At 59.9% G+C, this 55,300-nt stretch carries 53 protein-coding genes and 3 pseudogenes; 33 read left to right on the forward strand and 23 right to left on the reverse strand.

What is annotated here, in order from left to right; translation table 11 throughout:
* Positions 1-415 precede the first annotated feature (415 nt).
* Positions 416-1,291: a LysR family transcriptional regulator gene (locus JIO00_RS10940; RefSeq protein ID WP_145310800.1), complete on the reverse strand. Its 876-nt coding sequence runs from the start codon at positions 1,289-1,291 to the stop codon at positions 416-418.
* Positions 1,292-1,390: 99 nt separating this feature from the next.
* Here JIO00_RS10940 and JIO00_RS10945 point away from each other — a divergent pair, with 99 nt between their 5' ends.
* From JIO00_RS10945 to JIO00_RS10965, 5 genes are all read left to right on the forward strand, one after another.
* Positions 1,391-2,560: a mandelate racemase/muconate lactonizing enzyme family protein gene (locus JIO00_RS10945; RefSeq protein ID WP_154911576.1), complete on the forward strand. Its 1,170-nt coding sequence runs from the start codon at positions 1,391-1,393 to the stop codon at positions 2,558-2,560.
* A 103-nt stretch (positions 2,561-2,663) separates the two neighbouring features.
* Positions 2,664-3,971, forward strand: a complete 1,308-nt coding sequence (gene dctA / locus JIO00_RS10950; RefSeq protein ID WP_200668187.1) for a C4-dicarboxylate transporter DctA — start codon at positions 2,664-2,666, stop codon at positions 3,969-3,971.
* A gap of 122 nt (positions 3,972-4,093) precedes the next feature.
* On the forward strand, positions 4,094-4,966 hold the full coding sequence (locus tag JIO00_RS10955) for an isocitrate lyase/PEP mutase family protein (protein ID WP_145310816.1): 873 nt from the start codon (positions 4,094-4,096) through the stop codon (positions 4,964-4,966).
* A 588-nt stretch (positions 4,967-5,554) separates the two neighbouring features.
* A complete protein-coding gene (locus JIO00_RS10960) occupies positions 5,555-6,730 on the forward strand; it encodes a DUF2252 domain-containing protein (protein ID WP_325166945.1) in 1,176 nt (391 codons plus the stop codon).
* Between the two features lie 83 nt (positions 6,731-6,813).
* On the forward strand, positions 6,814-7,926 hold the full coding sequence (locus JIO00_RS10965) for a hypothetical protein (RefSeq protein WP_169857346.1): 1,113 nt from the start codon (positions 6,814-6,816) through the stop codon (positions 7,924-7,926).
* Positions 7,927-7,946: 20 nt separating this feature from the next.
* Here the strand turns inward: JIO00_RS10965 and JIO00_RS10970 are convergent.
* From JIO00_RS10970 to JIO00_RS11000, 7 genes and pseudogenes are all read right to left on the reverse strand, one after another.
* Positions 7,947-8,069: pseudogene (locus JIO00_RS10970) on the reverse strand (GNAT family N-acetyltransferase); the annotation flags it as partial.
* A gap of 167 nt (positions 8,070-8,236) precedes the next feature.
* On the reverse strand, positions 8,237-9,802 hold the full coding sequence (locus tag JIO00_RS10975) for an amino acid permease (RefSeq protein WP_200668189.1): 1,566 nt from the start codon (positions 9,800-9,802) through the stop codon (positions 8,237-8,239).
* Between the two features lie 132 nt (positions 9,803-9,934).
* The gene (locus JIO00_RS10980; RefSeq protein ID WP_200668191.1) at positions 9,935-11,095 is read right to left on the reverse strand and encodes an iron-containing alcohol dehydrogenase; all 1,161 of its coding nucleotides are present in this window, start codon (positions 11,093-11,095) and stop codon (positions 9,935-9,937) included.
* 3 nt (positions 11,096-11,098) lie between these two features.
* A complete protein-coding gene (locus JIO00_RS10985) occupies positions 11,099-12,490 on the reverse strand; it encodes an aldehyde dehydrogenase family protein (RefSeq protein WP_200668193.1) in 1,392 nt (463 codons plus the stop codon).
* Positions 12,491-12,500: 10 nt separating this feature from the next.
* Positions 12,501-13,874: a glutamine synthetase family protein gene (locus JIO00_RS10990; protein WP_010459015.1), complete on the reverse strand. Its 1,374-nt coding sequence runs from the start codon at positions 13,872-13,874 to the stop codon at positions 12,501-12,503.
* 193 nt (positions 13,875-14,067) lie between these two features.
* Entirely contained in the window at positions 14,068-14,574 is a 507-nt protein-coding gene (gene mug, locus JIO00_RS10995) for a G/U mismatch-specific DNA glycosylase (protein ID WP_010459017.1), read from the reverse strand.
* A complete protein-coding gene (locus tag JIO00_RS11000) occupies positions 14,567-15,193 on the reverse strand; it encodes a TetR/AcrR family transcriptional regulator (RefSeq protein WP_010459018.1) in 627 nt (208 codons plus the stop codon). The genes mug and JIO00_RS11000 overlap by 8 nt, the downstream gene beginning before the upstream one ends.
* 252 nt (positions 15,194-15,445) lie before the next feature.
* Here JIO00_RS11000 and JIO00_RS11005 point away from each other — a divergent pair, with 252 nt between their 5' ends.
* The 5 genes from JIO00_RS11005 to JIO00_RS11025 all read left to right on the forward strand — a co-directional run bounded on the left by JIO00_RS11005 (position 15,446) and on the right by JIO00_RS11025 (position 21,538).
* A complete protein-coding gene (locus tag JIO00_RS11005) occupies positions 15,446-16,582 on the forward strand; it encodes an HlyD family secretion protein (protein ID WP_200668195.1) in 1,137 nt (378 codons plus the stop codon).
* Positions 16,582-18,054: a DHA2 family efflux MFS transporter permease subunit gene (locus JIO00_RS11010; protein WP_169857339.1), complete on the forward strand. Its 1,473-nt coding sequence runs from the start codon at positions 16,582-16,584 to the stop codon at positions 18,052-18,054. The genes JIO00_RS11005 and JIO00_RS11010 overlap by 1 nt, the downstream gene beginning before the upstream one ends.
* A gap of 19 nt (positions 18,055-18,073) precedes the next feature.
* Positions 18,074-19,564 carry an efflux transporter outer membrane subunit gene (locus JIO00_RS11015; protein WP_010459021.1) on the forward strand — a complete coding sequence of 497 codons (1,491 nt, stop codon included), beginning with the start codon at positions 18,074-18,076 and terminating at the stop codon, positions 19,562-19,564.
* Positions 19,565-19,586: 22 nt separating this feature from the next.
* The gene (locus tag JIO00_RS11020; RefSeq protein ID WP_200668197.1) at positions 19,587-20,537 is read left to right on the forward strand and encodes an aldo/keto reductase; all 951 of its coding nucleotides are present in this window, start codon (positions 19,587-19,589) and stop codon (positions 20,535-20,537) included.
* A 62-nt stretch (positions 20,538-20,599) separates the two neighbouring features.
* The gene (locus JIO00_RS11025) at positions 20,600-21,538 is read left to right on the forward strand and encodes a LysR family transcriptional regulator (RefSeq protein WP_200668199.1); all 939 of its coding nucleotides are present in this window, start codon (positions 20,600-20,602) and stop codon (positions 21,536-21,538) included.
* Positions 21,539-21,590: 52 nt separating this feature from the next.
* Here JIO00_RS11025 and JIO00_RS11030 read toward each other — a convergent pair whose 3' ends face one another.
* Entirely contained in the window at positions 21,591-21,863 is a 273-nt protein-coding gene (locus tag JIO00_RS11030) for a DUF2790 domain-containing protein (protein ID WP_010459025.1), read from the reverse strand.
* A 367-nt stretch (positions 21,864-22,230) separates the two neighbouring features.
* Here JIO00_RS11030 and JIO00_RS11035 point away from each other — a divergent pair, with 367 nt between their 5' ends.
* Both JIO00_RS11035 and JIO00_RS11040 read left to right on the forward strand, forming a co-directional pair.
* On the forward strand, positions 22,231-22,884 hold the full coding sequence (locus JIO00_RS11035; RefSeq protein ID WP_010459028.1) for a peroxiredoxin: 654 nt from the start codon (positions 22,231-22,233) through the stop codon (positions 22,882-22,884).
* 20 nt (positions 22,885-22,904) lie between these two features.
* Positions 22,905-23,363 (forward strand): GNAT family N-acetyltransferase, encoded by a 459-nt coding sequence (locus tag JIO00_RS11040; RefSeq protein ID WP_010459030.1) that lies wholly within the window; start codon positions 22,905-22,907, stop codon positions 23,361-23,363.
* 74 nt (positions 23,364-23,437) lie between these two features.
* On the opposite strand, the gene JIO00_RS11045 is transcribed toward JIO00_RS11040, so the two are convergent.
* Together JIO00_RS11045 and JIO00_RS11050 are read right to left on the reverse strand one after the other, a co-directional pair.
* Positions 23,438-24,898, reverse strand: a complete 1,461-nt coding sequence (locus JIO00_RS11045; RefSeq protein ID WP_010459032.1) for a M15 family metallopeptidase — start codon at positions 24,896-24,898, stop codon at positions 23,438-23,440.
* A gap of 172 nt (positions 24,899-25,070) precedes the next feature.
* Positions 25,071-26,273, reverse strand: a complete 1,203-nt coding sequence (locus tag JIO00_RS11050) for an NAD(P)/FAD-dependent oxidoreductase (protein ID WP_200668201.1) — start codon at positions 26,271-26,273, stop codon at positions 25,071-25,073.
* Between the two features lie 325 nt (positions 26,274-26,598).
* Between JIO00_RS11050 and JIO00_RS30135 the strand changes: the two are divergent.
* The 4 genes and pseudogenes from JIO00_RS30135 to JIO00_RS11065 all read left to right on the forward strand — a co-directional run.
* Positions 26,599-26,820, forward strand: a pseudogene (locus JIO00_RS30135) (serine/threonine-protein kinase PknK); the annotation flags it as partial.
* A 130-nt stretch (positions 26,821-26,950) separates the two neighbouring features.
* Positions 26,951-27,538 (forward strand): lecithin retinol acyltransferase family protein, encoded by a 588-nt coding sequence (locus JIO00_RS11055; protein WP_145310779.1) that lies wholly within the window; start codon positions 26,951-26,953, stop codon positions 27,536-27,538.
* A gap of 103 nt (positions 27,539-27,641) precedes the next feature.
* Positions 27,642-28,292, forward strand: a complete 651-nt coding sequence (locus tag JIO00_RS11060; protein ID WP_200668203.1) for a response regulator transcription factor — start codon at positions 27,642-27,644, stop codon at positions 28,290-28,292.
* Positions 28,293-28,451: 159 nt separating this feature from the next.
* On the forward strand, positions 28,452-28,787 hold the full coding sequence (locus JIO00_RS11065) for a hypothetical protein (RefSeq protein ID WP_442793943.1): 336 nt from the start codon (positions 28,452-28,454) through the stop codon (positions 28,785-28,787).
* A 150-nt stretch (positions 28,788-28,937) separates the two neighbouring features.
* On the opposite strand, the gene JIO00_RS11070 is transcribed toward JIO00_RS11065, so the two are convergent.
* Genes JIO00_RS11070 through glcD form a run of 4 tightly spaced genes read right to left on the reverse strand, consistent with a single transcriptional unit; the run spans position 28,938 to position 33,144 of the window.
* Positions 28,938-29,339: a heme-binding protein gene (locus tag JIO00_RS11070; RefSeq protein ID WP_102593345.1), complete on the reverse strand. Its 402-nt coding sequence runs from the start codon at positions 29,337-29,339 to the stop codon at positions 28,938-28,940.
* A complete protein-coding gene (gene glcF, locus JIO00_RS11075; RefSeq protein ID WP_102593346.1) occupies positions 29,336-30,577 on the reverse strand; it encodes a glycolate oxidase subunit GlcF in 1,242 nt (413 codons plus the stop codon). The genes JIO00_RS11070 and glcF overlap by 4 nt, the downstream gene beginning before the upstream one ends.
* A 3-nt stretch (positions 30,578-30,580) precedes the next feature.
* Positions 30,581-31,645, reverse strand: a complete 1,065-nt coding sequence (gene glcE, locus JIO00_RS11080) for a glycolate oxidase subunit GlcE (RefSeq protein ID WP_083377126.1) — start codon at positions 31,643-31,645, stop codon at positions 30,581-30,583.
* On the reverse strand, positions 31,645-33,144 hold the full coding sequence (gene glcD / locus JIO00_RS11085) for a glycolate oxidase subunit GlcD (protein ID WP_200668205.1): 1,500 nt from the start codon (positions 33,142-33,144) through the stop codon (positions 31,645-31,647). The genes glcE and glcD overlap by 1 nt, the downstream gene beginning before the upstream one ends.
* A 235-nt stretch (positions 33,145-33,379) precedes the next feature.
* Here glcD and glcC point away from each other — a divergent pair, with 235 nt between their 5' ends.
* Positions 33,380-34,147, forward strand: coding sequence for a transcriptional regulator GlcC (glcC, locus tag JIO00_RS11090; RefSeq protein ID WP_077748786.1), 768 nt, complete (start codon positions 33,380-33,382; stop codon positions 34,145-34,147).
* 107 nt (positions 34,148-34,254) lie between these two features.
* Positions 34,255-34,890, forward strand: coding sequence for a hypothetical protein (locus JIO00_RS11095; RefSeq protein ID WP_010459059.1), 636 nt, complete (start codon positions 34,255-34,257; stop codon positions 34,888-34,890).
* A gap of 39 nt (positions 34,891-34,929) precedes the next feature.
* On the opposite strand, the gene JIO00_RS11100 is transcribed toward JIO00_RS11095, so the two are convergent.
* Positions 34,930-35,475: a hypothetical protein gene (locus JIO00_RS11100; RefSeq protein ID WP_200668207.1), complete on the reverse strand. Its 546-nt coding sequence runs from the start codon at positions 35,473-35,475 to the stop codon at positions 34,930-34,932.
* 304 nt (positions 35,476-35,779) lie between these two features.
* Between JIO00_RS11100 and JIO00_RS30005 the strand changes: the two genes are divergently transcribed.
* The 5 genes from JIO00_RS30005 to JIO00_RS11125 all read left to right on the forward strand — a co-directional run bounded on the left by JIO00_RS30005 (position 35,780) and on the right by JIO00_RS11125 (position 41,197).
* Positions 35,780-37,783 carry an aminotransferase class I/II-fold pyridoxal phosphate-dependent enzyme gene (locus JIO00_RS30005; protein ID WP_200668208.1) on the forward strand — a complete coding sequence of 668 codons (2,004 nt, stop codon included), beginning with the start codon at positions 35,780-35,782 and terminating at the stop codon, positions 37,781-37,783.
* 28 nt (positions 37,784-37,811) lie between these two features.
* The gene (locus JIO00_RS11110; protein WP_010459068.1) at positions 37,812-38,600 is read left to right on the forward strand and encodes a transporter substrate-binding domain-containing protein; all 789 of its coding nucleotides are present in this window, start codon (positions 37,812-37,814) and stop codon (positions 38,598-38,600) included.
* Between the two features lie 172 nt (positions 38,601-38,772).
* A complete protein-coding gene (locus tag JIO00_RS11115) occupies positions 38,773-39,486 on the forward strand; it encodes an ABC transporter permease (protein ID WP_077748790.1) in 714 nt (237 codons plus the stop codon).
* 5 nt (positions 39,487-39,491) lie between these two features.
* Positions 39,492-40,190: an ABC transporter permease gene (locus JIO00_RS11120; protein ID WP_010459072.1), complete on the forward strand. Its 699-nt coding sequence runs from the start codon at positions 39,492-39,494 to the stop codon at positions 40,188-40,190.
* Entirely contained in the window at positions 40,190-41,197 is a 1,008-nt protein-coding gene (locus tag JIO00_RS11125) for a DMT family transporter (protein ID WP_154504172.1), read from the forward strand. The genes JIO00_RS11120 and JIO00_RS11125 overlap by 1 nt, the downstream gene beginning before the upstream one ends.
* On the opposite strand, the pseudogene JIO00_RS29785 reads toward JIO00_RS11125, so the two are convergent.
* Positions 41,153-41,638 (reverse strand): annotated as a pseudogene (locus JIO00_RS29785) (TetR family transcriptional regulator C-terminal domain-containing protein); the annotation flags it as partial. The gene JIO00_RS11125 and the pseudogene JIO00_RS29785 sit on opposite strands and share 45 nt — an antisense overlap.
* 173 nt (positions 41,639-41,811) lie before the next feature.
* Between JIO00_RS29785 and JIO00_RS11130 the strand changes: the two are divergent.
* Entirely contained in the window at positions 41,812-42,828 is a 1,017-nt protein-coding gene (locus JIO00_RS11130) for a succinylglutamate desuccinylase/aspartoacylase domain-containing protein (protein WP_169857332.1), read from the forward strand.
* 63 nt (positions 42,829-42,891) lie between these two features.
* On the opposite strand, the gene JIO00_RS11135 is transcribed toward JIO00_RS11130, so the two are convergent.
* A complete protein-coding gene (locus JIO00_RS11135) occupies positions 42,892-43,041 on the reverse strand; it encodes a hypothetical protein (RefSeq protein ID WP_162179681.1) in 150 nt (49 codons plus the stop codon).
* 165 nt (positions 43,042-43,206) lie between these two features.
* Between JIO00_RS11135 and JIO00_RS11140 the strand changes: the two genes are divergently transcribed.
* The 8 genes from JIO00_RS11140 (at position 43,207) to JIO00_RS11175 (ending at position 49,266) form a co-directional block, all read left to right on the forward strand.
* Positions 43,207-43,587 (forward strand): RidA family protein, encoded by a 381-nt coding sequence (locus tag JIO00_RS11140; protein WP_010459079.1) that lies wholly within the window; start codon positions 43,207-43,209, stop codon positions 43,585-43,587.
* 237 nt (positions 43,588-43,824) lie between these two features.
* Entirely contained in the window at positions 43,825-44,451 is a 627-nt protein-coding gene (locus JIO00_RS11145; RefSeq protein WP_083377122.1) for a hypothetical protein, read from the forward strand.
* Complete coding sequence (locus JIO00_RS11150; protein ID WP_083377121.1) at positions 44,451-44,882, forward strand: phage holin family protein; 432 nt, start codon at positions 44,451-44,453, stop codon at positions 44,880-44,882. Before JIO00_RS11145 ends, JIO00_RS11150 begins: the two co-directional genes overlap by 1 nt.
* Positions 44,879-45,703 (forward strand): DUF3618 domain-containing protein, encoded by an 825-nt coding sequence (locus JIO00_RS11155; RefSeq protein WP_102593351.1) that lies wholly within the window; start codon positions 44,879-44,881, stop codon positions 45,701-45,703. Before JIO00_RS11150 ends, JIO00_RS11155 begins: the two co-directional genes overlap by 4 nt.
* 328 nt (positions 45,704-46,031) lie before the next feature.
* The gene (locus JIO00_RS11160) at positions 46,032-46,916 is read left to right on the forward strand and encodes a manganese catalase family protein (RefSeq protein ID WP_200668209.1); all 885 of its coding nucleotides are present in this window, start codon (positions 46,032-46,034) and stop codon (positions 46,914-46,916) included.
* 65 nt (positions 46,917-46,981) lie between these two features.
* Positions 46,982-47,152 carry a hypothetical protein gene (locus JIO00_RS11165; RefSeq protein WP_154504182.1) on the forward strand — a complete coding sequence of 57 codons (171 nt, stop codon included), beginning with the start codon at positions 46,982-46,984 and terminating at the stop codon, positions 47,150-47,152.
* Positions 47,152-48,081 (forward strand): ZIP family metal transporter, encoded by a 930-nt coding sequence (locus JIO00_RS11170; RefSeq protein ID WP_102593353.1) that lies wholly within the window; start codon positions 47,152-47,154, stop codon positions 48,079-48,081. Before JIO00_RS11165 ends, JIO00_RS11170 begins: the two co-directional genes overlap by 1 nt.
* A gap of 33 nt (positions 48,082-48,114) precedes the next feature.
* The gene (locus JIO00_RS11175) at positions 48,115-49,266 is read left to right on the forward strand and encodes a carboxylate-amine ligase (protein ID WP_200668210.1); all 1,152 of its coding nucleotides are present in this window, start codon (positions 48,115-48,117) and stop codon (positions 49,264-49,266) included.
* A gap of 285 nt (positions 49,267-49,551) precedes the next feature.
* Here the strand turns inward: JIO00_RS11175 and JIO00_RS11180 are convergent, their stop codons facing one another.
* Positions 49,552-51,258, reverse strand: coding sequence for an amidase (locus tag JIO00_RS11180; RefSeq protein ID WP_200668211.1), 1,707 nt, complete (start codon positions 51,256-51,258; stop codon positions 49,552-49,554).
* A gap of 261 nt (positions 51,259-51,519) precedes the next feature.
* On the opposite strand from JIO00_RS11180, the gene JIO00_RS11185 reads away from it, so the two are divergent.
* A complete protein-coding gene (locus JIO00_RS11185) occupies positions 51,520-51,912 on the forward strand; it encodes a GFA family protein (protein ID WP_010459086.1) in 393 nt (130 codons plus the stop codon).
* A gap of 18 nt (positions 51,913-51,930) precedes the next feature.
* On the opposite strand, the gene phnE is transcribed toward JIO00_RS11185, so the two are convergent.
* The 4 genes from phnE to JIO00_RS11205 are packed head-to-tail and all read right to left on the reverse strand — an operon-like array spanning position 51,931 to position 55,161.
* Positions 51,931-52,698 carry a phosphonate ABC transporter, permease protein PhnE gene (gene phnE, locus JIO00_RS11190; RefSeq protein ID WP_200668212.1) on the reverse strand — a complete coding sequence of 256 codons (768 nt, stop codon included), beginning with the start codon at positions 52,696-52,698 and terminating at the stop codon, positions 51,931-51,933.
* Positions 52,695-53,522 (reverse strand): PhnE/PtxC family ABC transporter permease, encoded by an 828-nt coding sequence (locus JIO00_RS11195; protein WP_200668213.1) that lies wholly within the window; start codon positions 53,520-53,522, stop codon positions 52,695-52,697. Before JIO00_RS11195 ends, phnE begins: the two co-directional genes overlap by 4 nt.
* Positions 53,516-54,313, reverse strand: a complete 798-nt coding sequence (locus tag JIO00_RS11200) for a phosphonate ABC transporter ATP-binding protein (protein WP_200668214.1) — start codon at positions 54,311-54,313, stop codon at positions 53,516-53,518. The genes JIO00_RS11195 and JIO00_RS11200 overlap by 7 nt, the downstream gene beginning before the upstream one ends.
* A complete protein-coding gene (locus tag JIO00_RS11205; RefSeq protein WP_010459090.1) occupies positions 54,310-55,161 on the reverse strand; it encodes a putative selenate ABC transporter substrate-binding protein in 852 nt (283 codons plus the stop codon). Before JIO00_RS11205 ends, JIO00_RS11200 begins: the two co-directional genes overlap by 4 nt.
* Positions 55,162-55,300 lie beyond the last annotated feature (139 nt).

Here is a 55,300-nt window from a genome sequence, read left to right on the forward strand (position 1 = left end):
TAATCACGGCGGTCGCTTCCTGAATTTTTTTCGATGCTTTCACCGCCTGTAGGAAGTGCATATCGGCTTTTCAACAACTCTTGAAAGCGTATGTTTACGTACCCGCAAGGTTACGTCCTGAAAGCTGCAAAACCTTGCGCCCTTGCCTTCGACTGCACCAGAGTTCGCCGGTTTGTACGCTTTTGGGCTGCTCGGTAACTGATTCCCGTCACTGCCCGTCACTGCCCTTCAGTGATCGGGTTTAGCAGCCCGTCGTGACGAAGCGTATCTGCATCCAGAGAGGCAGGTCATTTCATGCCTGCACTTTATGGTAGCTGTGCGCAGGGAGCCCTCGGGCACGCCGGATTTCGTCTCCGCGTTTTCGACGGCCCCAGCACGCCATGGGGTGATTTAAAACTGGAGACGGCCAATGGAGCTAGTCGCCCACTCTGGCCCAGAACTCTTCAGCAGATGGACTGAGTGGCGCTGTTGGGCGGGTCAGGTGAATCTCCAGCGGGATATCCCAGCTTTCATCGAGTGCCCTGACTAAGCGTCCATCCATTATTTCCTGCTCGGTGAGGCTCTTGGGCAACCACGCCACGCCTTTGCTTTCCATGGCCATGGACATCAGCACTGCCGCGAGATGGCTGCTGAAAAGGGGTTTGAGGTGAAGGTAATCTTCCTTGCCATGCAGCCGGTGAGCAACGATGCGCCCCAGTCCGGACTCATGTGTGTAAGCGAGGTAAGGCAATGCCGCTGGGGAGGTGCCGAAGTGGGCGGAAGCACTGGCCAGTGGAACGAGAACGTCCTCACCTACTTTCTTGCCGATGAACTGGTCAGGGGCCAGCAAGGGTGGAACGTCGGGGTGGCGGTGGCAGAGCAGAAACTGAACCTGGCCATGTATCAGCATCTGCTCACAGACAGCCATGCTGTCTGAGTGCAGTTGCACAGCCTCGATTGGGGCACCGTTTTCCGCGCTACGAAGCCACCTTGGAAAAAAAGTAAACGAGAGGGAGTGAGTTGCGGCGAAGTGCAGGGATTTAGCGGCCATTCCCGCCACTTCTTGAGCTTCGTTGCGCATTCGGTACAAGCGCCTGGCAGCCTCCTGAGCACTCGGCAATATTTGCCTCCCCGCTTCGGTCAGGGTCGCCCCTTGAGGGGTGCGAACGAACAGTTGTACGCCCATCCAATTCTCTAGGGAGCGGACTCTACGACTGAATGCCGGCTGAGTAACGTGCCGCGCTTCAGCCGCGCGAACGAAGCTGCCGTATTCCGCAAGGGCTGAAAAATCTTCGAGCCAGACGAGTTCCAAAGGCCATGCCTCCTGTGCATAGGGTGCGGCATTAATAGCATTGGGCGGGGGGCATCGCAAAGCATAACGTGGGGCCATCAACAACAAGAGGAACCCGTCATGCGTATCGTAGACATCCGTGAAAAAACCGTCTCCATCGCTTCTCCAATCGCCAATGCCTATATCGATTTTTCGAAAATGACCTGCTCGGTTGTCGCTGTCGTCACGGATGTGATTCGCGATGGTAAACCTGTCATCGGCTACGGTTTCAACTCCAATGGTCGCTACGGTCAAGGCGCACTGATGCGCGATCGTTTCCTGGCGCGGATCACTGAAGCTGATCCAGATACTCTCGTCGATCATGAGAACAACAACCTGGATCCGTTCGCCATCTGGAAAGCCCTGATGACCAACGAAAAGCCAGGAGGCCACGGCGAACGTTCAGTTGCAGTCGGCACGATTGACATGGCTGTGTGGGATGCCGTTGCCAAGATCGAAGGCAAGCCGCTGTACCGCCTTCTGGCTGACCGCTATCGCGGTGGTGTCGCCGACGACAAGGTCTGGGTCTACGCAGCAGGTGGTTACTACTACCCTGGCAAAGACCAGACCAAGCTCAAAGCAGAAATGCAGAGCTATCTGGATCGCGGCTATGACGTCGTGAAAATGAAAATCGGTGCTGTACCTCTGGATGAAGACATTCGTCGTATTGAGGCTGTGCTGGAGGTTGTCGGCGATGGCCGCCGCCTGGCAGTCGACGCTAACGGTCGCTTTGACCTTCAAACCGGTATCGCTTACGCCGAGGCGATCAAAAAGTACAACCTGTTCTGGTACGAAGAAATCGGCGATCCGCTGGACTACGCGCTGCAAGCTGAACTTGCCAATCACTACGAGCTGCCAATGGCTACAGGTGAGAACCTCTTCTCGCACCAGGATGCTCGTAACCTGCTGCGCCACGGTGGCATGCGCCCTGATCGCGACTACCTCCAGTTTGACTGTGCACTGTCCTACGGGCTTGTGGAGTACATGCGCACCTTGAAAGTGATGGAAGACATGGGCTGGTCTTCGCGTCGTGTGGTTCCGCACGGTGGCCATCAAATGTCTCTGAACATCGCCGCAGGCCTGCACCTTGGCGGCAACGAATCCTATCCAGACGTGTTCCAGCCTTTTGGCGGGTTCGCTGACGGGATTCGCGTAGAAAACGGCTACGTGGGTCTGCCGGATATTCCGGGTGTCGGCTTCGAAGCCAAGTCCGCCTTGTACGCCGTCATGCGCGAGCTGGGCGAGGGCTGATAGCGCCCGAACCGTGGCTTCTTCGCTGGAGGCCACGGTTATCTGGCGTCTTCCCCTGACGCCACGCCACACGCCCAACACAACAATAAAATGAGGTGCTTCCGTGGAAATCTCCAAGTCCCGCTGGTACAGCCAGCTGTATGTGCAGGTGCTGATCGGTATCGTCATCGGTGCCGCAATCGGTCACTTTGAACCGCAATTCGGAGCCAGGCTGCAACCTTTTGCAGACGGCTTTATCAGGCTCATCAAAATGCTGTTGGCCCCTATTATTTTTGGCACCGTGGTTGTCGGTATCGCCAAGATGGGCAGCATCAAAGAGGTGGGGAGAATTGGCGTTAAATCGCCGCTCTACTTCGAGATTCTTTCAACCATCGCACTGGTCATCGGCCTTATTGTGGTCAACGTTGTAAAGCCAGGCGTCGGGATGAACATCAATGTCGACACGCTGGATGGCAGTTCAATCGCCAAGTACAGCCAGGCTGCCAGTGAGCAGGGTGGCACCGTCGATTTTTTCATGAACATCATCCCGCATACGTTTGTCGGCGCGTTCTCCAATGGCGTCATGCTCCAGGTCATCCTGCTGTCGGTGCTGATGGGGGTTGCCCTGGTTCAAATGGGTGAAACCAGCAAGCCGCTGATCAATACCATTGATCTGTTCCTGCAAGGCCTGTTCAAGATCGTGGCAATGGTCATGCGTCTGGCTCCAATTGGTGCTGGTGCCGGTATGGCTTTCACTATCGGCAAGTACGGAATCGGTACGTTGTTGTCACTTGGCCAGTTGTTGATAGCACTCTACGCCACCACCCTGATCTTCATCGTGGTCGTGCTGGGCACGGTTGCTCGATGGTCGGGAATGCCCTTGTTTCAGTTTCTCCGTTACTTCAAGGACGAGATTCTGATCACGCTCGGAACCTGCTCGACTGAGGCTGTGCTGCCACGAATGATGGTCAAGCTTGAAAAGCTGGGCTGCAGAAAGTCGGTCGTGGGTATGGTGCTGCCGACTGGCTACACCTTCAATGCGGATGGCACCTGCATTTACCTCACCATGGCGGCGATTTTCATCGCGCAGGCAACCAATACACCGCTGACGTTTATGGATCAGATGATTCTGTTGGGCGTCTTCCTGCTGACCTCGAAAGGCTCGGCTGGCGTGGCGGGGGCCGGGTTCATCACCCTGGCGGCAACGCTCACAACCATCCACTCCATTCCGTTGGTAGGCCTTGTCCTGCTCCTGGGCATCGACCGGTTCCTGAACGAAGCGCGAGCCGTGACCAACCTGATCGGCAACGGTATCGGCACCATCGCCATTGCCAAGTGGGACAACTCGTTTGATGTCGAGGCCTGCGAGCGTGAAATGGCCGCAATGAAAAACGAAAAGGCAGAGCGTAAAGCCTTGTTAGCGCAAAAGTAATCAGCCTCGCTTACCGGCCATTGCGCTTCGAACTGGGTGTAATGACCGGTAGCTAATGCATGTTTCGTACTCGCAAGACGATTCAAGCGATGTACTCAGTGGAAGGTGATGGAGCCGAAAAAATGATTGAGCGATCTCATCATGAACTACGTAAGGCGTTCGGTGATTTGCTTCATGGAACAGTCTGTAAATTTGCCGCATCCGTGTTCGATCCGATCTCCGTTCGAATGGCCTCTGACCTTGGCTTTGAGGTCGCGATTCAGGGGGGATCCATCGCCTCGCTTCAAGTGCTTGGTGCCCCAGACATCTCGTTGCTCACGCTCGATGAATATTCAGAGCAAGTTTCCAGGGTTGGTCGCGCCAGCCAAATCCCGATCATTGGGGATGCTGACCATGGATTCGGAAACGCGCTCAATGTGATGCGAACAGTCACAGAGTTACAAAAGGCGGGTGTTGCTGCGCTGACACTCGAAGATACGCACCTACCCGCCAGGTACGACGAGCAGTCGAGCGTGCTCATCAATATGGAGGAGGCGGCGAGCAAGATCTACGCTGCACGATTTGCCCGGTCAGACGATGCATTGAGCATCATCGCCAGGACGAATGTGGCCCTCACTACTTTGGACGATTCGATTGCTCGGACTACGGCCTATGAGAAGGCTGGGGCAGACGCTGTTTGCCTTGTTGGCGTCAAGGACTTCCAGCACTTGGAAGCACTCACAGCGCATCTTTGCGTCCCGATCATGCTCATCAACTACGGTAATCCCGCACTGAGCGATGTTGAGAAACTGAGTGCGGCTAATGTACGGATTGTGGTCAATGGACATGCCTCCTATTTGTCCGCGATCAAAGCGACTTACGAGGCGTTACGCGAACAAAGCGGCACAGCGGGGCGCGAGCTTTCGGTCTCTGAGTTGCTTTCAAAATACACACACTCGGACAAATACCGCGAATGGGCAACGACTTATTTGAAGTCAGATAACGTCTCCGTTTGAGCTTGAGACGGTCACCTTGTAAACCCGATTCAAAAAACTCGACGAGGAATACCTCGGCTTCCACTTCCCGTCGAACGCCGATATCAAAGCCACCCCGCAGCCGAAAAAAAAGGGGACGGATTTATTTTTCCATCGAACGCCCGGTAGATCCGGGCGTTGGCACATCTGCTTGAAGGCATCCCATCACTGAACGCTTTTCCCGTCGCTGCATTGATTTTTGTCAGAAATGCCAATGCCATCTGGTGTTAGCGTTTTGATGAACAATGGCTACGGCCTTGCCCTGATATGGCTCATTACAATCGTGGTTGACTCAATGGTGCCCCAGAGAACAAAGGAGCGGACATGTCTCGCAACAAGCAGAGTCCTGTCAAAGGTACGTTGAAGGACGCAAAAGGCATGGAGAACGATGAACCGATATTTCGCTCGCGCAAGGAACGACTGGAAGCAGGTGAGCGTTTATCCGAGAGCGTGCCGCACGCACTTCACGCCGTTTGGAAGCCAAAGCGTAAACACCGCGACCCTATTGAAATCCTGGAAGCGTCTAACCGATATCGCCTGCCCAATCTGATTCCGGTTCGCTACGGGCGCATGTTACGCAGCCCGTTTACCTTTTTGCGTGGCTCTGCCGGGGTGATGGCGCATGACTTGGCTAATACGCCGAACACAGGCATTCAAGTCCAAGCCTGCGGGGATTGTCATCTTTTGAACTTCGGACTTTTTGCCACTCCTGAACGCAACCTGATTTTTGACATTAACGATTTCGACGAAACGCTTCCAGCCCCTTGGGAATGGGATGTAAAACGCCTCGCAATCAGTTTCGTCGTGGCTGCCCGTGACAACCGGTTCAGCGACAAAGACGCCCAGGCCATAGCGGTCCAGTGTGTTCGTGCTTACCGCGAGCGCCTGCGCAAACTGTCGAAGATGAGCCCGCTGGACGTCTGGTATGACCGCCTGGACGCTCAAACGATCATCGACATGGCCCCCAACGCCAAAATCAAAAAGAACCGAGTTCAGCTGATTGCCAAGGCCAAAGCACGCATCGGCGAATACCTTTATCCGACAATCAGCAGCGTAGTAGCGGGACGTCGACGCCTGCTCGATCAGCCACCGATACTGTTTCATATCTATGAAAAGGACTTTGCACAACGTGTGCAGGTGGCGCTGCAAGACTATCGATTATCGCTACCGCTTGAACGGCGTGTGCTGTTCGATCGTTACCGTCTCGAAGACTTTGTCGTCAAGGCTGTCGGGATCGGAAGCGTCGGCACCTATTGTTTTGTCGGCCTGTTCTTTTCTGCTGAAAATCACCCGTTGCTCCTTCAATTCAAGGAAGCCTGTCCTTCGGTGTTGGCTCCTTTTGCGGGCAAGAGTGACTTTGAGAATCAAGGTGAGCGCGTGGTCACCGGGCAACGCCTGATGCAGGCCTCCAGCGATATTTTCCTGGGCTGGACGCAGGGGGAAAGTGGCCGGCATTTCTTCGTCCGGCAGTTACGAGACATGAAAATGGCGGCCCCTGTCGAGGGCGCGACGGTCGATCAGATGAAGCTGTATGCCGAGTTGTGCGGTCTCACACTGGCCCGTGCCCACGCCAAATCCGGGGATGCTGCGCTCATCAGCGGCTATTTGGGCAAGTCGGACACCTTCGATCTGGCTATTGGCGAATTTGCCCAGAGCTACGCCAAGCAAAACGCGAAAGACCATGCCTCGTTGGTGGCCGCTGAAAAATCAGGGCGCATCAAAGTGTTGATAGAAGAAGACTTATGAAACCGATCCAGTGCGCAGTCATTACCTCGCGTGCTGAACCCGATTGCCCAGTGCAACAGAACAATACGTTGTGAGGCAAGGTCATGGATCACGATCTTTCAACGGCGAAGACCAGGCTATTGCCGGGCCGTACTCGTCAAGTAGCGCTCTTCTTCGTTGCCTGCTGCGTGACCGGGTGCACAACGATGGGACCGAACTCGATTCAGCGTGACCGTACAGATTACAGTGCAGTTATTGCCTCGACCTGGAAAGAACAGACACTGCTCAATATCGTCAAATTACGCTACGCAGATGCGCCCGTGTTCCTCGAGGTTTCCTCGGTCATTGCCTCCAGCGCGATGCAGAGCCAGGTCAGCCTCGCAGCGAGTTGGTATTCTGGATTTCCCAGCGATGGAAACAGCCAGGCCATAGGGGCATCCGGGGTGTACACGGATCGACCGACGATCAGCTACACCCCGCTTTCCGGGGAGAGATTCTCTCGCTATTTACTGCAGCCCCTATCGCCGGCTGCCGTGTTCTCCCTGATTCAGGCCGGCTATCCTATTGATCGCGTCCTGCAATTGACCACCAGCGCCGTTAATGGTGTCTATAACCGATCCACATCCCCCTCGCGTTTTCGAGCAGCAGATCCGCGTTTCTATGAGTTACTGGAGGCCTTCAGACGGATCCAGCGCTCTGAGTCGCTGGGGATGCGCATCAATCAACGAAGCAACGATGAAAGCATGCTTGTCCTGATCTCGCGGGACGTCTCCGACGACATCGAGAAAGATCGCCGAAAGGTGCGCGAACTCCTTCACTTGAGCCCCGATGCCAGCGAGCTGAATCTAAAGTTCGGCATGGTGCAGCAGGATGATACCGAGGTCGTGCTACTCACTCGTTCCATGTCGGAAATCTTCGTGGAGCTGGCCGCTACCATCGAGGTTCCACCTGCCCATGTGCAAGAAGGCCGTGCAAACCCGGCGCCTGCCGCGCCTGAGCATCCAAGCCCATGGGACGAACCATTAGTGCGCATTCACTCAAGCAGGGAGCGGCCAATCGATGCCTATGCAGCCGTTCGCTATCGCGACTATTGGTTCTGGATCGATGACCGTGACATGAAATCCAAATCGGAGTTCTTGTTTATTCTTGTACTGTTTTCGCTGGCCGAAACGGGCGTGGCGCCACAGACGCCTGTGATCACCGTGCCGGCAAACTGAGCGACTGGGGGGGTAGCCTCAAGCCGCTTTTCCATAACGATGGTGCGCTCAGCCCCATGGAACTCGTCGCGGATGTTCTGATAACCCAACGCAGCGTAAAACTCCTCTGCTGTAATCGACGACGGTACCCGCACAGCGCCAACACACTTCGGGATTGCTGCCTGGGAACAGGCTCAGGCGGTAGTGGCTTTGTGGGCGTTGTCGAAGCTATCAGTGCCTGTAGGAAGTGAATGTCAGTTCATTAAACAACTCCTGATCTATCTGTTTTCATAAAACGGGACGCTTGGCGTCCCGTTTTATGGTGGTGGTATCAGTCTCCGAAACGTTTGTTCAGCGCCTCTTCCGCCGCAGCGATTTCGGCCTGACGCCTGATGATCACGTCGCCCACCGGCGGCCCCTGGAAGCGGCGGGCTTCAAAACCGAACCAGACAATCGCCGTCAGCACCAGAAAGCCGATGGTGATGTACAGCGCCCAATCGTTCGGTGGCTGGATGCCGATGACGAAGATGATCACCATCGAGAGGATCGAGAGGAGGGCGAACACGGTGAACCAGAAGCGTCCCATGTTCCACGGTCCCATGGTTGGCCACTTCGAGGTCCCGTAGGTGAACAGGCCGAGCACGATAGGGATGATGAAGGAGAAGAACAGGAAGATCACCGTGCAAGACACGACGATGGTGTAGACCGGTGTTTCACCGATCGAGATCACCGACGAGCCCCAGACGAACAACACCGCGAGGGTAGCGCCGGTCCAGATTGCCGCCACCGGGCTGCGCAGGGTTGGCGAGACCGATGACAATGCTCTGGAGAAGGGCAGGCCTCCGTCGCGGGAGAAGGCGAAGATCATGCGCGAGACCGAGGTCACGGTCGCCAGTCCGCAGAGGAATTGCGAGATGAAAATGGCCACGTACAGCGCCGTTTTTACCGTCGGGTTCACTTGCGTGTCCATCGCCCAGAAAAACACGGTCCAGCCATGCTTCGCCGCTTCGTCCATGCTCGGCAGCATCAGCACGAACGAGCTGAGCATCACCCAGCCGAACAGCATCGACCAGACCACCGACATGACCATGCCCCGTGGCACGGACAGGGCGGCATTGCGGGTTTCTTCGGAGGTGTGCGCGGAGGCGTCATAACCGGTGATGGTGTAGATCGGCAAGAGCAGGCCGAGCATGAAGATCCAGCCGTTCGAGACCTGCGGCCAGACGTTGCCGCCTGCTTCGCCGGAGTAGTTGCTGAAGGTCCATAACCGGGCAAACTCATAACTGGGCGCCGAGATCAGGCAGACGATGGTCAGCGCCAGTGCAGTGGCGAAGATCAGATAGCCCGAGAAATCGGTGAGCTTCGCGGTCAGGCCAATCCCCAGGTGGTTAAACAAGGCCTGCAACCCCGTGAGGATCGCCAGGAAAATCATCCGTGTCGTGATGGTGTCTTCCATCCCCAATGCGGGTCCGAAAGCACCAAAAAAGAAGTAGTAAGTGCCGACGTTGATCGCGCCGAGCACGGTCACCAGCCCCAACAAGTTGAACCAGGCCGTCAGCCACCCGGTAAAGCGGTTCCCGAGAATCGAGCCCCAGTGATAGAGGCCGCCAGCGGTTGGGTAGGCTGATGAGATCTGCGCCATGGCCATGGCGAAGACCCCGGAGATCAGGCAACCGACCGGCCAGCCGATGCCGATGGACGCACCACCCGCGCCCGAGGTGCCCTGGGCGAGTGAGTTGATGCCACCCGAGAGGATGCAGATGATCGAAAAGGAAATGGCAAAGTTGGAGAAAACGCCCATTCGTCGCGAGAGTTGCTGGGCATAGCCCATGCTGTGCAGCACCTTGACGTCATCGTCGTGCGACGCGTTGGTGCCGGCTTGGCTTGCTGGCTTCATGTTGTGTGCCCCTCCAGGTTTTGATACGCATCCATCCGTGTCCCGGATGGGCTGGCTTTCAACCCCTTGTCGTACTGCTCCTTTTCCAACCGGTACACCCTGTCCATGCCCATGTCTGGACAGACAACTGCTCTAGATACGGCCGTGATAAGCCGCGTCGAAAATGCTTGCCGCGCCAGCCCGGGTCAATGGCAACGGGTTGCCACCGGCAGACGGGTCGACAATCGCCATGTCCGCGATCAAGTCGGCCTGGCGATCATCCACGCCCAACTCGATCAGCGTGTGCGGCACGCCGATGTCTTTGCGCAGTTTGAGGATGAAGGCCAGAAAGCTGTCGAAGCCGGGCGAGGGGAGACGCAGATAAGCCGCCAGGCGCGTGATGCGTTCTTCGATGGCGGGGCGATTGAATTGCAGTACGTAGGGCATGAAGGTGGCGTTGGTCATGCCGTGATGGGTGTCGTATAGCGCGCCGACCGGATGCGAGAGGGCGTGCATGCCGCCCAGGCCTTTCTGGAATGCGGTGGCGCCCATCGCGGCGGCGGCGAGCATTTGCGCGCGCGCATCGAGATCGGACGGGGTGTGGACTGCCCGCACCAGCGCGTTGGCCACCAAGCGGATGCCTTCCACTGCGATGCCATCGGCCAGCGGGTGAAAACCAGGCGCGCAGTAGGCTTCCAGGCAGTGCGCAAATGCGTCCATGCCGGTGCCGGCGGTGACTTTGGCCGGCATGCCGACGGTCAGGGCCGGGTCGCTGATGACCACGCGCGGCATCATTTTCGGGTGGAAGATGATGCGTTTGGTGTGGGTGCGTTCATCGATAATCACCGCTGCGCGGCCGACTTCCGAACCGGTGCCCGCCGTCGTCGGCACCGCGATAACCGGAGCGATTTGGCTCTCGTTGGCGCGTGTCCAGTAGTCGCCGATGTCTTCGAAATCCCAGACCGGCCGGGTCTGGCCGCTCATGAAAGCGATGAGCTTGCCCATGTCCAGGCCGCTGCCGCCGCCAAAAGCCACCACGCCATCGTGTTTGCCGGCGCGCCAGGCATCGAGTCCGCCTGCGAGGTTGGCTTCGACAGGATTGGGCTTGAGGTCGCAAAACAGCGCGACGCCGAGGCCGGCGGCGCGCAAGGAATCCAACGCCGCCGTGGTGATCGGCGCGCGCCCCAGGCCGCTGTCGGTGACCAGCAACGGTCGCTGGATACCCTGGCTGCGACAGACCTCTGCCAGCTCGCCGATGCGACCGACACCGAAGCGGATGCTCGTGGGGTAGTTCCAGTTTCCGGTCAGGCTCATGGCTCAGATCTCATGGCGCAAATGGAAGGATTTTGCTCGGGTCAGATGCTCGTAGCCCAGGCGCGATAGCGTCACGCCGCGACCGCTGTTCTTGACGCCGGTCCAGGCCAGGGACGGGTCCAGGTAATCGCAGCGGTTCATGAACACGGTGCCGGTGTCGATCGCGTTGCCCAAGCGTTCGGCGGCGGCGAGGTCCTGAGTCCAGACGCAAGCGCTGAGCCCGAACTCGCTGTCGTTCATCAACGCAATGGCCTGGTCATCGCCGGTCACCGGCATGATGCCGACCACTGGACCAAAACTTTCTTCGCGCATCACCGACATGTGATGGCTGACATCGACCAGCACCTGCGGCGCGAGGTAGGCGCTGCCCGGTGCGTCGAGGGGAAAGGCCTTCGGATCGATCAGCGCCTTTGCGCCCATGGCCAGCGCATCGGCGATCTGCCCGCGCACAAATTCAGCCGCGCCCGGATTGACCAGCGGACCGAGTGTGGTGGCTTCGTCCAGTGGATTGCCCAGCACGTATTGATTCGTCAGCGCGACGAATCGCTCGACAAACGCCGGGTAGATGTTTTCATCGACATAGATGCGCTCGACGGCGCAGCAGCTTTGCCCGGAGTTGAAGAAGCTGCCGTCCACCAGGTTTTCCACCGCGTAGTCGAGGTTGGCGTCTGCGCGGACGTAGGCCGGGTCTTTGCCGCCGAGCTCCAGGCCCAGGCCGAGGAAGTGGCCTGACGCTGCGCTTTCCATCGTTCTGCCACCGCCGACCGAGCCGGTGAAGTTCACCTGCTGCACGCGGCCAGAGGCAATGATTGCGGCGGTCTGGTCATGATTGAGCAGCAAGTTATGGAACAGGCCTTCGGGCAGATTGGCGCGGCGAAACGCTTCGGCGAACCGTTCGCCCACCAGCAGCGTTTGTGAGGCGTGTTTGAGGATGACGCTGTTGCCGGCCATCAGTGCCGGAATAATCGTATTCACTGCCGTCAGATAGGGGTAATTCCAAGGAGCGACGACCAGCACCGTACCCATCGGCTCGCGCTTGATACAGCGGCGGAAACCGGCGACAGGCGTGGGTTCAATGGCTGCCAACGCTTCAGGTGCAATGGCGATCATATGCCGGGCGCGCTCTTCGAAACCGCGCAGTTCGCCCGCGCCAAAGCGCACGGGGCGGCCCATTTGCCAGGCCAGTTCCGGGACGATTTCGTCCTTCATGGCCAGCATCGCGTCAACGGCGGCACCGCAAAAGTCGGCGCGCTCGTTCAGCGGTCGGTGCTTCCATTGCGCCTGGGCCGCTGCGGCAGCCGCCAGCGCCTGCTCGATCTGCGCAGCATCGGCGCAGCGACGTTCGGCATAGACCCGGCCATCGACCGGTGAGATGAGTTGAATCGTTGCAGTCATGATGGCGGTCTCAATAGCGCTCGAAACCGCGCTGCAATTCCCAGTCGGTGATGCGCCGGTCGTACTCTTTCTGCTCCCACTCGGCGGTGTGCACGTAGTGGTCGATCACTTCATCACCGAACGCCTCGCGCAACATGGTGGAGCCCTGAAGGGCGGCGCAGGCTTCGCGCAGTGTCTTCGACACTTCAGGCAAGTGTTCGTCGACGTAGGCATCGCCTTCAAAGGGCGGCGTGAGGTTGAGCTTCTCGTCGATACCGGCCAGCCCCGCAGCGATCAACGCGGCAAAGGCCAGATAAGGGTTGAGGTCGGCGCCGCCGATGCGGCATTCGATGCGGATGGATTTGCTGCTTTCTGCACACAGACGAAAGCCTGCGGTGCGATTGTCGCGGCTCCAGACCGCACGGGTCGGCGCAAAGGTGCCGGCCTGAAAGCGCTTGTAGGAGTTGATGTACGGCGCGAGAAAGCAGGTGATGTCGTTGGCGTATTTCAGCTGGCCGGCCACCCAGGCACGCATCAACTTCGACATGCCAAACTCGGCCTTGGCGTCGAAGAACAGCGGCTTCTTGGCGTTTTTGTCCCACAGCGAATTGTGAATGTGGCTGCTGGACCCGGCGGCGTCATACCGCCACTTGGCCATGAACGTGATCGCCTTGCCCTGCAACTGCGCGATCTCTTTGCAGGCGTGCTTGATGATGACGTGGTGGTCGGCCATGGTCAGCGCATCGGCGTAACGAATGTTGATCTCTTCCTGGCCCGGGCCCCATTCACCCTTGGAGTTTTCCACGGGAATGCCGGACGCTTGCAGATGCTTGCGAATCGCCCGCAGCACCGGCTCCTCGCGGGTGGTCTGGAGGATGTTGTAATCCTCGATGTAGTGGCCGGCGGTTTTTGGCTTGTGGTAGTTGCGCTCGTGGATGGCCTCGTAGCTTTCGTCGAACAGATAGAACTCCAGTTCCGAGGCGAACATGCCGGTGTAGCCGCGTTCGCGCAGTCGCTCGATCTGCTTTTTCAGAATCGCCCGCGGGCTGTGCGGCAGGTCCCGCCGATGGTGGTGATCGAGGACATCACATAGCACCAGCGCCGTGCATTCCAGCCAGGGCACCCGTCGCAAAGTGGACATGTCGGGTTTGAGGACGAAGTCGCCATAGCCCTTGCTCCAACTGGCGGCGGCGTACCCCGGCACGGGTTCCATGTCGATGTCGTCGGCCAGCAGGTAATTGCAGCAGTGGGTTTCTTCGTGGCCGCTGTCGATAAAAAACTCGACCTGGAATCGCTTGCCGACCAGTCGGCCTTGCATGTCGACCATGCAAACAAGAACAGTATCAATCTCGCCGGAGGCGGCAGCACGTTTGAGTTGATCAAAACTGAGGAGGGGCTCGGTCATCACGTAGTCCTGCGTGAATAGGTTGGGCCTGTCTGAAATAGCTGTTGCAGACGCTCTCCAGAACAACCCCAAACCTGCAGACGCGAGCATCGTGTGCAATAAGCTGCTCTAAGCTTAGCTTACGGTTGTTGAACGCAAGTTTTGTTGATCGACGCCGGGTAGAGGGCATTGCCGTGCATGCCCTCGGTGCAGGCTAATTCACTGCCGACCAGAGTTGGCGGTACGCGGCCACCAGTTGGTCCAGGGTGAAGGCGAGATTTCGCCCGCTCGGGTTGGGCAGGACCCAGACCTGGGCATTACCAAAGGTGTGTGCCTGAAGCCCCCAGGCAATGGTTCGCTGGCCGGATAGCGCGCTGTACGCCGACTTGCCGAGAAATGCGACGTAGCGTGGCGCATAGCGAGCGATCTTCTGTTCAAAACTCGCGGCGGCGGCGGTGAATTCGTGCAGGGATAACTGATCCGCCCGCGCCGTGGGCCGATCCACCACGGCCGTCAATCCGCAGTGATAATTCAAGATCGTCCGGTCGTTTTCCGGGCGCACCTCCTCCGGCGTGAAGCCTGCCAGATGGAGCGTGCGCCAGAAACGATTGTTTCGTCCGGCAAAGTGGTGCCCTTGAGCGGCGGCCGTCATGCCCGGGTTGATGCCGCAGAAAATCACCGCCAGATGTTCCGCCAGGATGTCTTCAAGTCCTTCACGCACCGCACATCACCCCGACCGCATTGCGTGCCAGTTCCGTCAATTCCTCTCGGGATTTGCCTGCCCGCGCGCGTATCGAAATGCTGTGCAGCAAGGAAGACGCGAGGACGGCGAGGGCGGCGGCGTCGACGTCGGCTTTCAGTTCGCCGGAATCAATGGCCGTGCGCAGGCGTGTTTCCAGATCGGCATCGAGCCTGCTGAGCCGCTCGGAAAGCACTTCACGAATTTCCGCATCCTCGACCGCTTCGGTGGTCGCCGTGCCAATCGCAAAACAGCCGCGCGGTTGGCCGTCACCCGAGAAGTAGATCGATAGCTGCCCCTCGTAAAAACGCATCAAGGCATCGCGCAGGGGCAGGGTGGTGTCCGTCAGCGCTTCATGCATCGCCGCCGCAGCAAATTCCCAATATTGCTCAAGCGCTTTTATGTAGAGCGCGTGTTTGTCGCCGAATGCGGCATAGAGGCTGGGGCGATTCATGCCCGCTGCCGTGGCGATGCTGTCCAGCGAAGCGCCGGAATAGCCGGTGCTCCAGAACACACCAAGCGCTTGCTGCAGCGCAGTCTGCGGGTCGTACGCGCGAGGGCGGCCGCGACCTTTTCCTTCGGTAATCTTTTTTTGTGCCATGTCGTATAAAAACCTTGATGGAGGGTGGGTGTGGGGATATTCTTACACCATCGCACAAAATTAAGGAACCAGAAATTCCTTGGTTTACGGTTTGTTGAAGCGGAACTCGAACTGAGTGTTGCGGCGACGAAACAGGTGCGGCGGAGCGATCCTCCAGTCCGTGCTCGGGCTTGATTCCTCACAGCAACTATTGACGTCGGGGCCGCCGCATTGTTTGCCGGCCCGATGTCCCGGTGAAAGGTGTATTCGATCATGACTAAACAGTTCGACATCCCGGCTTCGCAGAGCTTCGAGCACCCCGCGCCGAACCTTGGCGATACGCCTGTCAAGAAACCGTTCAAACAGAAACTGCGGCCGTTCCTTATTGTCGGTCTGCCGCTGATTTTCGCCGCCGTCGGCTTCGCTCGCTATCAGGCCGGCGCTGCCATTATGTCGACCGATAACGCCTACGCCCGAGTGGCGAAGGCCTCGATCAATGCGCGGGTTTCCGGGCAAGTGGTCGAGATCGCCGTCGAGGACAATCAGCAGGTTCACAAGGGCCAGGTGCTGTTTCGCATTGATCCAAAACCGTTGCAGATCGCCGTCAACCGTGCAGAAGCGCAGTTGAGCGTGGCGCGCCTGCGTATCGATGGACTCAAGGCCAGTTATCGCCAGCAGCAGGCGGAGCTGCAATCGGCCAAAGAGTCGGCCGATTTCGACCAGCGGGAATTCGCCCGCAAGAAGGCGCTGGTTGCGACCGAATTCGTCTCCCGCGCCATTTACGAGCGCGCCGACACTGATCTCAAAGTGGCCCGGCAACGGATCGCGTCGGTTGAACAACAGATCGCCAGCACTGTGGTTGCCCTGAACGGCAACCCAAACATCGACGCCGATACCCACCCGACGGTGCGCGAAGCCAAGGCTCAGCTCGACGAAGCGCAGCTCTACCTGTCGTACGCGACGGTGTATGCGCCGGACGACGGCATCGTGGCCAAGGTCGACGATTTGCAGGTTGGCAACTTCGTCAACAACGGCGCGCCAGCCTTTGCCCTGCTGTCCGATCGCGAGATCTGGGTCGAGGCCAACTTCCGTGAAACCGACGTCACCCACATGCGTCCCGGCCAGACCGCGACCGTCATTATCGATACCTATCCGGATCACGTTTTCAAAGCTCACGTGACCAGCATGAGCCCGGGTGCCGGATCGGACTTCGCCCTGCTGCCGCCGGAAAATGCCACCGGCAACTGGGTCAAGGTTGTGCAGCGCGTACCGGTGCGGCTCGAGCTCGATGAGGTCGATCCTGCGTTGCCGCTGTTCTCGGGCACCAGTGCCACGGTCAAGGTCGATACCGGCTACCGCACGCCCTGGTGGCATCCGCTCAAGGCGCTGTTGACCGCAGGTAACTTCTGATGAACGCCAACCTTGCCGGACCCCAAGGTGCGGGAACGATAAGGTTCGCCGCGCTGCTCGCGACTTACATGCAGTCGGCGAACCTGCCGCTTCCGAATGCCGTACTCAGGTTGATTCAGGGCAGCCTGTCGATGACCGACGACCAGGCCGGGTGGATTTTCACCTCGTACCTGGCGGCGAGCGCCATCACCATGCCGGTTGCGCAATGGCTCGCCGGGCGATTCGGCCTGAAACTGGTTTATCAAACCGCGCTGGCCTTTTTCGTCCTTGGCTTGCTGCTCTCCACCCAGGCAACCACGCCACTGGAATTCATCGGCGCGCGCATTATCCAAGGCCTGGCGAGTGGCGTGCTGGCACCGTTGTCGATGGCGATTTCGCTGGAGACATTGCCCCTGGAGAAGCGCGCAAAATTTGGCGCGACCTGGACCGCCATCGTGCTGTTCGGCATCGTCAGCGGCCCGAGCCTCGGCGGCTGGATCGGCGAGCATTTCGACTGGCGCCCGATCTTCTACATCAGCCTTCCATTGTCGGCATTCATCTTCCTGGTGATGGCGCTGTTGCTGAACGAGAAGAAAGCCGAGAAGCGCCCGACGTTCGATTTCTTCGGCTTCGGCAGCTTCACGCTGGGGTTGATCAGCCTGCAAATGCTGCTCGATCGCGGTGAACGCCTGGACTGGTTTGCTTCGACCGAGATCTGGCTGGAGGCGATCGGCTTTGCGCTGGGGCTGTACCTGTTCGCCGTGCATGTGTTGACCGCGAAGGTGCATTTCCTCAACAAGCGCTTGTTCAGCGACCGCAACTTCGTGCTGTCGACGATCATCTTTTTCGCCGTCGGTTTCGTGCTGCTGTCGACCATGGCGCTGACCTCGCCAATGCTCGACGAGATTCTCGGCTACCCGCCGGACACCACCGGTTCCCTGACCATTCCGCGTGGCATCGGGCTGGTCGGCGCGTTCCTGCTGATGAACCGTGTGCCTGAGCGCTTCGACCGTCGGCTGTTCGTCGCTGCAGGCGTTGCCGTGGTGATTTATGCCAACTGGCTAATGCTCGGTTACTCGCCGTTGATGGACTGGTCGCCGGTGGCGGTGGCCGGTGCGATCCAGGGCATTGGCATCGGCATCTTGATGCCGTCGTTGACCAAGGTTGCGTTCAGCACGCTCGACCCGACGTTACGCCCCGAAGGCACCGGTCTGTTCAATCTGTCCCGTGTGTACGGCAGCACTTTGGGCGTGGCGATTGTGCAGCTGTATTTCTTCAACAACACGCAAGCGATGCACGTGGCGCTGGTGAGCAACCTGACGCCGTACCGCGTCGGGCCGATGTCCCTGCAAGCCCTGGCGGAGCTCAACCACATGGTCACCCACCAGGCAGCGTTTATCGCGGTGGTCGATCAATTCAAGATTTTGATGGTGGCGATGCTGGTGGTGAGCCCACTGGTTGTCTTTCTTCGCAAGCCCGTTCCGACCAACTAGTTTTCGTGGAGTTTGCCCAATGAAATCCAATGCGCACTTCCTCAACAGACAGCTGTTCAAAACCACCTTCGGTGCGGTATCGGCGCTGGTATTCCTGACCGCTTGCACCGTCGGCCCTGACTACCAAATGCCGCCGCCGAGCCTGTCGCAACACTACGACCAGCAGGCCGAGCAACGCCTCGGTCAGGGCGGCAACACGCCCGGTGAACAGCATATCGACCTGGGTAAAAAGGTCCGCGGTGACTGGTGGACAGCTTTCCAGTCGCACAAGCTCAACAGCGTGGTGCGTCGCGCCATCGAGGGCAATCTTGAACTCGTGGCAGCGGACGCAACAATCCGGCAAGCCGCGTCTTCGGTAGCTGCCGCGGAAGGTGCGTTGTATCCGCAAGTCGATTTTGGCGCGACGGCAGGCCGCCAGCGGGTACACAACGCCAAGGAGCCTGCCACCTCCAACTTCTATGCAATCGGGCCGCGGGTTGGCTTTGACCTTGACGTGTTCGGCGGCAACAAGCGCGTGATCGAACAGCAAGAAGCGTTTACCGCGCTGCAGAAGCATCGTTATGAAGCGGCGTACCTGACCCTGACCGGCGACGTTGCCAGCCAGGCATTGTTGGTGGCTTCCGCCAACGCACAGATCGCGGCCGTCGAGAAGCTGCTGGCCAATGACGCCAAGAACCTCGACCTCGTGCGCATGGCCCACACCAACGGCACCACCACGCAGATCGACGTTTCGTTGGCCGAAACCCGGCTCGCCCAGGACCGCACGCTGCTGCCGCCCCTCGCTCAGCAGCGCGATGCGGCACGCCACGCGTTGTCGATTCTGACGGGCAAAGGCCCGGGTGACTGGAGCGCGCCGGACTTTGATTTTGCCGAGTTCGTATTGCCGGCGAACGTGCCCGTCAGCGTGCCCTCGGAAATGGCCCACGGCCGGCCGGACGTTCTGCAAGCCGAGGCCGAATTGCACATGGCCAGCGCGGCCGTCGGCATCGCCACCGCCAATCTTTACCCGCGCGTCACGTTGTCCGCGTCGTTGGCCCAGGCCGCCTCAGGCAATGGCGGCGCTGCACTCTGGGGTTTCGCGGCGGGGATCGCGGGGCCGCTGTTCGATGGCGGAACGCTCAAGGCTGAACGTCAGGCGGCCGTCGACGGCTACAAGGCGACGCTCGCTGGCTACCAGCAGACCGTCATTCAGTCGTTCGGCCAGGTCGCGGACTCGCTGCAGGCCATCAACCATGACGCCGAGCAAAACCTGGCGCAGGAAGACGCGTTACGCGCCGCCGACACCAGTTTGCGCTTGAACCAGCAAGCCTATGCGCAAGGCGAGAACAGCATCCTTCAGGTGCTGGAAGCGGAGCGTGCCTATGAGCAGGCGTTGCTCGGTCAGATCCGCGTGAAGACCGCGCAATACCTCGACACCGTGCGGCTGTACGTGGCGCTCGGCGGTAATTCCGTCGGCGCGTTCGAGCAGCGCGTTGCCAGCCGCGAAGCCCCGAAACCTTCGTATCAATAGCCCCAGAGATTGGAGTACAGACATGACTTACGAGCACTTTAACGATGACCTTCGTGACACGAAATTTCCGTTGAATCACGGCTCCGGCGCAATGCCGGCCGTGGGATTTGGCACCCTGTTTCGCGACCTCAGCGTCACCACCCAGGCGGTCAAGGACGCGCTGGAAGCAGGCTTTCGCCATTTCGATTGCGCCGAGCGTTATCGAAATGAAGAACAGGTGGGCGTGGCCTTCAAGGAAATGCTGGACGCCGGAAAAGTCCGCCGCGAAGACCTGTTCGTCACCACCAAACTGTGGAACACCAACCACCGTCCCGAGCGCGTCGCACCGGCGTTCGAGGCCAGTTGCCGACGCCTCCAAGTTGATTACATCGACTGCTACCTGATCCACACGCCGTTTGCCTTTCAACCCGGCGACAACCAGGACCCGAGAGATGAAGAGGGCCACGTTATCTACGACGACGGCGTCACGCTGATCGAGACCTGGCGGGCGCTGGAGCGCCTGATGGATGAAGGCCGCTGCAAGTCGATCGGCTTGTCGGACATTACCCTGGAAAAACTGCGAGAAATCGTCGAAGTGGCGCGGATCAAACCGGCCGTGGTGCAAATTGAAGCTCACCCGTACCTGCCGGAATGGGAACTGCTCGAATTCTGCAAAGAGCATGGGATTATCGTGCTTGCGTTTGCGCCACTGGGCCACGGCATGGAGCCCAATGTATTGGAAGAACCGGTGATTACCCAGATCGCCCAACGTGTGCAGAAAACCCCGGCGCAAGTGGCGCTGGCCTGGTCGGTGCAGCGGGGCGTGGCGTTCCTGACCACGTCGGCGACACCAAGTCACATTCGGGAAAACTTCGATATCTCGACCTTACCGCAACGGGCCATGGTTGAGATTCAGGAGGACATCACGACCCGGATTCGATTCAACTCGGTGGTCGAAACCGGCGTTCCAGGATTTATTCCGCGCAAGAAGTAACCCATGATGAAGAGGCGGCCTTGCAAGGCCGCCTCTTTTTTCCATCCCCCGAGGTGAAAACGATGGACGTGTTCCAGACCCTGCGGTTTTTCGTGGCGGTGGCCCAGAGCGGCAGCTTTACGGCGGCGGCGCAGGTATTGGACACCAACACCACCAACGTCTCCAAAGCGATCTCCAGTCTGGAGGCCAGGCTGCAAACCCGACTGATCAACCGCACGACCCGCCGTCTGGCGCTGACCGAAGCCGGCCTGCGTTACCTGGAACGCTGCGAGAGGATTCTTGACGAGGTGCGGGAGGCCGACGAGGAAGCAGTCACCGCGAACACCCAGCCTGTGGGGCGGCTGAAAATCCATGCGATGTCCGCCGTTGGCAATCATTACGTGATCGACGCCATTGCCAGATACAGAGAGCTGCACCCTACGGTCATATTTGATTTGACCCTGACTAATCGACTGCCGGATTTGCTGGAGGAGGGCTACGACATGTCGATCGTGCTGGCCCGGGACTTGCCCGATTCAGGCTTCGTGGCGCAGCGGCTCGGCGTCACGTACAGCATTCTCTGCGCGTCGCCGGCGTACTTGAAAAAACGCGGACATCCGGATTCCCCGGCCGCGCTCGCTGCACATGACTGTCTGAAAATCGTGAACACTGTCATGCCGGTTGAAAACTGGGTATTGGACGGGCCCGAAGGCGTGGAAACCGTCAACGTGGCGTTATCACCGTTTCATATCAACACCGCCGATGGCATGACCGTCGCAATCACCAATGGGATGGGGATTGGTATCCAGCCCATTGCATCGGCGGTCAATGGCTTGCGGGCCGGGACGTTGGTGCGTGTATTGCCCGGCCATCACCTTGAAGCGCTGAATCTGTATGCGATCTATCCGTCACGAAAGTTCGTCGATGCAAAAATAAAGACCTGGGTAGCGTTTCTCAAACACTCCATTCCGGTCGTGTTGGCCGCGGATGAAAACATCGTCGGCTCAGCGAAAAAAAGTTGATTCACACAGGCTGCAGGCATGGAGTGTCGACCCTCCATCATCCTGGCAGCGTTCAACCATTTGAACATCCGGTGCCCATCACCTGGTACTGAAGGACATGGCGTTGACCGTTCGAATCTTCATAGGTCATTTGCGCCGGGACGGGGCCGCACTCGTTCGCAATGTCGGTCACGGCAATGACTTTCTTGATGTCCAGTTGGGTGCTGTAGGTGTAGCGTTCAACCGGCGTCTTACCGGCTTCGGCCGTTGACTGGCTGTCGTTTGCAAAGGACTGTGCGGCGATACCGCCCAGCGTCAGGAAAAGCGCCACTTTCAGGATTTTCATTTTATTCACCGTCTCGTCTGGGTTGCTCCGGTGTCCCCATTGGCTTACCGGGTAGAGACGATGCTAGGGCGTTACCCCTCCCCCAAACAGCGGCCCGCTGGACAAACACTGTTGCTGGATTACGCATGAATGGCCGGCGTCGAAAAGCCTGCGACGCATGCTGGCACGTCGCGCTGGCGGTGTTGCCTGACAGCGTACAGAGGCCTGAATCAACGACTTACAAAGTGAATGCGCCGGTCACCGGCAGGTCTTGAAGCGTCTCCTATACTGATCCGCGTTGATCGGTTCAACACAGATCCCGAATGCCGTTGGAACAGCGACTGGCGTTGCGACGGCCTCCCTACAAACTCACAGTCAGGAGAACGATATGACCATCCGCATTGGCGACGAAGCACCGGACTTTACCGTCGAAAGCACCGAGGGCACGCTGCATTTCCATGAGTGGATCGGCGACAAGTGGGCGATCCTGTTCTCGCATCCCAAGGACTTCACCCCGGTGTGCACCACTGAGCTCGGTTACATGGCAGGGCTCAAGCCAGAGTTCGATAAACGCAACACCAAGATCGTCGGGCTCAGCGTCGACCCCGTCAGCAATCATGCGAGCTGGGCCAAGGACATCGAAGAAACCCAGGGGCATGCGGTCAACTACCCCATGATCGGCGACGAAAACCTGGTGGTGGCCAAGCTCTACGACATGATCCATCCGAATGCCAGCGGCGGCGCACGCACCGCCGTGGACAACGCCACGGTGCGTTCCGTGTTCATCATCGGGCCGGACAAGAAGGTCAAGGCGATGCTCATCTACCCGATGAGTGCCGGGCGCAACTTTGATGAGGTATTGCGTCTGCTCGATGCACTGCAACTGAACGCCAAACACACCGTTGCCACGCCGGTGAACTGGCGTCCGGGTGAGGATGTGATCATTCCGACTTCCGTCTCTGACGAGGACGCGAAGAAGAAATACCCGGATGGTTTCAAAACGGTGAAACCTTATTTGCGCACGGTGGCGCAACCCAAGTAACCCCTAGGGAGACCCCAGGCATGGCCGTCCAAGTCTTGCGCGTCGAGGCAACGCACATCGAAAAAATCGCCCCCCTCTTCGACGCTTATCGAGGCTTCTACGGCCAGCCCTCGAACCTGCCGCAATCCCGGGACTTCATCGCCGAACGCATTGACCGGGATGAGTCCGTGATCTTTTTCGCATCGGACCTTTCCGGTGATGCGCTGGGGTTCGTCCAACTGTACCCGACATTTTCCTCCATCGACGCCCACCGCACCTGGTTGCTCAGCGACCTGTTCACCAAACCCGAATCCAGGGGGCAGGGCGTGGGCCGGTTGCTGATGAACGCTGCCCGAGCCTTTGCGCTGTCGACTGGCGCCAAGGGCATGGTGCTGGAAACGGCCACGGATAATGTGGGGGCGCAACGGTTGTATGAATCGTTGGGTTACGTGCGCGACACGGGGTATTACACCTACTGCCTTGATTTGAAGCAGGGCTGACCAAGGCAGCCGCTACAGGGCTCCGTGTTTAGCCGGCCGGAACCTGTTATCCAGCACTCGATTCACCTCTTCCATCAACGCCGAGGCAACTTCCATCGCTCGCGCAATTGCTCATATTCCCCCTCAGGCATCTGCACCAACACCGGAGACTCACGGGGATTCAGCCACTCGAGCAACCGCGAAATATCCCCCTGATCCATTGCCGTACACCCCAACGTAGGCGAGGCAGGTCCCCGCCAGATATGGAAAAAGATGCACGAACCTGCACCCGGTGACGCTGGCGTGTTGTGCTCGATAAAGATCCCTTTGCGATACCCAGCCTCTTCGCGCATCTGCTCGGAACTGTTCCAGTCCTTGGCTATCGCCGCGCCGTCGACCAATTCGTTGTAACGTTCGGATTTTCTGTCATCCACGCACTCTGTGGTCGAGGTCAGCGCAAGATAAGGCAGCTTTGTCTCGGCCGTCGCGTCATAACCAAACGCAGTCCCGAGTCTGAAGATCCCGGCAGGTGCTTTCCCATCACCTTCACGTTTGACCGGTCCTTCACCAGGCTCAACGTTGCCCAACCCTTTACCCCACGCCATCCCGTTCTTGCCGACCACCACCGCAAAGCCGTCGCCGACTTTTCGAAAGCTGGCCCCGTCTCGTTCATAGCGCTGGGCGATGCCCTGAATGTCGTCCCAGTTTTTTGTGGTGACCACAATCAATTGGTGACTGCTGTCCAGTACCTCGCTGGTACTCAGCGGCGTGATGGGAAAATCCATCACGTTCTTCGGCGCTCCGTCTCCACCGAAAGTGAAGTGCCACCATTCTTTCGAGTAACCGGCGAAACCCTCTTTCTCCATGGCGCTGCTGAGCCGCTGACGGTTTTCCTTCGCCGTCGCATTGATCGTCGGGTTGGCGGTGTGCGCACGCTCATCGAAGCAATCGTACCCGGTGCCCATGTCGAGTGCGCCGTCGCGCCAGCGCTGGGCATAAGGCGCGGTGCAATCGACTTGCGCGGCCTTGGGTATCCAGGTGTCGGCGGGCAGAGCCTTGGGGCCGATGAGCGTCAGGTCCACGGTTGAGCCTCTGGAGTGATTCGACACCCGCGCCACATACCCCAGCCGCCAGAAGTCCTGCTTGTCGACGCGCGGATAGAACTCGGCTTTTCGCGGGTTCCCCGGCTCAGTCGCGAAACGGCCCATATCGGCCACCGCACGGCTGGGTCGATAGCAGTCGAACACCTTCAAGCCGTAGCCTTGCTTTTGAAGTGCCTGTTGCACCCGGGAGAGGGCCTGGGCGGTGTCCAGCGACAGCAGGCACTCGGCGGCATCGTATCCGTCGAGCGGGTGTCCGGTGAAGTTGTGGGCGCTGGCGTAGCGGATATCTTGCTCGATGGTGGGGTCAATCGTGCGCAGATAAACCATGTTGTCGGGTCTGGGCCCGGCATTGGCGATGCCTGGCAGGATGGCGCTCAGCAACAGCAGTGACCGCAGCCACGTGCGGGCGGGCTGGCGGGGGCATTGAACCGGCAAGGGTAGCGAGGAGGGCATACGAACCTTCAGGTTTAAGCGCATGAAGTGGTTATCAAGTCCGGGGGACGCTTCAAACGATCTTAAACCATGACCGCCAGTGTCTGGCTGATTCATATTGGGTGCAGGCATTACGATGGAAAACGCAAAGGCGCCCGCGATGCTGTCGCGGACGCCACGTTCAGGCGGGTCTTCAGGCCACCGGAATCATCGGGTCGGCCGCTGCCAGAGCGGTGGCACGATCAGCGGCTGGCGGGTAGATCCACTGAGTGTTGATCTGCGTCTTGAGCTCCTTGGCCTCATCCTTGACCAGTTTGAGCTGGCGATCCCAGCCTTCGGTGAACACTGCACCCCAGGCACCCAGGTCGAGGCAGGTCACGTACTTCGGTTGACGGTAAGGGGTCGGCGCAACACCCAGCAGATCCGCGGCGACGTTGTTCCCGGCATGACGGCCCAAGGCGATCGCGTGCTGGCACGACATGGCGGCGAAGTTGCCAAGGTCGTCGGTCGCGGCATAGGCGACGTCGCCGGCAGCATAGACATGCGTCTGGCCCAATACCTTCAGGTTCTCATCGACGTGCAAGCGCCCTTGTGGGTCGCGATCGCTGGTCAGGTGTTCGGTCAGCGGGCTGGCGCGGAACCCGACGGTCCAGATCACCGTCTGGGCTTCGATGTGGCGGCCATCGGCGAGGGTCACGCCGTTGGCGTCCACTGCCGCGACACTGGCGTTGACCACCCACTCGACGCCCAAGTGTTCAGACGCCTCGATGATGGAGGGACGAATGCCATCACCCATCGTCGCGCCGATCTGCGGCGCACGGTCGACAATGATCACGCGCACATCCTGATCTTCACCGAGCACAGCCCGCAGGCGTGCCGGCATTTCGGTGCCGGTCTCGATGCCGGTAAAACCACCACCGGCGACCACCACCGTATTGCGGGCAACGCTGGCAGGGCGGTCTTTCAGGGATTTGAGGTGGTCTTCAAGGCGCACGGCGGCTTCGATCTGATCCACATCGAAGGCGTGCTCGGCAAGACCTGGCACCTTCGGCCGGACCAGCTGGCTGCCTGCGGCCAATATCAGACGGTCGTAGCTCAACGTGCCCTCGTGGCCCGCCTCATCGCGGTAGCCGACGGTTTTGGTCTGCTCGTCGATACGCTCGGCCATGCCTTTGACGAAACGCACACCCACCGAATCGAACAGCGCGTCGAGGGGGGCGAACATCTTGTGCACGTCGGTTTCGTAGAAGCGCGGACGTATACGCAATTCCGCCTGAGGCGCCAGCAGAGTGATGTCCACGTCCTTACGGTCGTGCATGTCCAGCAGACGGGCGGCGCTCAATGCACTCCAGACACCACCGAACCCCGCACCGATAACCAGAATTTGCTGTTTCATGATTTGTTCCTGAAAAGAAGTGGTCAATAGTCTTGAAGTTGTTCTTCAAGTTGGCGGGACGGCAGTCGTCCGCTGTGAGTGCATGGTATTGGCGGAACTTTTCCGGCGCACTGCTACGTCGGTTCAGAAAAGTCATACCTCAGTGGCAGGGATCTATACAAAGGTATTAACAGGGGCGCGGAGCAACACATTCAGGAATGTTCTCAGTGGTGTGAAGGTCTGCGAAGTGGCGCTAGTCTGTAAGGTGGTGACACTGGACGACAGCCTGACCGCAGTGCGGCCTATAAAAAAACCAACGTGTGTTCACCCTCAGATGAACAAAAGCATGCATTTATCCTGGGACGACGGTGAGCGTATTTTCTGTCGGGAGCTACGCGCGAACGCCGGCAGCGACAGCCCTGTGCTCATCGCGCGGCCTGCGGCGGAACAACCTCTCCCGGCCTGCCTTGGCCGACTCGCACATGAGTTTGGCCTGAAGGACGAACTCGATCGCACGTGGGCGGTGCAGCCGCTTGAGATGTTGCGTGCCACGGTGCAATTCACGCTGCCCGGCCCCCGGATTAATACTTAGGTTTAGGGGAGGTATATTCATAGGTCGTTCAGACTAATCGTATGTACAAATGAAACTCCGCAACCCTGTTGATAGAGTCAATGCAAGGGTTACGGAGGAAGTTGTCATGAGTGCTTTTACCGCCAAGTTCGTCGAACGCTGTTTATCGCTTCGCTCAACTGCACGTGTTTGCCTGACCATCATGACAACGGAGATGTCCAGTCAGTTAAGCGCCCTGTTGCCCGGCAATCACCCCTTCGCCGAAACCTACCTGTCGTCCGGCGTTGTGTTGAAACTGATCGACGTCCAGGAGGCCGCGGACAGGGTGCCTGTCGGTGCGCATCTGGTGGGGCCACGCACGTTCTATATGCATCACGGCATACATCTAGGCGGTGGAAAAGTGGCTCACTATTCCGGGTTCAGCAGTTCATTCAAACCCGGCCCCGTCGAAGTCATCGATCTTGAACGTTTCGCCCACGGCAAACCGGTCTGGATGTATCAGGAGCCAGGCGACTTTCCCTGCCATGAAATCGCCAACCGGGCGCGCTCCAGGATCGGCGAGAATCAATACCGGATTTTCTCCAATAACTGCGAGCACTTTTGCAGTTGGTGCACCCGCGGCAAAAGTTACAGCGCCCAGGTCAATGCCTGGTTGCACAGCCCACGTTCTTTGTTCTCTTTTATTTCGGCGCTGGAGCACAACTTTATTGCCTAGTGCGGTTAGGCCCGAGCGCGACCCTACAAAAACGTCGCGCCTCGGAAATCGGCCTCAGGTGCTGCTACACTTTTTTGCTACCCATTCTCATTGAGGACCGCCCATGAGCGGCAATTCTTCCTCCAGTAAGCAAGGCAATCAAGGTTCGATGGTGTACGTGGTGGATGACGATGCGTCCATTCGCGACGCCTTGGCTAATCTGTTGCGCTCTGCCGGGATCCAGGTCCAGACATTCGCTTCCACGGCCGAGTATCTTCAGCATCCGAAGACCGGGGGCGCCAGTTGCCTGGTCCTTGATGTACGACTGCAAGGGAGCAGTGGCCTGGACTTCCAGCGTCAGTTGGTGGAATCAAACGCGAACATCCCCATTATTTTTATCACCGGTCATGGCGACATCGAGATGTCGGTCAAGGCGATGAAAGCGGGGGCCGTGGACTTTCTGGCCAAGCCGTTCCGTGAACAGGACCTGCTGGACGCGGTGTCAGGCGCACTTCAGGCCGATATCCGGCGCCGGGAAGTCGAGCAACAGCGATCAGACCTGCACAGCAACTACCAATCGCTGACGGCCCGGGAAAAAGAGGTGATGGCCCTTGCCGCCAAAGGCCTGATGAACAAGCAGATTGCCGGGCAGATGAACCTGAGCGAGATCACCGTGAAAATCCACCGCGCCCATGCCATGAAAAAAATGCACGCCAAGTCATTTGCGGACCTGGTGCGCATGGCCGAGTCCTTGGGGATTGGCCACGATCAATGACTCAAGAGGCCCGCTGGCCCGATCCATTTCGTGCTTCTGAGTCAATTCCTGCCTGTCGTAGACGCTCAAGCTGCAATAGCTGAAAAAGAGGCATTTTGCTGGCCCCGAAGCGTCACGGTTGTCGCCAAAATCCACTTCATTTTCAGGTGGTTAGGCGGAATGCAATTGCGAAGTGTATTTATCACGATGATCTCGTTTGCCCTGGCCAGCGTTGCAGTCTCTGCCCAAGCCAAGGAACTGGCGTCCAATGACCGGTATATGTGCAGCTGGGGGGCGGGCACGGCGGCGAGGGCCCAGGAACTCAAGCTGGCCGGGGTCTCCCTGTATGCCGCCCGGCAGAAGCTACAGGCCTACAAATTCAGCAAGGCGTGGATGCGCATGATGGCGATGGGCATCACCGAACAGACTTACGACAGCAAGTCGCGGTTCAAGCCAGCGGATGTCCGGCAGAATTTTTATGAAGAGTGCGTGCGCTACAAACTGGCGCGCAAGTAAAACTGAGGTGTAGGACCCACCGCAATTCCCTGTGGGAGCGAGCCTGCTCGCGAAAGCGGTGTGTCAATCAACATTGATATCAGCTGATCCACCGCATTCGCGAGCAGGCTCGCTCCCACAGGGTTATGCGGTGTTGATCGGGTTTTCAGTTCAGTTCAGGCACTGCGCCCCGGCCTTGGCCACTTGTGCATCCTGCTCGGCCTTGACGCCGGACACGCCGACCGCGCCGATCACCTGGCCATCGACGATGATTGGTACGCCACCTTCCAGGGACGTCAGCAACGGCGCGGACAAAAACGCGTAGCGTCCACCGTTGACCATCTCTTCATAGCCTTTCGATTCCCGTCGGCCAAGGGCTGAGGTGCGGGCCTTTTCGGTCGCGATGTAGGCGCCGATCGGGGCGCAACCGTCGAGGCGCTCCAGGGCCAAAGGATGGCCTCCGTCGTCGACAATCACGATGGTCACGGCCCATTGATTATTCTGTGCTTCGTTACGTGCGGCGTTGAGAATCCGGCTGACTTCGGTCTGGCTGAGGACGGCTTTGCTTTTCATGGGGAGACTCCGGGGTTCGATGAGGGCAGCGCGGCTTCGACCAGTTCGATCCAGTGGCGCACAGGGGTTCGGCCCGCGCCGTCAAGGTGGGACTGACAGCCGATATTGGCCGTGACAATGACTTCGGGATGACCGCTTTCCAGCGCATTGAGCTTGTTGTCGCGCAGTTGCCGGGACAGCTCCGGTTGGGTCAGCGAATAGGTGCCCGCCGAGCCGCAACACAGGTGACCGTCGGGAACGAACGTGAGGTTGAAACCCAGGCGCGTCAGCAGCGCCTCAACCGCACCGCCGAGTTTCTGTGCGTGCTGCAAGGTGCAGGGGCAATGGAAGGCCAGGCGCTGGTCGCTGTGGATGCCGAGCTGGTCCAGCGGCTCCTCGCGCAACACTTCAACCAGATCCTTGGCCAGTGCGCTGACCTTTCTGGCCTTCTCGGCATACGCCGCATCGGTGCTGAGCAGGTGGCCGTAGTCTTTGATGAAGGCACCGCAACCGCTGGCGGTTTGCACGATGGCCTCGGCGCCTTGTTCAATGCTCGGCCACCACGCGTCGATATTGCGGCGCGCGCGATCAAGGCCGGCCGCCTGGGCGTCCAGGTGATAATCGACCGCGCCGCAGCAACCGGCCTCGCGCGCCGGTGTCACGCTGATCCCCAGTCGATCCAGGACACGCGCGGTGGCTGCGTTGGTGTTCGGCGACAGACTCGGCTGCACGCACCCTTCCAGCATCAGCACCTGTCGGGTGTGGCGGGCGGTCGGACGTTGTTTGGCCGGATACACACGGCGCGGCAGCTTGGCTCGCAGCGTGTTGGGCAGCAGCGCACGGAACACCTGACCGCTGCTGAGCAGTGCTTTGAACAACCCCGGGTTGGGTACGACGCTGCGCAAGCCTTCGCGCAACAAGCGTTGGTCGAGCGAACGCGGCACAGCCGCATCGACCACCGCGCGGCCGATGTCGAGCAAGTTGTGATAGTCGACGCCCGAGGGGCAGGTGGTTTCGCAGTTACGGCAAGACAGGCAGCGATCCAGATGCTGTTGGGTCTTCTGGGTGACCTCGTTGCCTTCCAGCACCTGTTTGATCAGGTAGATGCGCCCACGCGGCCCGTCCAGTTCATCGCCGAGCAGTTGATAGGTCGGGCAGGTGGCGTTGCAGAAACCGCAGTGCACACACGTGCGCAGGATGCTTTCGGCTTCTTCGGCGCGGGGCAGTTGGCGGGCCTGTTCGCTCAAGGTGGTCTGCATGGGTCAAAGCTCCGCGTACAGGCGACCGGGGTTGAAGATGCCCCGTGGATCGAGTTGGTCCTTCAAGTTGCGGTGATAGCGCATTAGCGCGTCCGGCAACGGTTGGAAGGGGCTGTCGATCAGGCCGTGGCTGTAGCAGGTCACGTGCCCGCCGACTTCAGCGACGACCTTGCGGATGAACGCCGCTTCGGCATCGGATTTGAGCCAGCGCTGGGCGCCGCCCCAGTCGATCATTTGCAGGCCGGGCAGGGACAGTCGAGGCGTGTTGTGCGGGACCGACAGGCGCCACAGCGGCTGGTCTTCATCAAAGAAGCTCAGTCGATGTTCGTTGAGATCCGCCCAATACGAAGCGTCCAGCACTTCGCCACCCAAGCGGTCATGCGCCGCTGCCACCGAGCCTTCGCCACCTTCAAGTCGCAAGTGCAGGCGCTGACCGTCGTGGCACGCGGCGCTGATCGGCAGCGGTTGCTGTCCCCATTCGGCGAGGCGCAGCAAGGCACGATCGCTGTCCATTTCCAGGCTGATGCTTAACGCTTGCCGAGGTTTCGGCAGCACTTTCAGCGAGACTTCAGTGATCACACCCAGTGCGCCATAACTGCCGGCCATCAAGCGCGACAAATCGTAGCCGGCGACGTTTTTCATGACTTCGCCGCCGAAGCGCAAATGCTTGCCGTGGCCGGTGATGACCCGTGTCCCGAGCACAAAGTCCCTGACCGAGCCTGACCACGGGCGCCGCGGCCCGGACAGTCCACTGGCAATCATCCCGCCCACGGTGGCGCCGTCTCCGAAGGAGGGTGGTTCGCACGGCAGCATCTGCTGCGCCGCATCCAGCACGTCGGCCAGTTCTGCCAACGGCGTGCCGCAGCGTGCGGTGATCACCAATTCGGTCGGGTCGTAGCTGACGATGCCTCGGTGGCTGCGGGTGTCGAGCACTTCGCCCGCCGCGATACGGCCCAGAAACGCTTTGCTGTTGGCGCCCTGGATCCGCAGGGGCGTGGCGTTTTGCAGGGCCTGATTAACCTGGTCCAGTAGCGCGCCGCTGTCATCGATGTCGTGTTTGCTGCGCATCAGAATCGCTCCAGATCAGGGAAGGGCATCTGACCCAGGTGAACGTGCATCGCGCCGAATTCGGCGCAGCGATGCAGCGTCGGGATGTTCTTGCCAGGGTTGAGCAGGCCGCCCGGATCGAACGCGGCTTTGACGGCATGAAACAGGGTCAGCTCGTCGCTGTTGAACTGCGCGCACATCTGATTGATTTTCTCGCGGCCGACCCCGTGTTCACCGGTGATGCTGCCGCCGACTTTCACGCACAATTCGAGGATCTTGCCGCCCAGGGCTTCGGCGCGGTCGAGTTCGCCGGGTTGGTTGGCGTCGAACAGAATCAGCGGGTGCATGTTGCCGTCACCGGCATGGAAAACGTTGGCCACCCGCAGGTCGTATTCAGCCGACAGCGCGGCAATCGCCTGCAGCACGCCGGGCAGCTCGCGGCGCGGGATCGTCCCGTCCATGCAGTAATAATCCGGCGAGAGGCGGCCCACTGCCGGGAACGCATTCTTGCGCCCGGCCCAGAAGCGCACGCGTTCCGCCTCATCCCTGGCCTGGCGGACTTCGGTGGCGCCGGCCTGTTCCAGCACCTGGCGCACACGGTCGCAGTCATCGTGGACGTCGGCTTCGACGCCATCGAGCTCGCACAGCAGAATGGCTTCGGCGTCGACCGGATAACCGGCGTGAATAAAATCTTCTGCGGCGCGAATGGCCAGGTTGTCCATCATTTCCAGACCGCCCGGAATGATGCCGGCGGCAATAATGTCGCCGACTGCACGACCCGCCTTTTCGACGGAATCGAACGCTGCCAGCAGCACCTTGGCGGTTTGCGGTTTGGGCAGCAGTTTGACCGTGACTTCGGTGATTACCCCCAGCATGCCTTCGGAACCGGTAAACAACGCCAGCAGGTCAAGCCCGGGCGAGTCGAGCGCTTCGGAACCCAGGCTCAGGTGTTCGCCATCGACGGTGAGGATGTCGACCTTGAGCAGGTTGTGCACGGTCAGGCCGTATTTCAGGCAATGCACGCCACCGGCGTTTTCGGCCACGTTGCCGCCGATTGAACAGGCGATCTGCGAGGAGGGGTCCGGCGCGTAATACAGGCCGAACGGTGCGGCGGCCTGGGAAATCGCCAGGTTGCGCACACCCGGTTGAACCCGCGCCGTGCGTGCGGCGGGGTCGATGTGCAGGATGTTGTTGAAACGCGCCATCACCAGCAGTACGCCTTTTTCGAGCGGTAGAGCACCGCCGGACAAACCGGTGCCGGCGCCGCGAGCAACCACCGGGACGTGAAACTCATGGCAGAGCTTGAGCACACCCTGGACTTCGTCGATATGGCGCGGCAGCACCACCAGCATCGGCGTAGTGCGGTAAGCGGATAGTCCGTCGCATTCATACGGCTTGAGTTCTTCGCGCTGATGCAGGACTTCCAGGTCCGGCAGGCGAGCGCTCAGTGCCTGGAGCAGGGCGGCTCTGTCGACATCAGGCAGAACGCCGTCGACGCGTTCATCGTAGAGGATGTTCATAGGCGGTTCACGACCCTCCGTTTGTTTTTATTAGAGGTTTGTTTGCGGTGAAAGCTCACTTGCATCATTGGCCTGACGCGACCTACTGTCCATGTGTTGTTTGAGTGGTCGAACCAGTTCTTCAGGGGTTGTTTCCCCGTTTTTGAGAAAAATAACTGCCTATACATAAACTTAGGGTTGTATTCGAACGTGACGGGTTTTGCCGGTGAGGCTGGTCATACCAGTGGGAGGTTCGATGGAGAGTGCGAAAGTGACCCGTAATCCTCAAGTCGCAGACGTGGTCTGTGAGCGCATAGAACGCCTGATCGTCGACGGGGTCCTCAAGACCGGGCAATTGTTGCCTTCGGAACGGCGCCTGACCGAAAAACTCGGCGTCTCGCGCACGGCGCTGCGCGAGGGCCTGAAGTTGTTGCGCGCCCGGGGGATTATCAAGACGGAGCAGGGCAAGGGATCCTTTGTCGCTGATCTGTCGGGCCACGGCGCCGCATCGCCGCTGATGCATTTGTTCAGCTCACAACCGCGCACACTTTACGATTTGTTCGAGGTGCGCAGCCTGCTTGAGGGAGAGTCCGCTCGCCTGGCCGCCTTGCGCGGGACCGAGGCGGATTTTGTCCTCATCACCCGCAGCTATGAAGCGCTGCTCGATGCCCGCACGCGGTCGATGGAAGCGAGCGAACACGCGCGGCTTGATCATGCCTTTCACCTGGCGATCTGCGAGGCCTCGCACAACCCGGTGCTGGTGCAAACCTTGCGCTCGCTGACGGACTTGCTGCTCAACACCGTGTTCGCCTCGGTCAACAACCTCTACCACCGCGCACCGCAAAAACGCCAGATCGACCGTCAGCACGCCCGGCTCTACAACGCCGTGACCGGCCGCATGCCGGAGCAGGCGCGCAAGGCGGCGATCGCGCACATCCAGAGCATCTGCGAGAACCTCAGGGAAATCGAAAGCGAGGAGCAGCGTCTGGTCCGGGCCACGCTGCGCCTGGAAGGGTGGGCGTGAGACCTGCCGTTTTTGAGTGATGGCCTTTTACTATTGCTGGCAACGCTCTAGAATTCGCGGCCGCCCTCTGGTGTGGAGGCGCAATGCCATCATTTAAAGGAGTTGTCATGCAATTTGGGAAAATTCTAGGGTTGGCCTTGGTGCTCGGGCTAAGTGGTTGCGCCAGCTTTACCAAAGACGAAGTCGCTCCGGTCAATTTGCCGTCGATGGCCAGTTATTCGAACAAACCGAATGTCTACGTAGACTTCGATTTCTATCAAGGCGAGCCGAAAAGCGCTTCAGCCGTTGAAATGCCGCAAGCACGCGACATGCTAAAGCCGGAGCTGCAAAAAGTGCTGACCGATTCCGGTCTGTTCGGTCGCGTCACACTGGACGAGTTCCAGAAGCAGCCGGGTGATTACAACCTGCGCTTGAAGGTTTACAACCATCCACCGGGCGGTGGTCAGATGGTCATGGCCTTTATCAGTGGCCTGACGTTTACCGTCATCCCGACACTGGCGACTGACCAATACACCATGAGCCTGGAGACGCTGGATTCCCAAGGGCAGACGCTGACCAACGCGAGTAACCATGACGGAATCAATACCTGGATGGGCATCTGGTTTGTGCCGTTGATGGCCAACACCCCGAAAGAGGCAATCAGCGATACCTTCAGCCGCCAGGTTAATGCTCTGCTCAAGCAAGTCGTCGAGAGCAAAAGCCTGAAATACTCGGCACTCGATGCACAGGTGCCGCGGGCCTGACAAAAAACAAGAGCCGCACAAGCGGCTCTTTTTTTGCCCTTACTTGAGGGCTTGAATGAACTGCGGGTCGCTGTACAACGTCTTCAGCAAATCACGAACCATCGGGTTGTAGGCATTGGCCGCATTGGGGATCGCAATGGCGCCGAAAAAGCTGCTGTCCCACTGGCGGCTGACATCCTTGGTCGCGTCGTAAACCACCTCGTTGCCCTTGAGCAATGTAAAGCGCGCAGCAAGCTGGCCCGTGCCAGTGCCCATGCCTGCGGTCAGTTCATTCTTGACGACCAGCACATCCAGATGTCGCTGAGCTTGCGGGTTCAGCAGGCCCGCCCGACCCAGTTCTTCGGTAATCGCGTCCTGTAGATGTTGCGTGATACTGCCGCTCGGCGAGCTGATCGGGTTGGCCCGGACTGTCAGTGAGCCCTGACCGGCATCCGCCTTGACCTGAGCATTGCTGATCGATTGCAGGGGTGGGGTTTGCTTGAGCTGTTGGACGTTTTCAAAGCTCGGCTCATAACGGGTCATGGTCACGCCACAACCTTGCAGCAACAGGGCGAACAGAGGGACCAACAATAGAAGTTTTTTCACGGCGTTTCCTTACGTGAGTGTTTACCGGGGGCAGGATTATCGACTGATGGCAGATGGCTAGCAACCGGCGTTTAAGCGTCGCTCAGAGAAGCGTTGTGCACATGGCAAGTTGTTTCCCTTAAGTTGATTGGGCTGTCGATTACCCCTGGAAACGGCACGACTGTCGTAAAAACGACCTGTTTACGCTGAACGCGAACCCTGTTCACTTTTCTGTTGAACGAGTGTTCAGCTTCGACTATGTTCGTTCCACCTCCCCGGCTGGTTGCGCGGGCTTGCGTTTCTTCTTTTCGAACGAGGCACTGGCATGCGGTTTTCACCCTTTGTTGAGCGGATTTCTGGCGACGGTGTAGCGGCCTGGGATATTCACAATGCGGCATTTGAAGCCCAGCGCCGCGGTGAGGATGTGATTATTCTCAGCGTCGGCGACCCGGATTTCCCCACCCCCGACTTCATCACCGATGCCGCGATTCATGCGCTGCGCGAGGGTGACACCCATTACACCGAGATCGCCGGTCGCCAGGCTTTGCGAGAAGCCATCGCCGCTCGGTACAGCGTGCTGTTTGACCGTGAGGTGACGGCGCCAAACGTCATCATTTCGGCGGGGGCACAGAACGCGCTGTTCATCACCTCGATGTGCCTGCTCAATACCGGCGACGAAGTGATTGCCCTGGACCCGATGTACGTGACCTATGAGGCAACGCTCAAGGCGTCCGGCGCCACGCTGGTGCGCGTGCCGTGTTCGGCGGATTCAGGTTTCCGGCTCGATGCCGCCGTACTGGCCAAGGCCATCACCCCGCGCACCCGGGCGCTGTTCTTCTCCAATCCGAATAATCCGACCGGTGTGGTGCTCAACCGTGAAGAGCTGCAAACCATCGCCGACCTCGCCATCCAGTACGACCTGTGGGTCGTGGTGGACGAGGTCTATGAAAGCCTGACCTTCGAACGCGAGCACCTCAGCCTGGCCGCGTTGCCGGGCATGGCCGAGCGCTGTGTGGTGATCGGCAGCCTGTCCAAATCCCACGCGATGACCGGCTGGCGTACCGGTTGGATCGTTGCCGATGAAGCCCTTGTGGCTCACGCCGAAACCCTGGTGTTGAGCATGCTTTACGGTTTGCCGGGCTTTGTCATGGAGGCTGCGCTCAAGGCAGTTCAAGCCCATGAAGAGGTGACCCACGGCATGCGCGACATCTATCGCCGTCGTCGCGATCTGGTGGTGACCAGCCTGTCGGATTGCCCGGGAATTTCCGTGCTCACTCCCGATGCCGGCATGTTCGTGCTGGTGGACGTGCGTGACACCGGCCTGACCTCTCTGGAGTTCGCCTGGCGGCTGTTGCGCGAGGCGCGTGTCTCGGTGCTGGATGCGGCGGCGTTCGGCGAGCCGGCCCAAGGCTTTGTGCGGCTCTCGTTCACTCTGGGTGAAGAACGACTGGCCCAGGCCTGCCAGCGCATTCGCGACTTTGTGCGGGTGTTGAAAGGCGAAGCGCCGCGGCCGGTGATCAGCCGTGTGACCTGCGAAGCGGCGGTTGAGCCGGTCAAGGCCAAAACCATGATCGAAGTCGATGGCCTGCACAAACGCTTTGGCAATATCGAGGTCCTCAAAGGCGTTTCCCTTACTGCTCGCGAAGGCGATGTGATCTCACTGATCGGTGCCAGCGGCTCGGGCAAAAGCACCTTGCTGCGCTGCATCAATATGCTCGAAGTGCCGGACCAGGGGCGCATTCTGGTGGACGGCGAAAGCATTCACCTGAACTTCGATCGTCCCGGCACGCCGCTGGTGAAGGACGCCAGGCAACTGGTGCGTATCCGTTCGAGCCTGGGCATGGTGTTCCAGAACTTCAACCTCTGGCCCCATCGCACGGTGCTGGAAAACCTCATCGAGGCGCCGACCCAGGTCCTGCGTGAAAGCCGTGCGGAGGCCACTGAACGGGCCGAAGCCTTGCTCGAACGCGTGGGACTGGCGGCCAAGCGCAACGAGTACCCGGCGTTTCTCTCCGGGGGACAGCAGCAGCGGGTGGCCATCGCCCGGGCCCTGGCCATGCGGCCCAAGGTCATGCTGTTCGATGAACCCACCTCGGCACTCGACCCGGAACTGGTCGGCGAAGTGCTGCGGGTGATCCGCTCGCTCGCGGAAGAAGGCCGGACCATGATCCTGGTGACCCATGAAATGGCTTTCGCCCGCGATGTCTCTTCCCAAGTCGCCTACCTGCACCAAGGGCTGATCGAGGAAACCGGTTCGCCGGACGACGTTTTTGTACACCCACGCAGCGAGCGTTGCCGACAATTCGTCAACGCTCATCAGACTCGCTGAAAACATCATAAAAAGACGGGGAAAAATCATGGGAAATCGACGTTTGGCAAACTGGATGACGGGCGTGGCCTGCGTATTGCTGGCCGGGATGAGCGCGGCACAAGCACAACCTATACGGTTCGCAGTCGCAGCCGAACCCTATCCGCCGTACACCGAGAAGCAGGCCAACGGTGAATGGAAAGGCTTTGAAGTCGACCTGATCCACAAGCTGTGCAGCGAAATGAAAGCCGAGTGCGAGATCAAGGAAGTGGCATGGGACGGGATCATTCCATCGTTGCTGGCGAAGAAGATCGACGTGATTTTCTCGTCGATGTCGGTGACTGAGGAGCGCGAAAAACAGATCGCCTTCAGCAAGGCGTATTACGACTCCGTGATTGCGATTGTCGGGCCGAAGGGCTCGTCGGTGAAAACGTATCCGGATGACCTCAAGGGCAAGATCATCGGTGTGCAGAACTCGACGGTGAGCGCCAGTTACCTCAAGCAGTACTACGAAAAAATCGCTGACGTGAAGTATTACGACACCCAGGACTCGGCCAACGCCGACCTGATTGCCGGTCGCATCGACCTGATGATGGCGGACGGCACGGCGATGGCAGCCTTCGTGCAGACCCCGGATGCCCGCAACAGCAACCTGGAATACCTGGGCGCCGTGCCGTATGACCCGATTTTCGGCAAAGGCGTGGGCGCCGGCCTGCGCAAGGATGACGCCGAACTCAAGGCCCGACTCGACAAAGCCATCACCTCTTTGCTGGCCAGCAAAGACTATGACGACCTGTCCCAGCACTATTTCGGTACCAGCGTGAAACCCGCGTTCTGACGGCCACGCGCAAAACAACTCCATGGAATGAAATTTTCCTGAGGAAACACCCATCCCCGTAGGAGCGAGGCTTGCCCGCGAAAGGGCCCTTGAAGCCGCCAAAAGCTTCGCGGGCAAGCATCGCGCCTACAAGAGGGCGGTGGTGCATCCAGGCCACCGATTGGAGACTGAAATGCCAGCCATGTTCGAATTGATCAACTTCAGCGAAACAGGATGGGGCAGTGCGCTGTTGAAGGGTCTTTGGATGACCCTGCAAATCTCGGCCGGGGCTTTTGTGGTCGGGCTGTTCATCGGTCTGGTGGTGGCCTGCCTGAAGCTCGGCGCGCCAAAGCCGATTGCGGCGCTGATGCGTGGTTACACGACCTTGTTCCGGGCGATTCCGGAGTTGCTGTTGATCCTGCTGCTGTACTACGTCGGCTCAATGCTCCTCAATTCGCTGATGACGCAGATGGGCTACGGCGTCGTCAATGTCAGCGGTCCGCTGGCCGCCATCGTGGTGCTGGGGCTGGTGCAGGGCGCGTACGCCTCGGAGATTTTCCGCGCGGCGATCCAGGCGATCCCCTTCGGCCAGATTGAAGCGGCGAAGGCCTTCGGCCTGAGCGGTTTCGGTCTGTTCCGACGCGTCACGCTGCCGATCATGGCGCCGTATGCGATGGCCGGCATGGCTAACCTGTGGATCAACCTGATCAAGGACAGCGCCTTGATCAGTGTGGTTGGCACCAACGAGTTGTTGTACACCGCCAAGCAAGGGGCGGGTTCGACGCGTCATTACTTGTTGTTCTACCTCACGGCCGCGGCGTTGTATTACGCGGTGACGTTGGTGTCCAACTACCTGTCTGGACGGCTCGAGCGGCGTATTCGTCGCTGGATGCCTTTGGCTGAGTGAATGAAATGATTCCAGCGTGGATAGTTGAATACGCGGCGCTGTTGGGCCGGGGACTGCAAACGACCATCACCATCCTGTTAATTTCCAGTGTGCTCGGTTTTGCGCTGGCGGTGCTGGTGGCGCTGGCGCGGATCTCGAAAAACAAGGGGATCGCCAAGGCCAGCCAGTTCTACACCAGCGTGTTGCGCGGTACGCCGTTGCTGATCCAGATCTACATCTTCTACTACGGGCTCGGCAGCGTGTTTGCGCAGTTCCCGCTGATACGCGGCAGTTTTCTCTGGCCGTATTTGCGCGACGGTTACTGGTACATCGTGTTCGCCCTGGTGTTGTCGGTGGGCGCGTATGTCGGCGAAGTGATTCGCGGCGGGCTGCTGGCGGTGCCAAAAGGCGAGATGGAAGCGGCCTCGGCGTTTGGCATGACGCCGCGCCAATCGCTGCTGCGGGTGCGATTGCCTCGGGCGTTGCGGTTGCTGTTGCCGACACTGGCCGGGGAAACCGTGATGTTGCTGAAATCCACGGCGCTGGCCTCGACGATTGCGATTGTCGATCTGCTGGGTGCCGCGAACGTGGTGCGGGCGCAGACCTTGCAGGTTTATGAACCGTTGTTGCTGGTGGCCGGGGTCTACGTCTGCCTGACGTTCCTGATCGAGGCGCTGTTTGCCTTTGCCGAACGGCGCGGGACGCCTGTGCGCAGGTCGGTGTAATGAGCACCTCGCAGGTCGTCGACCGTTCGCTGCAGGGCATCGGCCTGTGCACCTTGGGGTACATGTTTCTGACGTTGCAGGACGCGGTCATCAAGTGGCTGGTGACCGATTATTCGGTGGTCACCATCCTGTTCTGGCGCAGCCTGGTGGTGGTCGTCGCGTGCCTGTTGGCCGGGCGCCTGCGCCTGGTCCAGCGGGCCTGGCGTTCGCCGAGCCGGCGCTTGCTGGTGGTGCGCGGTTTGTTGTCGATCGTGGCCTGGCTGCTGTATTACACGGCCGCCCGGGACCTGTCGCTGGCGGAAATGACCACCCTGTATTTTTCCGCGCCGATCATGGTCACGGTGCTGGCGGCGGTGATTCTCAAGGAACGGGCCAGCGGCTGGCAGTGGTTTTCCCTGATCCTGGGGTTTGTCGGGGTGATCATCGCTTGTCGTCCAAGCAACATCGCCGATCCGTGGCCCATCGTGCTGACGCTGCTGGCGGCGATGTGCTGGGCGTTCACTTACATCCAGTTGCGTCAGGTGGATGACCAGACGTCAGTGCTGGAGCAGATGCTGATCACCAACGTGGTGTTCGTGCTGTGCATGACCGTCGCGCTGCCCTGGACGTTCACCCCGGCACCGACGCCGGCGTGGCTGGGCATGCTGGTTGCCGGTCTGGTGGGTGGTATCGGCCAGTTCCTGCTGTTTGCCAGTTTTCAACGGGCCACTGCCACCTTGCTCGCGCCGTTCGAGTACACCGGGTTGATCTGGGCGTTCCTGCTGTCGAGTCTGATCTGGGGCACATTGATGGATGTGTCGCTGATGATCGGCGCCGGCCTGATTGCGGTCAGCGGCACCCTGGCGATGATCTTCGGGCGCCACCCCTCACAGGATGTCGTCGGTGCTGAATGCTCCGTGACGCAGCCCCTTTATCCAGCAGCGACAGATGTGGAGGCCGTTGGCGGGGCTGAAGGTTTCGGGGTTGAGGCACCACTCGATCCAGAGTCCGTCGAGCATCGCCGATAAACCGATGGCGGCCAGGCGTGTGTCGTGGATCACGAAACCTTCGCTGGCGGCCATGTCATCGAGCAACTGGCGCAGCAGATCGAGGTAGGCGCGGTAGCTTTTTTCGTGGGACTGGCTGACGTGTTCGGAGTGCCGAATCAGGCTCCAGAACACCACCCAGACGCCAAGCAATTGTGGGTCCATGACCCTTGGCGAAAAAGAGCCGACGAGAAACGCGTCCATTTTTTGCGCCGGGGTGGCGGCCTGCTGGATTTCCTGGCGCAGGGCGGTGGTCAGTTCGCTGGCGATCTTCTGGTACGTGTCGGCAATCAACGCATCGATGCTGCCGAAATGGTGATTGAGCAGGCCGACGGACACCCCGGCTTCGGTGGCAATACGGCGCACGGAAATGCCCGCGTGGCCGTCGCGGACCAGGCAACGCAACGTGGCGGCCACCAGCATCTCGCGACGCTCATCGGGCTCCGCGCGACGGTTTTTTGGAGAGGGGGTTGTCACACGGGAATCCTTGGGTGCAGTGCCAGGTTGGCGAGCTTAGTTGAACATGCGTTCAATCTCCAGTGTCGGCCGCAGTGATGCACCGGTTTTTAACGTTCATGACGGGGGAGGACAAGCAGATGGCGCAGGATATTTCGTTCAGTGTTCGCAACAACAATGGCGATCCGGTGCAGGTCGGCGCGTGGCGTTTCGGGGGCGACGGCAGCGGGCCGAAGGTGCATTTGCAGGCGGGGGTGCACGCCGACGAAATCGCCGGGATGCTAGTGTTGCATCTGTTGATGCAACGGCTTCTAGTCGTCGAGGCCGAGGGCCGGCTCAAGGGCAGTGTGACGGTGGTGCCGCAGGCCAATCCCCTGGGTATCGGGCAGTTTCGCCAGGGGCGGATTCTCGGTCGCTTTCACGATGCGACCGGGCATAACTTCAACCGCGCGTTCGACCAGTCAGCCGCGATGGAGCAACCTTCGACCAACGTCCAGGAATGGCAGAAAAGCCTGGTGCAACTGGCGTCCACGGCGCAGGTGATGCTCGACCTGCACACCGATGACGAAGCCTTGCCCTACCTCTACGTGCACCGCAGTTTCTGGCCCCGTGCCCGCGAATTGGCGGCGGCGATGAAGATGGACGTGGCGATCATCTGGGATGACGGCGGCGACGGCTCCTTCGAAGAAACCATCATCGCACCGTGGCTGCGTGATGGCGTCACCGCGCAACGCATGGCCGCGACCCTGGAGCTGCGTGGGCAGGGCGATGTCAGCGATCGGTTGGCCGAGCAGGACGCCGCGGGACTGTACGCCTGGCTGTGCAGTTGCGGGGTCATCGACGAGGCGTTGTCACCCGGTGACTGGCCCGTCGAAGTGATGGAAATGGGCCAGATGGAAACCATCCTCGCGCCGCAACCCGGGGTGTTGATCTTTGAAAAGGAACTCGGTGACTTCGTCGAGGAAGGGCAGCGCTTTGCGCGGATTCTGCGACGGCCCGGTGATCCGTCTTCCGAAGTGGTGCTGGTGGCCGAGCAGGCGGGGCGGATGGTCACACGCTATCGGGACCGGCTCGTGTCGCAGGGCATGGTGGTGGCGAAATTCACCGGGAGCCGGATTTCGCGCAACTGGAGTGGCGGGTTGCTGGACCCGAACTAGGCGCAGAGCATTCGTTCAGCCTGTTGGCCACCTCCGCTGAAGATAAGCGGGGTGGCCTTCACGCTAGTTCCCATCCGCCACTTTGCGTTCTATCTCATCTATCTTTCGTTGGAGCGCCTCGGCTTCATCCTCTTCGGGATGCGTTTCTGAATCGAGCTCTTCGGCGTCCTTGTCTTTCCGATCCCGTTCGATGTCACTGTCATCGCTGTTCATCGCGTGTACCTCCGTTGACTTACACATTGGATGCAGCGGCGCAGAGGGAGTTCGAGATTTTTTTTGCCGTGGTTCAAGCGCACATGCAATCCCGGCTTCGGCCTGTAAACTGTCCGCGCTCAAGGCATCGACCGCCTCGTTATTCCTTCAAGAAAGAGATCCTCCATGGCAAACCAAGACATCACGTTCACCCCTGATCCCGACGCGGATTCCATCTCCTCCGACGTCGCCGGTTTCGGCGGCATGCTGGTCTCCACCCAAATCCCCACCCGCGCCGATGGCAGCCTGGAACTGGGCGATATCACCCTGCAGAGCGAGTGCACGCTGCAGGCGCTGAAGGTCGCGCTGGAGCGTGCCGGCAGTTCCATGGACCGGGTGCTGCACCTGACCATTTACCTCACCGACATGGCCGACCGCGCCGCGTTCAACGAGGTTTATAAACGCTTCTTCGCCAAACCGTGGCCGGTTCGTGCCGCCGTCGGTGTGGCCGCCTTGGCGGTCGAAGGCATGCGCGTGGAAGTCACCGCGATGGCCGCCAAAGCCTGACGGTGCGGGTCAGGTGTGATGAAGATCCGCCTGACCCGGTTTCAAAAACAACGACCTTGCATGCCTCCTCGCGATACCCCTTATCCCTCTACGAATTTAGTTTCGCCTCCCACAGAAAAGCAGATCATCACTCCGTTGGAACTCCCCATCACCCCCCTTCGTCATCTGCAGTGAGGGAGGCTGCACTCACTGCGAACTCCCGGAACGCTTGATTACAGACAGAAGGCGAGGGATGACATGAATACTTCAGACAGCACCACCGGGAGTCAGCCAGACAAGCCCGATTCCCCAGGGCCGGAGCCAGGCTTTGAGCACTTGAAGGAGGACGTGACGGAGGCACTTGAGGGGGCACGACAACAGGCGGACGCTCAGTTCGGGCAATACCGCGACACCGCCGCCGATCAGATCGAGGCTTTGGCCAAGGGCGCGAAATCGGTTGTCTCCGAACTCGAAAGCAAGGACACCCTCGGCATGTCCGACTACCTCGCCGACATGGCGGAATCCATGAGTGGTCTGGCCGGGAACTTGCGCGGCAAAAGTGCCGAACAGCTGCTGCATGACGGGGCCGAGCTGGCCCGCAGCAATCCAGGGCTGTTCATTGCCGGCAGCATCGCGCTGGGCTTCGGCCTGTCGCGATTCCTGAAGGCCGGCAGTTCCCCGGCGGCCACCTTCACCGATGCCAACAACCCGGCAGCCGGCCACTCGATGCCTCCGCCAGGCGGTTTTGGTGCGCAACGCCCCTATGAAACCTCCGTCGCGTCACGCACTGACAACACGCCGGCCCCACCGAGCGAGCAAGACCACCCTTCGAACTTCGCGACGACCTCCACACCGGGTTCGACAAACGTCAATGGAGCACTGTGATGAACAGAGAAGATCCAGATTTTCCAGGCTCAAGACCGGTACACGCGCCGGACCATGACGCTTCGGTCGTCGGTCTGTTACGTCAGTTATCCCGTGAAGTGCCCGCGCTGTTCACCAAGGAACTGGCGCTGGCCAAAGCCGAACTTCAAGCCAGTCTCACAACACTCAAAGCCGGCATCGCCGGGGTTGCGGGAGGGGCGATTGTCCTGTTGGCGGGGTTCATCATTCTGTTGATGTCCGCAGTCTATGGCCTCAGCACCGTGATGGCGCCGTGGCTGGCGGCGCTGATTGTCGGCGTGGTGGTGATGATCGTCGGGTTCGCCATGCTGCAGTCCGGGAAAAAACAATTCGAGCCGTCCCACTTCAAGCCTGATCGCACGCTGGATGCCTTGAACAAAGACCAGGAAGCGCTGCGGAGGAAAGTCTCATGAACAGTGAATTCGACATCGAAGCGGCAAAAAGCCCTGAAGCCATCGAGCGTGAAATCGATGCTCAGCGGGCGAGTATCGGCAACATCGTCGATGCGCTGGAAAGCAAGTTCACCCCTGGGCAGATGTTCGATCAGGCGCTGACGATGATGCAAAGCAACGGCACGACATTCCTGACTAACCTGGGCACCAGCGTTCGCAACAATCCGGTTCCCGCCGTCCTGACATCCGTCGGTTTGCTGTGGTTGATGATGAGTCAGAATCGCCCGCCGTCACCCCGTCCAGGCTATCGCGTGGGTCCGGATCAAAACAAAGTCGGCGAGTGGGCCGACGGTCTGGCTGATGGCATCGACAGTGCCCGTGACCATTTGCACCAGACGGCTGACACGCTCAAGGACGGTTATCAGACTATCAAGGGCAAGGCCGCTCACATGGGCGACAACCTGGGTGCTGCTACCGACACCATCAGTCATGCCGTGCATGATGCCAGTGACCGGTTGGTCCGCAGTTCGCAGGTGCTGGGGACTCAATTCAGTCAGTTGTTGAAGGAGCAACCCCTGATGGTCGCCGCCGCGGGCATCGCGTTAGGTGCCATGCTGGGTGCGGCATTGCCTTCGACAGCGACCGAGCAACGCTACATGGGCAAAACCAGCGCCGGCCTGGCCGATAAGGTAAAGCAACAGGCGAGGGAGGGGTTCGAGGCTGTGCGCGACACCGTGACCAAAACCACCGATCACTCGGACGTAGAAACGAAACCGCAAGGGGAATACCACGCGGCTTCCGATACACCAGCCGATCTGTCACGAGGTTTGGGCACCTCGTAATCCGGCGCTTCATAAAGGGCTGCAAAAAACAGCGGGAGGCCTGACACAGACCTCCCGTTTTTTTCCGCTTCTCAAGCACCGTCGAACGATGAAAAACAGGTGAGACAGCGGTGGAGATCTGGCGACCGATAAAAGTTTGAATCGATTGATTGATCGCCGACGACTGGTGACAAAAGCATGCCAAAACCCGCCTCCAATGCCGCCTGTCGCGAGTGGCCAATCTTTTTAAAATTTTCTCAGGCGCGGCACCTTCAGATAACTGTGGGCGGCGCATTTGGTTATTTGCCGGATGGGTATCGACGCCCCTTCAGGCCTGAGGAGATTCGTCATGTTTCTACATAACAAACGACTTCAATACACCGTGCGTGTCGCTCAACCCAACCCGGGGTTGGCGAACCTTTTGCTCGAACAATTCGGCGGCGCCCAAGGCGAACTGGCGGCGGCGTCCCGCTACTTCACCCAGGCTTTGGCCGAGGATGATCCGGGAAGAAAGGATCTGCTAATGGACATTGCAACCGAAGAGCTCAGTCACCTGGAGGTCGTCGGATCGATCATCGTGATGCTCAACAAGTGCGCCAAGGGTCAACTGGCAGAAGGGGTGGACGAAGAAGGCGAGCTGTACCGCGCGATCAATGGAGCGGGCAATGACTCGCACATTACCAGCCTGTTGTACGGCGCCGGGGCACCGCTGACCAATTCGGCCGGAGTGCCGTGGTCGGCCGCGTATGTCGACACCATCGGTGAGCCGACCGCTGACTTCCGCTCCAACATCGCCGCCGAGGCTCGCGCCAAAATCGTCTACGAGCGCTTGATGAACATCACGGATGATCCCGGGGTGAAAGAGGCGCTGGGGTTTCTGATGACGCGCGAGATCGCCCATCAACTCTCCTTTGAAAAAGCCCTGCACGCGATCCAGCCGAACTTTCCGCAGGGCAAGCTTCCCGGCATGCCGGAATTCACCAACGTCTATTTCAACCTGTCTCAAGGCGAAGGCAGCACTCGCGGGCCATGGAACCAGGGCGAGGACTGGAATTACGTGGACGATCCACAGCCGGCAGTCGATGGCGGGGACGGCACGGCAAGCGTCCAGCTCAGCGCCGAAGACGAGGAGCTGTTGCTGGCCATGAAAGTCCGCACGATGTCTGACCCTGAAAGCGATCCGATCACGGGTGCTGACTTGGGGGCGGGCCTCTACGGAAAACCCGATGCGTGACGAGGATCACCGCACGCCACCCGGCGTGCGGTTTTTTGTGGTGCTGGAGAGTTGAGGTGAACCCCATGAATTCCAATCCAGACGCTTTTTCCGCAGAGGCTACACAGGACTTTTATCGGCTGTTCAATACCACTGCAATGGCGTTCGAACGAGACGCTTTGCGGATATCAAAACAGATCCGGATGGCTGCGCCTGAGGCGACCCGTAAGCGCTCCAACGGAAAACAGGTGTCCTGATGTCGGACCATTCTTCGCCTGCAAGAGGCCCTTGGCGCGCCTGGTTTGCCCCAGGAAAAAGCGGCAGTTGGCTGAGCATTCTGTTCTGGTCAACTCTGGTGGGTGTCACCGCTCTGCTGCTGGTCAGCGGCTACAGCGCCTTGACCGGGGCGGATCGAGTCAACTTGCGGTATGCATTCCTGGGCGGCGTCTCGGGTTTCGGCGCGACCGCACTTGGCGCCGTTTTGGCCGTGGTCTTGCGTGACATTGCCGCACGGACTCAGGACATCATGCTGGGTTTCGCCGCGGGCATGATGCTCGCGGCCAGCTCGTTCTCTCTCATTCTTCCTGGTATCGCGGCGGCGCAGGCCATTTGCGGCAATAAGCTGCTGGCGGCGTGTGTCGTGGTCCTTGGGTTGGGTTTGGGCGTGGCTCTGATGATCGGGCTGGATCGCTTTGTCCCACATGAGCATCAGAAGATTGGTCGCAAGGGCCCGCACGCACAGCGCATCAATCGAGTCTGGCTGTTCGTGTTGGCTATCACGCTACATAACTTGCCGGAAGGCATGGCCATCGGCGTCAGTTTTGCCAACGGGGACATGAAGGTGGGTCTGCCATTGACCACCGCGATTGCCATCCAGGACATCCCCGAAGGACTGGCCATTGCACTGGCGCTGCGAGTGACGGGTGTGTCGACGTTGCGGGCGGCGCTGATTGCGGTCGGCTCAGGGCTGATGGAGCCATTGGGCGCTGTCGTGGGACTCGGCATTTCCACCGGCTTCGCGCTGGGTTACCCGGTTGCCCTGGGCCTGGCGGCGGGCGCGATGATTTTCGTCGTCTCCCACGAGGTGATTCCCGAGACACACCGCAATGGACACGAAACCCCGGCGACGCTGGGCCTGATGCTAGGGTTCGGGCTCATGATGTTTCTCGATACGGCGTTAGGCTAGGCTTGATTCAAGGGCAAGGTGAGGGGTGAGGCGATGGACAGGCACCTGAAGTTTGGCATTGAAGAGGAATACTTCATTACGGACCTGGCCACCCGGCGCATGGCCGAGAATCCTCCCGACGTATCGATTGAAGCGTGTCAGGGGGTGCTCGGCGATTGTTTCGCCCATGAAATGTTCAAGGGGCAGATCGAAGTCGCGTCCCCCATCTTCACCAGCGTCGCGCAAGCAGCGCAGTACCTGTTTTCTGCGCGCTCAAGGTTGCGGGGGACGCTCGAACGTCACGGTCTGGGACTGCTCAGTGCCGGCAGCCACCCATTGAGCGATTGGCGTTTGCAGCACGCCACCGACCATCCTCATTTTGTTCAACTGTTTGAAGACTACCAGCGCGTGGCAAGGCGCAGCGTGCTGTCCGGCCTGCACGTGCATGTTGAAGTGCCAGGGCACGTGGACCGTATTCAAGTGATGAACGAAGTCCTGCCGTGGTTGCCGCTGTTGTTGGCACTGAGCACATCGTCACCTTTTTGGGACGGCGCCGACAGCGGCTTCATGAGCTACCGTCAAACGGCGTGTGATGAATGGCCGCGGATGGGCATTCCTGAATTCTTCGAAGATCAAAGCGCCTATGAAGCCTACGTCGCCATGCTGATCCGCACGGGCACGATCAAGCAGGCGGGCGATTGCTGGTGGGGCTTACGACCTGCCGCGAAATACCCAACGCTGGAGATGCGCATGACGGATGCCTGTCCGCGCCTGGATGACGTCTTGTGCATCGCCTCTTTGTTTCGCTTGCTGGTGGCCCATGCCATTGACCAACCTCGCCCGGGATTGAGCTATTCGCAAGTGTCGCAATGGATCCTCAAGGAAAATCGCTGGCGGGCGAAACGGTCCGGCATCCACGCAGCTTTCATCGTTGAAGGCTACGATCGACCGTTCTCTGCGGCGCAATGGCTGTTCAGGGCGCAACAGATTCTTGGAGACACGGCGCAGAAGATGGGCGTGGAGGATGTGTTCGCCCAGGCCCGCCGGATTCTCCGGGACGGCACCAGTGCAGACCGGCAGCGGAGAGTGTATGGGCGAGCCTTGCGTGGGGGAGGGGATGTTGACGCCGCGTTGTCGCAAGTCGTGGATCAGCTGCTGATGGAAACGTCGCAGGCGCCGTGCATCAGTGAAACGGCGCTCACCTAAGACCGAAGATAATCTCCAGCCGAACAAGCCCCCTGTGGCGAGTAATGCTGTTCACTTAAACGCAACGTCGTATCTGTGGCGAGGGAGCTTGCTCCCGTTGGACTGCGCAGCAGGCCCTTTTTGGGGGCGCTTCGCGACCCAGCGGGAGCAAGCTCCCTCGCCACAGGGTTCTTGTTCGACTGGCGATTGTCTTGGATCAGTGAAGGTTTGAGTTTTGGAGTCCGGGTGAATTGATGACAAGGCGGGATTGGAGCCTGCACTGGCCCAATCCCGCGCGCTGCTATTTCAGCCCTGCAACGGCGGTGTCCGAGGCGGGATCATTCGTTTGCTGCCGGCCGACTCAAACGCCGAAGCAAAGCGCAGCAGCGCTGAGTCGTCATAGGCACGACCGGCAAAGGTCAGCCCGACCGGCATGCCGATGTCCGGCATGATGCCCATCGGCACCGTGACCGTCGGCACACCGAGGTGGCGGATGGCGAGGTTGCCGTTGGCGACCCACACACCGTTACTCCACGCGATGTCCGCCGACTGCGGATCGACATCGGCATTTGCCGGCCCGACGTCGGCCACTGTCGGGAATAGCACCGCATCGAGCTTCAGCCGGTCCATCCAGTCTTCAAGGTCGATTCGACGTGTTTCTTCAAGCCCGCGCAGGCCGTCCGGCAGCGTGGTGATCTGATCCCACGGCGTGATGCCACGCTCGGCCATCTTCACGTATTCGTCCATGCCGGCGGCAAGGTCGTCTTCGCGATTGGGCAGGGTGCCTGGGTCATGCGGGAAGATCAGCGGCCCGTCGACATCGGCCAGGCGATTCAGTTTCGGATCACCGTTGGCCCGCAGAAAATCATCGAACGCCCAGGCCGACAGGTCCCACAACTCATGGTGCAGGAACTCCTTGGACACCAGGCCGCGGGTGAACACGGTCGGCGCGCCCGGACGATCGCCTTCGCAATTCGATACCAGCGGGAAGTCGACTTCGACCACCTCGGCACCAGCGGCTTCGAGTGCCCGCCGGGCGTCTTCCCAGAGACCGATCACGCTAGGGCGGGTATTGATTTTCTGCCCCGTCGGGCCACCGATGCCCGGCGCCTCGCTGGTGCCCGCGTCAGGGTCCGCGTTGATGTACATGCGCGGCACGCCGAAGCGTTTTCCAGCGAGCGCATCGGTGGTCGCGGCCAGCCCGGCGTAGGACGCGGGGCGCACCGAAGCGACGCTCGGTATCGGCACCCAGGGTTGCAGCCGCCACAGATCGCCGCGTGTGTCCGGGTCTTGCGCCACCACCACGTCGAGCACTTCAAGCAGGTCGGCCATGGTTCGCGCGTAGGGCACAACCACGTCCATCGTCGGCGTCAGCGGCCAGTTGCCGCGCACCGAAATCACCCCGCGCGAAGGGGTATAGGCGCACAAGCCATTGTTCGAGGCCGGACCGCGTCCGCTCGACCAGGTTTCTTCGGCAAGGCCGAAGGCCGCGAAACTGGCGGCGGTGGCCGTCCCGGCGCCGTTCGATGAGCCCGATGCAAATGGCGCCGTCAGGTAGTCCGCGTTGTACGGGCTCTCGGCACGGCCATAGACCCCGCGCTGCATGCCGCCATTGGCCATCGGCGGCATGTTGGTCTTGCCCAGGCAGATGGCCCCGGCGGCGCGCAGCCGTTCGATGGTGAAGGCATCGCGATAGGCAATCAGGTTTTTGAAGGCCGGACTGCCAGAGGCTGCGGTGAGGCCTTTCACCAGATAACTGTCCTTGGCCGTGTAGGGAATGCCATCCAGCGGGCCGAGCGTTTCGCCCTTGGCCCGACGGGCATCGGATGCTTGCGCTTCGTTGAGCGCCTCGGGGTTGCGAACCACCACCGCGTTGAGCGCGGTTGGCGTGTCGGGGCCGTCGTAGGCGTCGATCCTGGCAAGGTAGGCCTGGACCAACTCAACTGCCGTGGTCTGGCCAGACTCCAGCGCCGCTCGCAATCGGGCAATGGACACTTCGGTGACTTCGATCATGCTGTTACCACTGACGGCTGATGGTGAAGGAGGTGGCGGTTGGCCTCTTGCCAGGTCTTGGGCTCAGGGGTATCACTTGTCTGAAAATGGGTGTTCATATCGATTTCTCGTTTCACGGCAATACACGACAGGGTCTGGACTTGAAACCTGGGCTGCCTATTTAGCACCAAGGAAGGCACGGAGGGAAACGGTGCAGCGGATTGTGCCGGTTACGACACCTTCTGTTCCATCCCGTCGTGTTTGATTCAGAGGAGATGCAACATGGACCGATTCACCGGTGGCTGCGTGTGCGGCAATGTTCGAATCGAGGCGTCAGGACGGCCCTACCGGGTCGGCCTTTGCCACTGTCTCGATTGCCGCAAGCATCATGGGGCCCTTTTCAATGCCAGCGCGATCTTCCCTCAGGAGGCGGTGACGATCGAGGGCGAAACACGCGACTACGCCGGGCGGCATTTTTGTCCGCGCTGTGGATCGTCCGTTTTCGCACGCACCGCCGATGAAATCGAAGTGAACCTGGGGTCTCTCGATGCCCCTGATCAACTGACGCCAACCTACGAAAGCTGGATTGTGCGTCGCGAGTCCTGGTTGCCGGCGTTTGCGCTCATCAGGCACTACGAACACGACCGTGAGGGGACGGGGCGTTTGGAGGAGTAGGGCGTTCTGCGAAAGCAGTCAAGCCTTGACCCAGCGTTGACGGCTCCAGCTGCTCAATGAATCGACGGCGATCACCAGTAGCAACATGGCCAGGATTACCGTGCTGGCTTGAGCTTCCTGGAACAGGCTGAGGCTGACATACAGCATTTGCCCCAAACCACCGGCGCCGACGAATCCGAGCACACTGGCCATGCGAATGTTGTTTTCCCAGCGGTACAGGATGTAGGCGAGAAGCTGCGGCAACAGGTTGGGCAGGGTGCCGTAACAGAACGCCGAGATGGCATTGCCGCCCTGCAGGCGGATGGCATCGGCCGGTTCGGGCGGGGTGTTTTCCAGTGCTTCGGCAAACAGTCGGCCGAGTACGCCGGTGGTGTGCAGGGCCAAGGCGAGGGTGCCTGCATTGGGGCCGAGTCCGGCGGCCAGCACCATCAGCGCCGCCCATACCAGTTCCGGGACCGCGCGCAAGGCATTGAGGACCAGGCGCGATGCACTCTGCAACGGCCAGCCGAAACGCCCGGCCGCGGGCAATGCCAACAGCAGCCCGAAGACCGCCGCGAGCAGGGTGCCCAGGGCGGACATGGCAATGGTTTCCAGCGCGCCGTGACCGATGGCTTGCAGATGACCCGCGCTCAGGTCCGGGCTGAGGAAACGCTGCACATAGGCAGCCATCTGCTTCAGATTGCCGGCGCTGCCGAGTTCGCCAAGGTCGATGCCCAGGTAGTTGAACGAGGCGACTGCCGCAGCGCCAATGCTCAGGAGCAGCACCAGGTTGATCAGGCGATTCATGTCAGCCTCCAGCGCAGCAGGCGGCTGAGTTGATCGGCGAGCAGCACCAGGACGAGGAACGTCAGTAACAAACTGGCCACTTCACCCCCGGCGAACATGCGTAGCGACAGATCCATTTGCTGACCCAGACCGCCGGCACCGACAAAGCCCATCACCACCGAGGCGCGGATCGCGCACTCCCAGCGGTACACCGTGTACGACAGCAGCTCCGCCGCGACATTGGGCAAAATCCCGTAGCAAAACGCTGCCAGTCGACCGCTGCCTGAACGCAGTAATGCATGGGCCGGTCGCTGATCGACCGACTCGAAAATTTCTGCGTAGACCTTGCCCAACATGCCGCTGTAGGTAATCGCAATAGCCAATACCCCGGCGGTCGGTCCGAGGCCGACGGCGCGCACGAACAGCAGGGCCCAGACGATTTCCGGCACGCTGCGCAGGAAGATCAACAAACCGCGTACCGGCCAACGCAGCAGTTGGCCGCCTAAGCTTGGGTGACCGGCACGGGATGCGGCCGACAGCGACAGGGCGCGACTGGCCAGCAGGCTGGCAGGGACGGCCAACAGCAACGCCAGGGCCATACCGGCCGTGGCGATGGCCAGGGTCTGCAGAGTGGCTTGCAACAGCAGTTCGATGAACTCGGCGTCATGGGCAGGGGGCCAGAAGGCGGAGACAAACCGGCCCATCTCGCTCTGACTGTCACTCGCCACTAAAACGCCGAGGTCCAATTCGCTGAAGTGGATGCCCGGCCACAACAGGGCGAGCGCCAGCAGGGTGAGGAGCAAACGGGGCAGGGCGGCGGGATCGCGCGAGGCAGACGTCAGCATCGGGGAATCTGCACACTCAAGGACACTGGAGGCACCGGTGAGGTGTGCAACTGCTCATTGGCGTAGAGCGTGTCGAGCAGCTCGCGGTCGACGTCGCCGGCCGCAAGGTCGAACAGGATCTGCCCGTCACGCAGGCCGATGATCCGCGAAAAGTGCGCCAGGGCCAGCTCCACCGCATGCAGGCTGGCGATCAGGGTGACGTTGTGCTCCCGGGCGTGGCGGCAGAGCACCGAAAGCGTGTGTTCGGCCAGCACCGGGTCCATTGCCGAAACCGGCTCATCGGCCAGCAGCACCTCGGGCGCTTGATACAACACGCGGGCAATGCCCACGCGCTGTAGCTGGCCGCCGGACAGTTGCTGGCAGTGTGCGAACAGTTTATCGCCCAGGTCCAGCCTGGCCAGCGCCGCGCGGGCGCCCGGAATATCCAGAGGATGCATCAGGTTCAGCAGGCTCTTGCCCAGGCCCCATTGACCCAACTTTCCGGCCAGCACCGCGGTGACCACACGCTGGCGCGGTGGCAGGGGCGGCGATTGATGGATCAGACCGATGCGTGCGCGCAAACGCTGGCGCTGCCGGGCAGACAGCTGCCACGCTCGCTCGCCGAGCACCTGCAACTCGCCGTTGTCCGGTCGCAATGCGGTGGCCAGCAAGTTGAGCAGGCTCGACTTGCCAGCGCCGGACGGGCCGATGACGGCAACCTGCTCGCCTGCACCGATGTGCAGGTCAACCTCTCGCAATGCCTTGACGCCGTTGGCATGGGTCAGGCTGGCCTGGGTCAGACGCAAGGTCATTTCAGCAGGTCGGCAGCGCGTGCGGCTTCCTCGATGCCTTTGTAATTGTCAGGGCTGGTTTCGATGAACCGGCTGGCCGCCTGCAAATCGAGAATTTCCTTGTCCTTCGGGTTAGCCGGATCGAGTGCCAGGAAGGCCGCCTTGATCTTCGCCGCCAGCGCCGGGTCGAGGGTCCCGCGCACTGTCCAGTTGTAGTCGAAGTAGGCCGGGGTGGTCGCAAACACTTTGACTTTGGCGGTGTCGACCTTGCCGGCAGCGACCAGTTTTTCCCACACGCTGGCGTTCAGCACCCCGGCGTCCACCTTGCCGGCCTGGACCCAGGCGACGGTGGCGTCATGGGCGCCCGAGTAGCCGACGCGGCTGAAGTAGGTTTCTGGCTTGATGCCATCCTTGAGCATGAAATAGCGAGGCATGAGACTGCCCGACGTGGAGGACACCGAGCCGAACGCGAAGGTCTTGCCTTTCAGGTCGGCGAGGGATTTGACGTTCGGGTCGGCGGTGATGAATTTGCTGGTGAACTGGGCATCCTGTTCGCGCTGCACCAGCGGAATGGCATTACCGGTTTTCAGGCGTGCCTGCACAAACGTGAAGCCGCCCAGCCAGGCCAGGTCGATGCGGTCGGTGGCCAGCGCTTCGACCACGGCCGGATAGTCGCTCACCGGCACGAACTCAACCTTCATGCCCAGCTTTTGCTCCAGATAAACGCCCAGCGGCTTGAACTTGCGCAGCAGTTCAGTAGGGGCTTCATCGGGAATCGCGCTGACTTTCAAGGTGTCGGCGGCCTGCGCCAACAGGCTGCCAAATGTCAGGGTAAGGCCGACGGCCAATGCCAGGGTACGCTTGAGCATGGAAGCTCTCCGGTGAATGAACTGAAAAATGATCGATGCGCCTGATGCAAGCTGAACTTGCTTGGCGCTTTGTGAGGGTAGACGAAGCGCGGGCATATTAACCGGTTTTGACCTAGTCAATATGTGTCGTGATGGACTG

Source organism: Pseudomonas sp. SW-3, from assembly GCF_016615645.1.
In the GTDB taxonomy this organism is placed as follows: Bacteria; Pseudomonadota; Gammaproteobacteria; order Pseudomonadales; family Pseudomonadaceae; genus Aquipseudomonas; species Aquipseudomonas mandelii.

What these genes read in the sequence shown, in the direction of transcription:
- JIO00_RS11050 (WP_200668201.1), bottom strand. Translation starts at nt 26,273, where the DNA reads ATGAAACAGCAAATTCTGGTTATCGGTGCGGGGTTCGGTGGTGTCTGG.
- glcD (WP_200668205.1), bottom strand. Translation starts at nt 33,144, where the DNA reads ATGAACATCCTCTACGATGAACGCGTCGACGGCGTTCTGCCTGATGTC.
- JIO00_RS10980 (WP_200668191.1), bottom strand. Translation starts at nt 11,095, where the DNA reads ATGAGCCTGACCGGAAACTGGAACTACCCCACGAGCATCCGCTTCGGT.
- JIO00_RS10945 (WP_154911576.1), top strand. Translation starts at nt 1,391, where the DNA reads ATGCGTATCGTAGACATCCGTGAAAAAACCGTCTCCATCGCTTCTCCA.
- JIO00_RS11035 (WP_010459028.1), top strand. Translation starts at nt 22,231, where the DNA reads ATGACCATCCGCATTGGCGACGAAGCACCGGACTTTACCGTCGAAAGC.
- JIO00_RS11145 (WP_083377122.1), top strand. Translation starts at nt 43,825, where the DNA reads ATGAATACTTCAGACAGCACCACCGGGAGTCAGCCAGACAAGCCCGAT.
- JIO00_RS11165 (WP_154504182.1), top strand. Translation starts at nt 46,982, where the DNA reads ATGAATTCCAATCCAGACGCTTTTTCCGCAGAGGCTACACAGGACTTT.
- JIO00_RS11065 (WP_442793943.1), top strand. Translation starts at nt 28,452, where the DNA reads ATGCAATTGCGAAGTGTATTTATCACGATGATCTCGTTTGCCCTGGCC.
- JIO00_RS11000 (WP_010459018.1), bottom strand. Translation starts at nt 15,193, where the DNA reads ATGGCACAAAAAAAGATTACCGAAGGAAAAGGTCGCGGCCGCCCTCGC.
- JIO00_RS30005 (WP_200668208.1), top strand. Translation starts at nt 35,780, where the DNA reads ATGCGGTTTTCACCCTTTGTTGAGCGGATTTCTGGCGACGGTGTAGCG.
- JIO00_RS11160 (WP_200668209.1), top strand. Translation starts at nt 46,032, where the DNA reads ATGTTTCTACATAACAAACGACTTCAATACACCGTGCGTGTCGCTCAA.
- glcE (WP_083377126.1), bottom strand. Translation starts at nt 31,645, where the DNA reads ATGCGCAGCAAACACGACATCGATGACAGCGGCGCGCTACTGGACCAG.
- JIO00_RS11155 (WP_102593351.1), top strand. Translation starts at nt 44,879, where the DNA reads ATGAACAGTGAATTCGACATCGAAGCGGCAAAAAGCCCTGAAGCCATC.
- glcF (WP_102593346.1), bottom strand. Translation starts at nt 30,577, where the DNA reads ATGCAGACCACCTTGAGCGAACAGGCCCGCCAACTGCCCCGCGCCGAA.
- JIO00_RS11115 (WP_077748790.1), top strand. Translation starts at nt 38,773, where the DNA reads ATGCCAGCCATGTTCGAATTGATCAACTTCAGCGAAACAGGATGGGGC.
- JIO00_RS11185 (WP_010459086.1), top strand. Translation starts at nt 51,520, where the DNA reads ATGGACCGATTCACCGGTGGCTGCGTGTGCGGCAATGTTCGAATCGAG.
- JIO00_RS11055 (WP_145310779.1), top strand. Translation starts at nt 26,951, where the DNA reads ATGAGTGCTTTTACCGCCAAGTTCGTCGAACGCTGTTTATCGCTTCGC.
- JIO00_RS11140 (WP_010459079.1), top strand. Translation starts at nt 43,207, where the DNA reads ATGGCAAACCAAGACATCACGTTCACCCCTGATCCCGACGCGGATTCC.
- JIO00_RS11025 (WP_200668199.1), top strand. Translation starts at nt 20,600, where the DNA reads ATGGACGTGTTCCAGACCCTGCGGTTTTTCGTGGCGGTGGCCCAGAGC.
- JIO00_RS11120 (WP_010459072.1), top strand. Translation starts at nt 39,492, where the DNA reads ATGATTCCAGCGTGGATAGTTGAATACGCGGCGCTGTTGGGCCGGGGA.
- JIO00_RS10960 (WP_325166945.1), top strand. Translation starts at nt 5,555, where the DNA reads ATGTTACGCAGCCCGTTTACCTTTTTGCGTGGCTCTGCCGGGGTGATG.
- JIO00_RS10985 (WP_200668193.1), bottom strand. Translation starts at nt 12,490, where the DNA reads ATGACTGCAACGATTCAACTCATCTCACCGGTCGATGGCCGGGTCTAT.
- JIO00_RS11095 (WP_010459059.1), top strand. Translation starts at nt 34,255, where the DNA reads ATGCAATTTGGGAAAATTCTAGGGTTGGCCTTGGTGCTCGGGCTAAGT.
- JIO00_RS10965 (WP_169857346.1), top strand. Translation starts at nt 6,814, where the DNA reads ATGGATCACGATCTTTCAACGGCGAAGACCAGGCTATTGCCGGGCCGT.
- JIO00_RS11045 (WP_010459032.1), bottom strand. Translation starts at nt 24,898, where the DNA reads ATGCCCTCCTCGCTACCCTTGCCGGTTCAATGCCCCCGCCAGCCCGCC.
- JIO00_RS11020 (WP_200668197.1), top strand. Translation starts at nt 19,587, where the DNA reads ATGACTTACGAGCACTTTAACGATGACCTTCGTGACACGAAATTTCCG.
- JIO00_RS11200 (WP_200668214.1), bottom strand. Translation starts at nt 54,313, where the DNA reads ATGACCTTGCGTCTGACCCAGGCCAGCCTGACCCATGCCAACGGCGTC.
- JIO00_RS11015 (WP_010459021.1), top strand. Translation starts at nt 18,074, where the DNA reads ATGAAATCCAATGCGCACTTCCTCAACAGACAGCTGTTCAAAACCACC.
- JIO00_RS11180 (WP_200668211.1), bottom strand. Translation starts at nt 51,258, where the DNA reads ATGATCGAAGTCACCGAAGTGTCCATTGCCCGATTGCGAGCGGCGCTG.
- JIO00_RS11195 (WP_200668213.1), bottom strand. Translation starts at nt 53,522, where the DNA reads ATGCTGACGTCTGCCTCGCGCGATCCCGCCGCCCTGCCCCGTTTGCTC.
- JIO00_RS11030 (WP_010459025.1), bottom strand. Translation starts at nt 21,863, where the DNA reads ATGAAAATCCTGAAAGTGGCGCTTTTCCTGACGCTGGGCGGTATCGCC.
- JIO00_RS10990 (WP_010459015.1), bottom strand. Translation starts at nt 13,874, where the DNA reads ATGACCGAGCCCCTCCTCAGTTTTGATCAACTCAAACGTGCTGCCGCC.
- JIO00_RS11005 (WP_200668195.1), top strand. Translation starts at nt 15,446, where the DNA reads ATGACTAAACAGTTCGACATCCCGGCTTCGCAGAGCTTCGAGCACCCC.
- JIO00_RS11110 (WP_010459068.1), top strand. Translation starts at nt 37,812, where the DNA reads ATGGGAAATCGACGTTTGGCAAACTGGATGACGGGCGTGGCCTGCGTA.
- JIO00_RS10975 (WP_200668189.1), bottom strand. Translation starts at nt 9,802, where the DNA reads ATGAAGCCAGCAAGCCAAGCCGGCACCAACGCGTCGCACGACGATGAC.
- JIO00_RS11130 (WP_169857332.1), top strand. Translation starts at nt 41,812, where the DNA reads ATGGCGCAGGATATTTCGTTCAGTGTTCGCAACAACAATGGCGATCCG.
- JIO00_RS11205 (WP_010459090.1), bottom strand. Translation starts at nt 55,161, where the DNA reads ATGCTCAAGCGTACCCTGGCATTGGCCGTCGGCCTTACCCTGACATTT.
- JIO00_RS11070 (WP_102593345.1), bottom strand. Translation starts at nt 29,339, where the DNA reads ATGAAAAGCAAAGCCGTCCTCAGCCAGACCGAAGTCAGCCGGATTCTC.
- JIO00_RS10955 (WP_145310816.1), top strand. Translation starts at nt 4,094, where the DNA reads ATGATTGAGCGATCTCATCATGAACTACGTAAGGCGTTCGGTGATTTG.
- JIO00_RS11170 (WP_102593353.1), top strand. Translation starts at nt 47,152, where the DNA reads ATGTCGGACCATTCTTCGCCTGCAAGAGGCCCTTGGCGCGCCTGGTTT.
- JIO00_RS11060 (WP_200668203.1), top strand. Translation starts at nt 27,642, where the DNA reads ATGAGCGGCAATTCTTCCTCCAGTAAGCAAGGCAATCAAGGTTCGATG.
- phnE (WP_200668212.1), bottom strand. Translation starts at nt 52,698, where the DNA reads ATGAATCGCCTGATCAACCTGGTGCTGCTCCTGAGCATTGGCGCTGCG.
- JIO00_RS11040 (WP_010459030.1), top strand. Translation starts at nt 22,905, where the DNA reads ATGGCCGTCCAAGTCTTGCGCGTCGAGGCAACGCACATCGAAAAAATC.
- glcC (WP_077748786.1), top strand. Translation starts at nt 33,380, where the DNA reads ATGGAGAGTGCGAAAGTGACCCGTAATCCTCAAGTCGCAGACGTGGTC.
- JIO00_RS11135 (WP_162179681.1), bottom strand. Translation starts at nt 43,041, where the DNA reads ATGAACAGCGATGACAGTGACATCGAACGGGATCGGAAAGACAAGGAC.
- JIO00_RS11125 (WP_154504172.1), top strand. Translation starts at nt 40,190, where the DNA reads ATGAGCACCTCGCAGGTCGTCGACCGTTCGCTGCAGGGCATCGGCCTG.
- JIO00_RS11175 (WP_200668210.1), top strand. Translation starts at nt 48,115, where the DNA reads ATGGACAGGCACCTGAAGTTTGGCATTGAAGAGGAATACTTCATTACG.
- JIO00_RS11150 (WP_083377121.1), top strand. Translation starts at nt 44,451, where the DNA reads ATGAACAGAGAAGATCCAGATTTTCCAGGCTCAAGACCGGTACACGCG.
- JIO00_RS11010 (WP_169857339.1), top strand. Translation starts at nt 16,582, where the DNA reads ATGAACGCCAACCTTGCCGGACCCCAAGGTGCGGGAACGATAAGGTTC.